The organism is Mucilaginibacter hurinus (assembly GCF_003324525.1).
Classification (GTDB): Bacteria; Bacteroidota; Bacteroidia; order Sphingobacteriales; family Sphingobacteriaceae; genus Mucilaginibacter; species Mucilaginibacter hurinus.
Map to the genome: position 1 here is coordinate 115,344 of NZ_QGDC01000008.1, position 57,671 is coordinate 173,014.

Here is a 57,671-nt window from a genome sequence, read left to right on the forward strand (position 1 = left end):
GTACAGGGCTACCTTACTGCACGCGACCGTCTTTGGCAAATGGACATCCAAACCCGTAAGGCCGCGGGCCGCCTGTCAGAAGTAATCGGCGAAAAAACCTTTGAGACCGACCGTTACAACCGTCGCATGGGAATGACTTACGGTGCCGAAAACACACTGAACGGCATGATGAAGGATCCGGTAATGCGCGATGTGATACTTGCTTACACCGAAGGCATAAACGCTTACATCAATCAGCTTTCACCGGCTGAATACCCCATTGAATTTAAACTGCTTGACTATGAACCCGAGTTATGGAAGCCCATAAATTGCGCCTTTTTGTTAAAGTTAATGTCGCAAAACCTGGCAGGAGGATCAGACCAGTTTGCCATGACTAACACGCTAAAAAAAATTGGCGCTGCCGATGCGAATGATCTTTTCCCTGGCAGGCCAATGTTTGACGAGCCGATTATCCCGGCCGGGACGGAGTGGAATTTTAAGCCGGTTACATTACCAAAGCCATCAAAAAGCTTTGTAGCGCAAATGGCAGAAAGTCAGCATCCGCAATCGCGGCGCGGAGGTATTGGGAGTAATAATTGGGCCATTGGCGGCAGCAGATCAGCAAACGGCTACCCTATTTTGGCTAATGATCCGCATCTGGACCTAACCTACCCTTCTGTGTGGTACCAGGTACAATTAAGTTCTCCAACTGTAAATGTATATGGCGCATCATTACCCGGCGCACCCGGTGTGGTGATCGGGTTTAACCAAAAGGTTAGCTGGGGTGTAACCAATGTAGACGCTGCAGTGCTTGATTGGTACCAAATTAAATTCAGAGACAAAAGCAAAACAGCGTACTGGTATAATAATCGTTGGCATTAAGTTACCCGCCGGGTAGAAAAGATTACAGTGCGCGGAAATAAGACCCGGTATGACACTGTTTTGTATACCCATCACGGTCCGGTGGTTTATGAAACGGCGGCGCAAAAACCGGCAGAAGCTGTAAAAAATGTGCCGGTAGGTAATGCAGTGAGATGGATTGCTCACGACACGTCAACAGAATTCACAACCTTTTATCTGCTGAATCGTGCGGCTAACTATGCAGATTATCGGGAAGCGCTGAAACATTACACAGCCCCGGCACAGAACTTCATATTTGCCGATGTTAATAACGACATAGCCATAACTCCTAACGGCAAACTGCCGCTGAAATATCCAAACCAGGGTAAGTTTATTATGGATGGCAGCGACCCCGGTAACGATTGGCAGGGTTTTATCCCCTTTGAGCATAGTCCTACAGTGAAGAATCCTACACGGGATTACGTGAGTTCAGCAAACCAGTTTCCTACAGACGAAACTTATCCTTACTATATTAACTGGCAATTTGAGGACTACAGCCGCGGTAAACGTATAAATGACCGCCTCGCAGTTATGCAAAATGCTACCGCCGATAGCTTGCGGCTACTTCAGCTTGATGATTACAGCATTTGGGCGCGCGACGTATTGCCTGCCATGATTGCCTATGTTGATGAAAGTAAGCTGGACGACGGCCAGGCAGCCGCGTTTAACATCGTTAAAAAATGGAATATGCGCTTCGCGGCAAACTCAACAGGCGCGACAGTTTTTGATACCTGGTGGACCAAATTCAGCAACATGACCTGGAACAGGCATTTTAAGAGTAAAAAGGTTTTGCTTAGATTCCCCTCGCGCGACAGGACAAAAAAACTACTGTTAAAAGAACCCAATTCAAAATGGTTTGATAACAAGAAGACCAAAGCGATTGAAACTGCCCCAGACGTTGTGAACCGGGCCTTTTACGCCGCTGCTGATGAATTGTTACGCAAATATGGCAAGCCGGGTAAAACCTGGGAGTGGGGCCGCACAAGAAAGATTGAGGTGACGCACATGGCTAAAATAGAGGGGTTTGGCTCGGGCAACTTTGTAGCAGGCGGTACGGGCTCTACTGTAAACGCTCTTTATAATGGGCATGGCCCTTCGTGGCGCATGGTGGTGCAGTTAGGGCCGGTTGTTAAAGGTTATGGCATCATACCAGGTGGGCAATCAGGTAATCCGGGGAGTTACTATTATGATGATATGTTAGCTACATGGCAAGCCGGAGAGCTGGACGAATTGTTGTTTTTGAAGTCGGTTGATGAAAAGTCTGACCGGATAAAAGAAAGTTTGATACTGCATAAAAATAAGAATTATAACGATGTTACTATTCCCCATTGTATTGGCACTAAGTTTTGTATGCGGTTTCTTTTTACCCTGGTGGTTTACTGCAATCATAGCTTTCACCGCGGCGTTGTTTATTAAAACTTCGGGCAAACCTTTTTGGATAGGGTTTGCGGGAGCCGGGCTGGCGTGGCTGGCGTTGGCGCTATTGAAAACGTTGCCAAATGACAACATTTTGGCTACCCGGGTGGCCGCTTTATTTCATCTGCCGGGATGGATTTACATTCTGGCGTTAACAGCACTGCTTGGGGGAATTGTTGGCGGCCTGTCTTCACTATCAGGCTCGCTGCTGCGTAAAGCAATAAGCCCCTGGCTATTTCAAAAGGAAGGCGTCAAAACAGATTCCTAATCAAAACAGACCTTTGTCGCGATCAATGAATTGCGGGCGGCGCAATTGCAGCCCAAGCGCATTATTTAATTTCTCTGTTACATAATCGCACAGTTCAGGAGAGTAGCGCTCATCATGCTGATGCATAAAAAACCAAACTGATTGCAATCCCATACCTGCCCACTGTTTAATACGCTCTACCCAATCATCAACCCGCAGGTAATCAGTTGGATGCAAGCCGTTGCCTACAAATCGTATAAAGGCGTGAGGAGTGCTTAATTGCATATGTACACAATCACGACGTCCGCTGGCATCAGTAATCACGGTACCCATGTTTAAACTACGAAAAAGGTCAAATACGTGGCTATTTTCGGCGTTAAACCAATCTTTATGCCGTAGCTCAACAAACACAGGTGCATCTGTCGGCAAGCGCTCTAAATAAGCTTTCAACTCCGGAAAGCTCTTAGGTGTAAAATTATCGCTTAGCTGTAAAAACAATGGGCCAAGCTTGTCGCCAAAAGCGGCGATACCTTCGTAAAAGCTGGTAGTAACCTCGTCGGCATTTTTTAAGCGGCGTATATGGCTTATACTCTGCGAAAATTTCGGACAAAACTTAAAGTCAGGTTTGGCAGCAGCTTTTTCTTTCCACTTACTGATTGTGTCAGGCCCGTAAACATTATAAAAGGTGGCGTTCAGCTCAATGCAATCAAAATGCTTTACATACTCATCCAAAAAGTTAGTGTCTTTTGTTTTAGGCGGATATATTTTGCCTACCCACTCTTTACGCCCCCATTTGGCGCAGCCAACGTGTACCTGCAACGGCACCCCGCCCGTTGCAGCAGTTAGCGTGCTCGTTGTTAGTTCAGGGTCGGGCGGAAGTGTGAAATTCACACCCGGCAATTCATCGGTGGTTACGCGGCCAAATTCCATGATAATTTTAAGTAATATAATTATTCTATACTATTTAATCTGCATTTACACTTAAACAGGCTCAGGCAAATATGCTGTACCGGCAAGTTATTTTTTAAGCAATATTTCCTTAGCCAGCCTATCATCCCCATCAACTTTTTCAGTGATTGTTAAACCTAATATATTAGCTATCAGATTATATATACTAACATTTTTGAACGGCTTTATATTTATGCCTTTTTTAAATGCCGGCCCCCAGGCATAAAAAACCGCTCGCATTTCCGGCACTAGCTTAACATCATAGCCATGCTGGCCAACATTAATATTATAGCTGCCAAATTGAAATACATTAGGTACCTGTGCAGCCAGCACAATGTCGCCTATCCTGTTATACCTATCATCTGCCTCACCAAAGCGGAGGCGCGCAGGTGTGCTACTTTTCAGGTAGACATCATAGCCCTTTGCCTTTGCTTTAAGCCGCTTGTGATCAGCAGCTATGTCCGCGCCTTTCTTAGCATACAAGTTAACCAGCGTAACATCGCCGTATGCAAGGTACTTCGCCGTATCAACCACAGCCGGTATGGATATTGGATCTTTGTTATCAGTTTTAGCCATGCCATGATCTGATACAAATACATAGCTAACATCCAGTCCTGTCGCTTTTACAACTTTGTTAAGCTCATTTACCACCGAATCCACGAATCGCACGGATCTACCGGTTTCCGGTGCATCCGGACCGTACCAGTGGCCGGCCTCATCAACCTGGGGCAAATAAAACGTTATAAAATGAGGGCGCTCTTCCGCGGGCAGGCTTAGCCAGCGTACTACAGCGTTAATGCGGCGGTTAATATCTATGCGCTCATTGTAATGATAATAATAAGTAGGAAAAGTATTCTTTACGCCTGCATCCGATCCTACCCAGTAAAATGTGGCGCTTAGCATTTGCTGCCGCTCTGCCAGCACCCATAACGGCGTGCCCCCGTACCACGTGCTGTCGATGGTATTTTTCCGGTTGCTTTTAAAATATGTCTCTTTACGTAAAGGGTCATAAAAGTTATTGCCCACAAGCCCATGGTGTGCCGGCGTAAGCCCTGTTACAAGCGTATAATGATTAGGAAATGTAAGTGAAGGGTACGAGGGCAACATATAGTCGGCTTTAATACCGGATGCGGCCAGCCTGCGTAAATTAGACGCCTGATATTTCTGCGCGTAATCATCCCTAAAGCCGTCGGCAGAGATGAGTATTACGTAGGGCTTTTTTTGCTGTGCAGCACTATTCTTTCTTCCCGGAATCACCTGCTGCGTAGTGTCAGACTGGCAATACGCCGCCATACTCCAAAAAAATAAAAAGCATAAAAAAAGGCCGGACCTCATGTCCGGCCAATTTACTCATTTATGCTGAGTAAGCATTAAATTATTGTTTCCGCTTTAAGGCTTCAGCAATAGCCTTTTCGGCAATTGGCTCCATTACCTGGTATCCCTTAACGGTAGGGTGCACACCGTCCTGTGCCAGATCTGCAGGAAGGCCCTTCCGCTCATCAACCATGGCTGTGTAGTAATCGGCATATGGGATATTGTTTTTAAGAGCATAGTCTTTAAGCAAAGCATTAAGTTGCGCTACCTTTTCAACCGGGTTAACCTTATTGTTCCATGAAATTGTATGCGCAGGGAGTACTGATGATAACACTACTCTAATTTTATTCGCCTTAGCCAACTCGGCCATCGATACAATGTTGCCAAATATGGTTTCAATGGTAGATGGACCTGTATTTTCAGCTATGTCATTGATACCTGCCAATATTATTACTACAGCAGGCTTAAGATTAATTACATCATTACGGAAACGCACAAGCATTTGTGGGGTTGTTTGCCCGCCTATGCCCCGCCCTACGTATGGCTTACCTTTAAAAAATTCCGGACGGGCTGACACCCAGCCCTCAGTAATAGAGTTGCCCATAAATACAACGCGCTTTTCATTTGCTGCGGGCGGTGCAAGCTTCTCATTATCACCTTCGTAGCGCTTCATCCATGCCCAATCCTTATGCACCCGTTCTTCAATCATCTTTAAAAAGTTGGCCCAGTCCTCGGCTTTTTTCCGTGCAGCAGCTGAAGTATCCTGCTGAGCTAGTGCCGGACAAGCCATAGCCAGCAACAATAAAACACCATAAATTTTTTTCATAAACATCATGTATTGGTTAAGCACAAATGTAACTTATATAAGCTAAGCTCAAATCACATATTTCAATATCCGCACTAATTAAGCTTATTGTTTTCAGCAAAGCTTTTAAGCATAACTACGGCAGCATTGGTATTATTGGTTTTTATAAAATCTTTATCAACCGGATTAACGTATCCCTCAAACTCTTTCAGTATATCGGCATTAACTGATGCAAAACCCATTGACCAATCCGGGAAATTTCGCTTTTCAACCGGACCGCTGGCCAACTCTATAATGTTTTTATGCCTACGGTCATTTGCTATTTTTGCCAAAACTTTGTTCACCTGTTCCAAATCCCCCTCCAACACCTGTATAAAGGTACCCTCGGCGTATAATAACATACCGGTGACGTTATGTTTAAGGTTATTAGCTCTACTTGCATCCAGAAGATCCATCAGTTCATATTCAGTGAACAAATTAGTTGCGGTACTTATGTAAATGAGATTATACATATTCAATTAAATAATTTTCAAATATATGTTTGTTGATATTACCCGGATTGTAATTAGCGGTTTTTCTAACAACCTTTAACTATAAGTGCAATTGCAAGGAATCGTAAGCCAGTTCAATGCCATCAGGCAGTTCCTGCGATATTACATAATGGCGGCCAAGGCGATGACTTATGTGAGTGAAGTAAGTTTTATCTGCACCAATGGACTGTGCAAATTCAACTGCCTCATCAAAAGTAAAATGCGAAATATGCGTTTGCTTTTGCAGCGCGTTTACAACAAGCACTTTAGTGCCTTTAATCTTCTCCTTTTCAATATCTGTAATACTTTTAGCATCAGTAATATAAGTGAAGTCATTAATACGGAAACCAAGCACAGGTAATTTGTAGTGCAGTACTTCAATAGGTGTTATTTCCAAACCACCTATATTAAACGGCCCGTTGCCAATGGTGTGCAGATTTACCCGAGGTATCCCCGGGTAGGTATATTCATCAAATATATATTGAAACTCGCGTTTAATAGCCTTTTGTACACGTTCCACCGCGTATACGTCCATAGCTTCCTGCTGCTTGTAATTAAAGGCGCGCACGTCATCTAAACCGGCTACATGATCTTTATGCTCATGAGTAAATACTATCGCATCAAGCAGCTGCACATGCGCGCGCAACATTTGGTACCTGAAGTCGGGACCTGAATCAATAACAATGGTTTTACCCTCCGCCTCTATCATGATAGAAGTGCGCAAACGCTTGTCGTTCGGGTCGGCCGATGTACATACCTCGCAATTGCAAGCAATTACGGGTACGCCCTGCGATGTTCCGGTGCCTAAAAAAGTTACTTTCACAATTGCAGGTTAGTTTGTTTCAACTGATGTAAAAATGCGATCTGCTTCTCATCCAGTTGTCCGTGATCAATCTCAAGCTCGCGCGATAGTTCAACAAGCGCTTGTATACGGCTCTCGGTATTTGAAAACCGGTTCACCACAATTACCTTACTGTTTTGTAACAGGCACGCGCCCGTTTTAAAGTTCCCTTTCTCATAACGAACCTTGTAGCCGCCTGTTTTTAACAGCAGTTCAAGTTTTTCAAGCGTATGGGTAGTTAACGGGAGCAAATGTTTTTTGTTAAATGTGATTCCCGATAGCTATCGGGATGAAATACCAGACATGTTCAAATTTAATAAAGAATGTGAAGTATTCAGAAGTATCAAACAAATATATACCCGTGTTGACATCCGCGTTAGTTCCCAAAGCGCCGCGTATGGTGGCGCCTTCAGCGTTTGATAATTGCGCTTTTATTAATCAACTTATACCTACCGCAGATCTACCACCTCAACGCCGGGATATTTTTTGGGGTCAAAACTAAACAGCGCATCGGCTACCGGCACATTAGGCGTTACGGTTTTTAACGTATAATTATATTTGCTGCCGTTACGGTCAAACACCAAAACATTATATATCTGCTTTTTGGCCTTGTCTATCATCAGCCTTATTTTAAAGAACTGGGCTTTCTCGGCCTCCGGAGTAAGGTCAATTACCTGGTAAAGTTTACCACCCGTTTTTTGAGTACCGGTATACAGGTATTTATAGCCTTTCTCATATATGGTAAATATCTGTGCCGGATTAAAAGCGTCATCCCCCTGCCCGGCATCGTTTACCTGAACCTCTTTCTGATCAACAAGGTAAGTCCACTGGGTTTTACCATCGCTTATAATCTCATGATCGATGGCTGATTTTGACTTACTTACCGGATCATAAAGGCTTATTTTAAATTTGTTACCCTTAGTTTTTGATATCACCGTACCTGTTTGCGTGTGTACAGCGCCGGCTTGCTTATTATCAACAGTTACCGAAAAATCAGTTTTGATAGATGTGTATGAACGGTATTTTTTACTCAATTCATTTAAGATAAGTTTTGCGTCCTTATCTTTTTGCGCGTAAACATCACCAGCAGCAGCTGCTATAAGCAGCAGATATATGAATAGTTTTTTCATGGAAATTTTATCAGTTGTTATAACCCTGAAAGCAAATATTTGTTGCAGGGATTTTTTATTTAGAGTAGCAAAGGCGCAATTGGTTTAACTGGTCGGCGATCTTCGCATGAGCAGGAATAATTCATCTTTAGAGGATAGGCGTTCTTATTCCCCTTTTCCGTTCAGGCTTTCTAAATGCCGTTCAAGACTGTATTCATCAGGGTATAATACATCACGGGCTTTGCTACCCTCAAACGGACCTACTATGCCTGCAGCTTCCAGTTGATCGATTATACGGCCTGCGCGGTTATATCCGAGTTTTAATTTGCGCTGTATTAACGAAGTTGAGCCTTGCTGGTGCAGCACGATCAGGCGGGCCGCATCTTCAAACATCGGATCGCGGTCGTCCGGGTCAAAATCTTTTGCCGAACCACCCTCTTCACCATCACCCACGTACTCGGGCAAATAGTGCGCGGTTGGGTAACCGCGCTGATCGCCGATATAGTCAGATATTTTCTCTACTTCGGGGGTGTCTACAAAAGCACATTGCAAGCGTATCAGGTCGCTACCGGTTGCCAATAGCATGTCACCCCGGCCTATCAGCTGGTCGGCACCGCCGGCGTCTAAAATAGTGCGCGAGTCGATTTTTGACAATACCCTAAAGGCCAGGCGTGCCGGGAAGTTAGCTTTAATAGTACCTGTAATAATATTTACCGACGGCCTTTGTGTAGCAATTACCAGGTGTATACCCACCGCTCGAGCCAGCTGCGCCAGGCGTGCTATAGGCATTTCCACCTCCTTACCAGCGGTCATCATCAGGTCGGCAAACTCATCTACTATCAGCACAATAAACGGCAAATAGCGGTGCTTTTCAGGGTTTGGTATCTTCCGGTTTACAAACTTGGCATTGTACTCCTTAAGGTTACGTACCTGCGCATCCTTTAACAAGTCGTAACGCTGGTCCATCTCAATACAAAGTGAATTGAGCGTGTTAATTACTTTTTTGGTATCCGTTATAATAGCGTCAGCTTCATCTGGCAGCTTAGCCAAAAAGTGCCGCTCTATTTTACGAAATAAGGTAAGCTCCACCTTTTTTGGGTCTACCAATACAAACTTTAATTCGGCCGGGTGGCGTTTATATAGCAACGATACTAAAATTGCGTTGATACCTACTGATTTACCCTGGCCTGTAGCGCCGGCAACCAGCAGGTGGGGCATTTTGGCAAGGTCTGCAATAAATACCTCGTTAGAGATGGTTTTCCCTAATGCTATCGGGAGGTCCATCGGTGTGGTTTGGAATTTTTCGGTAGCGAGTACCGAACGCATTGACACCATTTCCGGGTGCTGGTTAGGCACTTCAATACCAATAGTGCCTTTACCCGGCATAGGGGCTATTATACGGATACCCAAAGCCGCCAAACTTAAAGCGATATCATCTTCAAGGTTTTTTATTTTTGAGATACGTACCCCGGGTGCAGGAATAATTTCATATAGCGTAACAGTGGGGCCTATAGTTGCTTTAATCTTATCTATCTCAATATTATAATGATTAAGTGTCTCAACAATTTTATTCTTATTGGCCTCAAGTTCCTCAGCATTTACATTTATCTTATTTGAGCCGTAATTTTCCAGCAGGTCAAGCGGTGGATATTTATATGATGACAGATCAAGCTTAGGATCATACATACCAAACTGCTCCACCAGCTCATTAGCTTTGGCGGCATCAGGTTTCTCGATATTCAATAAAGCTGTAGGGCGTTCAGTTTCTACTGTCAGGGGTATCTCGTCTTCAGTCTCAGGCTCGTGGCTAGCGGATACATCGGGTGTCAGCACAACCGGCTCGTGAAATACGGGGTTTTGCACCATAGGTTGCTGTTTAAGCGGCTCCGGCTTTACAAGATTAGTAGCCAGTTTATCTTTTACGGTATTCCCACCACCCTTCGGCCACTCAACCGGCGTAGACGGCTCCTCCTCCACCAGTTCAACAGGTTCAGGACTTACTATTGGCACTATATCCGGAGCCAGCCTTTTTTCACGCTCTGGTATTTTAAAATCAATGTTGTAGGCTATAATAAGCACGGTTAGCCCTGCAAACACCAGTGTGCCCGCCGTTCCTGTTTGTCCAATCTGAACGTCGAGCAACCTGTTGGTCCAAAAGCCAAACTCCCCCTCTAAGAAATGGGGTGTATCGCGCATAAACGAATGCAGAAAACCAAACGTTACCGAAATAAATACAATGCAAAAAAGCGTGTAAGCAACGGTTTTGCTGATAGAGAACAGCCTAACTTTAAAAAGCAGCCGGTAACCTATCACAAAAAATACAAAAACAAAAAGAAACGATGCTACGCCAAACCATTCAAAGATAAACTGGTGTGATAGCAATGCACCAAACTTGCCTAACCAGTTATCTACAATAGGATCAATATCTTTTAAAGCAAGTTCCTGTGTTGAAGTGAACAAATTGTCCCAGCCGCCATTGGCTTCTGATACATAACTCTGGTCTTCCTGCCAAGTAAAAAGATACGATGTGAATGCCGTTAAAAAAAATATGGAAAGTATAAGAAAAAATAACCCGATTACCTTTATCAACCGCCCGTCCTGAAAATTAAAAGCCGGCATTTTTTCAATCCGGTTTTTTATAGAACGCCCGCTATCCGCTTTGGATGAAGACTGGCGGGGTTGATTTGGGTCCTTTAAAGCATTTGTTCTGAACTGGTTTCCTTTTGGCGGCATCCTGCAATATCAGTAATAATCCTCAAATATAAAGTTAAATAGTTAACAAGTTATTTGGCACGCTTTTTTAATTTTTTAGTATTATTGGATTAAATATGAGCGCAGAAAAACTGGAACAACTGATTGCCGACGCTGATCTTCAAGGCATTGGTGAGTTACTTGCCGCTAACCGCAGCCTTGTAAAAAGTCGTACCAGCCATAACGTTTCGCCGCTTATGCTATCCTGTTACTATAAACGGCCGGAAGTTACGTCACTGTTGCTAAAATATATTGATGATATAAACCTGTTTGAGGCGGCAGCTACCGGCAGGCTGGATGTTTTGACACAACTGTTGAGCAGGCACCCTGAAGCCGTGGATTACCATGCCGAAGATGGCTTTACGCCTTTGGGGCTGGCCGCCTACTTTGGCCAATACGAAATTGCACGTTACCTGGTGGAAAAGGGTGCCGATATTAACCTACCGTCAAATAATGGCTTTAACGTATTTCCTTTACACTCGGCAGCTGCGGGCAATTTTACGGATATTGCTGTACTGCTGATTGAAAATGGCGCGCAGGTAAACATCAAGCAGCAAGCCGGTGTAACTCCGTTGCATTCGGCAGCCCAAAACGGCAATGTAGACCTGTTAATATTACTGCTTGAACACGGCGCCGAGGTAGATATCCGCATGGAAGGCGGCAAGCTACCCGCCGATCTTGCCCGGGAAAAGGGTTATGCAGACATTGCTGAGATATTGGAGGTGGGATAAGCCCGTTATTAGTATCTTTTCTGGCACTTGTCACAGTAGTAGCACCACCGTTTTGTTTTACCCAGTTCTTCTTTATGCAATGGTATGTGATCACGCGGGCACTCATCCTGTTCATACGCCCGCCAGTTTTTGGCTAGTATACCCTTTTTACGCTGCTCTAAAAACTCAAAACTATACTTTACCGTTTCTTTTATTAACTCATTAAGCTTTTTTGAAGGTACTGCCCCCGCATTGCTTGCAGGATGAATTTTGGCGCGGAACAGCACTTCGTTTTTTATGATATTGCCTACACCAGAAAATATCTGCTGATCCATCAGCACATCGCAAATAAGCCTATCGGACTTATCATTTATTTTTTTTATAGCCTTTTTAGCACTCCACTTATCGCTCATTACATCGGCCTGCCAATCATACACATCGTTAAGCGGCAATTCTATCAATGCTATTTTAGCCACATAGAAATACAACATCCCATTAACAAATTCTATTTGCAACACGGCATTTTTTTTGCCGCACTCGTCTATTTTGTACGATCCAAACAACATAAAGTGAATGCGTACCGTGAAACCGTCAAAGCATAGCAGCAAGTGTTTGCCCCAAGTTTTGATGTCCATCAATATTTTACCTTCTAATCTGTGCGGGTCAAGTGCGTTAGTATAGCCATCAGCCGCCATAACACGATGCCGGATAAAACGCTGCAGATTTTCTTTTGCGATAATTAAGGATGGGCCTTCGGGCATGTTGAATGTTTAAATGATCACGGCAAACATCAAGCCACTTTGGTTTGGCTTTTTGTTACGGTTTTTTTACTTTACAGTTAGCCATCTGCATTCAAAATCCGGCCTACAAACCTTATCTTGGCATCACCTATTTATGAATAAAACTGACGTACTTATTATCGGCGCCGGCGCTAGCGGGCTTATGGCCGCCTACCAACTTACAAAAGCCGGAAAAACAGTTACGGTGCTTGAAGCCCGCAACCGTACGGGCGGTCGTATTCACTCAATTAACAACGAGTTATTTTTTAAACACGCTGAGTTTGGCGCTGAGTTTATACATGGCAATTTGCCCGTAACCCTATCGATGCTTCAAGAGGCAGGAATTCCGTACAGTAACGCCGGAGGAGAAGCATGGGAGTACAATGACGGCTCCTTTAAAAAAAGCGAGCAGTTTGACGCAGGCTGGGACCGATTGCTGGAAAAGCTGAAAGAATTGAAAAAGGATATGCCGGCAAACGATTTTGTGCAGCAGCACTTTCCGGGAGAAGATTTTGAGAAATTACGGGAAAGCGTATGGAACTATGTATCGGGGTATGATACTGCCGACCCGCGCAAGGCCAGTGCTTTTGCCTTACGTAGCGAGTTAGAGAATGACGATGAAAACGCCCAGTATCGTCCTAAGGGTGGTTATTGTATGTTGATAAACTATTTAGCAAATGCATGCAGAGCAGCCGGAAACCAAATTGTTTTAAACACCGTGGTAAAGGAAGTATTATGGGAAAAGCATAACGTTAAGCTTATTGCAGCAAATAATGACACCTACTATGCCGACAAACTGATTATAGCATTGCCGCTGGGTGTATTGAAGGCTAATTCCGGAGAACATGGTGCACTAACCTTCCATCCGGCGGTTATTAAGCAAATTGAAGCCATACATCAACTTGGCTTTGGCGCCGTTATAAAAGTATTACTTGAGTTTGATCAACCTTTTTGGGAACATGGTGCTTTGGAAATGCCCGAGGGAGAAGGCTTAAAAAACATGGGTTTTTTATTTATCGGGGAGGCTATACCCACCTGGTGGACACAGTCGCCGCAGCGGAGCACATTGCTAACAGGCTGGTTGGGCGGCCCTGCTGCTTTTGACAAGAAAGATCTTTCAGACGATGAAATACTACAACTTTCACTTATTTCGCTGAGTAACGTATTTAAAATACCTACCGAAAAATTAAAAGCCAAATTAGTAGCCTGGCGCACAGCCAACTGGACTGCCGATCCTTTTACACGCGGCTCATACGCCTATGATACTGTTAGCAGTCCTGCTGCACGTATGGTATTAGATAAACCTATTGAAGATACTCTATATTTTGCCGGTGAATACCTGTATGACGGTCCGGCCATGGGAACCGTTGAAGCCGCTTTAACAAGCGGGATGAAAGCCGCAAAAAAAGTTATCTGAAAAAGACTCCGGCATCTAACACGGTGAATCCCGGTGTGTAAGCTTGATGTGTTAGAGTGACCTCACTGTATTTATAGAATACCACTCAATACCTGCTGCCGGTTTATGAACATACGTGAGCGGCGTACACACCTTACGCTTAAGCTGACGAGATTACCAGTACACTACTACGGTAAAATAAAAGGTGATAGACTAAGAACTTTAGATGTTACGGAGTTTGCCCGGCAAGCAAGTACAATACAGCCATACGTATGGCAACCCCGTTTTCAACCTGCTCAAGTATTACCGACTGCCTGCTATCCGCTACATCACTGGTTATCTCCACCCCACGGTTGATAGGCCCCGGGTGCATCACCATAATCTCCTTGTCAAGGCTATCCAATATGCGCTTATTGAGGCCATACAGCATGGTGTATTCACGTAAAGACGGAAAGTACTTAATGTCCTGCCGTTCTAGTTGTATGCGCAGCATGTTTGCTACATCGCACCAATTCAGTGCTTTAACAAGATTATGTTCAACTTTTACGCCCAAGGTACCTATATATTTAGGTATCAGCGTTGTAGGGCCGCAAACCATCACTTCTGCCCCAAGTTGCTTCAGGCACAGTATGTTTGATAGGGCCACACGTGAGTGTAATATGTCGCCTACAATTACAACCTTTTTTCCGGCCACATCGCCATATTTTTCACGTATGGAAAATGCGTCAAGCAATGCCTGGGTAGGGTGTTCATGCGCGCCATCTCCGGCGTTTACTATCTGGGCATTTACGTGTTTTGAAAGAAATATTCCCGCACCGGCATAGGGATGCCGCATTACCACCATATCCACCTTCATAGCCAATATGTTATTAACGGTATCTATCAGCGTTTCGCCTTTGCTTACAGATGACGAAGATGCGGCGAAGTTTACGACATCGGCCGAAAGACGCTTTTCAGCAAGTTCAAAAGACAAGCGTGTACGGGTAGAATTTTCAAAGAAGATATTGGCAATAGTTACATCACGCAATGATGGCACTTTTTTAATCGGTCGGTTCAAAACCGACTTAAAGGTATCCGCTGTCTCGAATATCAATTGTATATCTTCCAGATTCAGATCTTTAATTCCTAAAAGATGCCTTGTGCTTAGTCCTGCCATGTTTTTATTTCGAATTTCGGATGTTCGATTTCGAATTTACTTTCTATTTCGCGCGTCATTGCGAGCGTAGTATAGAATATCTTTGTTGGTTTACATTTGAAAAGTCTAAAGATATTACTTCGTTCCGCGCACAGACGCTTTATATATTTACTTCACTTCTGATAACAATATTATTTTATCTTCTCCATCGGTCTCCTTCCAGCTTACCACTACCTTTTGTGATGCAATGGAATCAACTTCTATGCCTACATAATCTGCAGCCACAGGTATATGACGCGAATAGCGACGGTCAACCAATGCAAGCAGTTCCACTTTTTCGGGCCTGCCAAAAGCCTGCATGGCGTCCATGGCTGCCCTGATGGTACGGCCTGTCCAAAGCACATCATCCATCATTACCACTTTTTTGCCTTCTATTATAAAATCTATTTTTGTTTGATTAGGCACCAATTGGTCTCGCCTGCGAAAATCGTCGCGGTAGAATGTAATATCCAGGTCGCCCTGCAATATATTGCTGTCCGGTAAAATCTTGCGTAATTCTTCGGCAACACGCCTGGCCAGATAAATTCCCCTGGGTTGTATGCCTATTAAGACTGACTCGGAAAAGTCGTTATGGTTTTCAATTAACTGACGACATAAACGCTGAATGGTTATTTGAAATTTTTGTCCGTCGAGCAGTGTCAGGTTGAGCATCGTTGGGTTGGATTTGGGCAAAGTTAGGAATTTTTGTCAACATCAGGTACCGTAAAATAAAAAGTACTTCCCTTGCCTGGTTCACTTTCCGCCCATATACGCCCGTTAAGCTTATCAACAAACTCCTTACAGATAGTAAGCGCTATGCCGGCCCCTTTGTTATAACTGTCAGTTGGCGCAGTGTTAAATGAAAAAAGTGACTTCAACTGAGCTGATGTCATGCCCTGCCTGTATCGGCTACACTAAATATCGTTTCGCTATCCGTATGCCGGGCGTTCAACGTTACCGTGGCGCCCTCGCGCGAAAACTTTATTGCGTTATGAATCAGGTTACGGTTTATAAACTGCATTACTTCTCTGTCAGTTATCACGGTTAGATCTACCGCCACATTGTTCACTATTGATACTTTTTTCACCAGCAGAATATCCTTAAAAATAGTAGTTGCGTCATCCATAATGTCCCTGACGGAAAGTTCCTCCGGATCATAGACAAAGCCTGCCATTTGCTTTTTAACCCACTGCAAAATATTATCAAATGTGAGCAGGATATTTTGCATATCAGTTTCAATGCTATTATATAGCATATCTAATTCTTCCCGCTCCAAGCTGTCGTCGTCTCTAACCAGCCGCATCATAGATATAGCCGAGCCCAGCGGCGAGCGAAAATCATGGGCAAGCATGGATATAAGCTTACTTTTAAATTCGTCGGTATGTATCAGCTCCTGATTTTGCCTGTTTACTTTTTTGTTAAGCCCAACTCCCCTTTATGGTTAACGTTATAGCAATATTAACCATAGCCTCCGCACGCCCTTTGTCATATCGCAGCCGATCGGCAATAGCCTGAGCCTTCATCCCGTAGTAAAAGCAGCTATCGGCACTTTTTGTATGAATAAGCAGTCCAAGCCTGTTTAGCGCATCAACATACTTCAGGCTGTCAGTAATTTTCGGCAGATCAGATTGTAGTTTGCGTATTTCGGTGATTTGCGCAGTAGCGATTGTTGGTAAACAAAATAGCATCAGGAAGCTAAGCTTCCTTAAAATTGGGAGAATATTATCTACCTGCGCCGTCATCAACCAATACGTTATAATAACATAAAGCAAAAGTAATAACTATTGTTCAAGGACATCCGGATTAAGTGATTAATAGCAACCCATGCAAGCCCCTGTTTTAGCACTAAAACCTTGCAAATGCTATACCGTTGTAAAATCTCATGTACAACAATGCCGCGATTTGACCGTGTGCTGTATCACAGGATTAAAAGTTAGTTTACAGGTTATCACACTATAAATAAAAAGGCCCTGCTTGTTTCCAAACAGGGCCTTGTAAAATATGACTTTAAAGCTTAGTTAGCTTCTTCTTCAGATTTTTTAGTGCCTTTTTTTGCCTTACTTTCAGCACCTTCCATTTGTTCTTTCAACTGTGCAAGAACACTCAGGTCGCCCAAAGTTGATTTTTCAACCGAATCTTTCACCTTTTTAACTGCGTTGCTTGCAGATTTGGCTTCTTTTTTACGGTTTTCAAAATCCTGTACCCTTGCTTCGGCACGTTGCTCTTCCCAAATACGTGAGTGAGAAATTACGATACGTTTGTTGTCTTTACCAAACTCGATGATTTTGAATTCGGCAGTTTCTTCAGCTTTTACGCTGGTACCGTCTTCTTTAACCAGGTGCTTAGTTGGCGCGAACCCTTCAACACCGTAAGGTAATGCAACAATAGCGCCTTTATCAGTTACCTTTAATACAGTACCTTCATGTATTGAATCAATAGTGAAGATGGTTTCAAAGGTATCCCATGGATTTTCTTCCAGTTGTTTGTGACCTAAGCTAAGCTTACGGTTATCAACATCAAGTTCTAAAACAACCACATCCAGTTTCTCGCCCACTTTAGTGAACTCGTTAGGGTGATTTACTTTTTTAGACCATGAAAGATCAGAGATATGGATCAAGCCGTCAATACCGTCTTCCAGTTCAACAAACACACCAAAGTTGGTCATGTTTTTAACTGTAGCTACGTGTTGTGTACCAACAGCGTAACGGTCAGCGGCATTTTGCCATGGATCAGGCGTCAATTGCTTAATGCCTAATGACATTTTGCGCTCTTCGCGATCTAAAGTTAATACTTGTGCTTCTATCTCGTCGCCAACTTTAAGGAATTCCTGAGGATTACGCAGGTTTTGTGACCATGACATTTCTGACACGTGGATTAAACCTTCAACACCCGGAGTGATTTCAAGGAATGCGCCATAGTCGGCAACGGTAACAATTTTACCTTTTACCTGCGAACCTATCTGGATAGCTTCGTCAAGGTTTTGCCAAGGATGCGGGGTTAATTGTTTTAAACCAAGGGCAATACGTTTTTTCTCGTCATCAAAGTCAAGTACCACCACGTTGATCTTCTGATCAAGCGCCAATACTTCACGCGGATGCTCGATACGGCCCCATGATATATCGGTAATGTGCAGTAAGCCGTCAACGCCACCCAAATCGATGAATACACCAAAGTCGGTAATGTTTTTAACGGTACCTTCCAATACCTGGCCTTTTTCAAGGCGTGCAACAATTTCTGTTTTTTGGTTTTCCAAATCGTCTTCGATAAGCACTTTGTGCGATACCACAACGTTTTTAAACTCGTGGTTTATCTTAACTACTTTGAATTCCATTGTTTTACCTACGTACACATCGTAATCGCGAATTGGCTTGATATCGATTTGTGAACCAGGTAAGAAGGCTTCAACGCCCATAATATCAACAATTAAACCACCTTTAGTACGGCTCTTAACAAAACCGGTGATTATCTCGTCGTTATCTAAAGCCGAATTAATACGCTCCCATGATTGCTGGGTTTTTGCGCGCTTGCGTGATAATACTAACTGACCGTTAGCATCTTCCTGCGACTCGACAAAAACTTCAACTTTGTCGCCAACTTTCAGGTCAGGCGTGTCGCGGAACTCAGAAACTGATACCAAACCGTCAGATTTAAAACCAACGTTTAATACCACATCTTTGCTGTTTACATTAACAACGGTACCGGTAATAATTTCGCCTTTAGTGATTGAACTAAAAGTTCCATCATACAATTTTTCTAAAGCTTCACGGTCGCTGTCGCTGTAGTTACCAAATTTTTTATCATCAGCATCCCAATCAAAATCTTCGCTCGGGGTTGATAATTGTGATTTGATGTCTTCAATAGAGATTGAATCAGCTTCTGATTCAATAGTTTCCTTTTCTGCCGCGGCCTTAACTGTATCCAGTTCGGCTTCTTTGGCTTTTAATTCTTTTTCTGCTTCTTGTTTTTTTGCCATTAAATAAATTTTCTCCTTTAACCCAACATTAATTGGGACTGCAAAGGTACGGATATAATTTAAGTAGCAAAAAAATTGTGAATGTTAATTGCTGATTTTGAATGTTTTTTGTATATTTTACCCGCTCGCTGCTCTTTTGAAGCTGACAAAGTGGGTAAACAAGTGTTTTATAGGGAATGATTCCGCCTCTATTACACCCGCGTATATCAATGCGTCAAAAAAATTGAACCTTTGACTACAAACTAATTTGACAATTTGGATTCAATTTCATTAAAGACCGTCATAAAATCAGGCAATACCATCCCACGATAAGCGAGCAAAACCTCATCCATGGCAACCTCCTGCACAGGGCTGAAAGGATTTTTCCAAACGCGCATGCAAATACGTTTAAGCGCATAAGCTATCTGTTGGGTTTCAGTATAAGTATGCAAATACCGCTCCTCCTTAAATACTTCAAAGAAATTGAAAAATACTTCCGGTTCTTTCATGCCGCTAAACTCTAAAAACTCACGTATCACTATCTCATCGCATGAACTTAGGTGGCTATAAAAGCTATCAGCCGTTAACTTGTTTGTGGTTAACAGTAAATTGTCTAATATCAATTCGATAGCGATATGACCTAAAAAGAACGGCTTAACGGGCGAACCCTGAATAACGGGCAATAAATGAAGCTTTAAATTATGTGAGTGTTTCAGGAAAAACTCAGAGGAATGGAAGTAACGATCAACCTCCAGGTGCTTTTTCCAACCTTCAATGATGCTATTAACAGCACCATTGGTATGGATTAATTTTTCAGGATGAAGTACCAGGTTTTTATCAGCATTCTTTAACAGATCAGGCAGTACTGTGCCTAACACAAAATAACAATTTGTGGTGTCGCGGTCAAAGTAATAGTGCGAAAGGAAATTCATACATGCTCACTCAACAAAACAATCAATCACAATCTACATAAAAAATATACGAATTTGAAACGGTTGTACTAAAAAAATAGATTTTATCTTATTATTTTATCTTTGCAGCCTTAATATTTATACAATGAATTTTGTTGAAGAATTACGCTGGCGGGGCATGCTGCATGACATTATGCCCGGAACGGAAGAACTATTGAATAAAGGTATGACAGCAGGCTACATTGGGTTTGACCCTACGGCAGACTCGCTGCATGTTGGCCACCTTACCCAAATCATGACGCTAACACATTTCCAGCGTGCGGGCCACAAACCATTTGCGTTAGTTGGCGGCGCAACCGGTATGATAGGCGATCCCAGTTTTAAAAGCCATGAGCGTAATTTACTCGATGAAAACACCCTGCAAAAAAATGTAGCAGGCATAAAGGCTCAATTAGAAAACTTTCTTGATTTCACCGGCGCTAACAGCGCGGTAATGGTTAATAATTACGACTGGTTTAAAAATTTTGGGTTTTTGGAGTTTATACGGGATGTAGGAAAGCATATCACTGTAAACTATATGATGTCAAAAGATTCTGTAAAAAAACGGCTGGAGGATGGTTCCGGTTTATCATTTACGGAGTTTTCATATCAACTTTTGCAGGGTTATGATTTTTATCATTTATGGAAAAATGAGAATTGTGCATTACAAATGGGGGGTAGCGACCAATGGGGTAATATTGTAACCGGTACAGAGTTTATACGCCGTAAAGATGGCGGCGAAGCCTTTGCGCTTACCACCCAACTGATAAAGAAAGCTGACGGCACTAAATTTGGTAAAACCGAAAGCGGCGCGGTATGGCTTGACCCGAAACGCACTACGCCCTACCAGTTTTACCAATTTTGGCTTAACACTACAGATGTAGATGCAAAAAGCTATATACGCATATTTACATTTTTAGATAAAGCGGCCATAGAGGCTTTAGAAACCGAACAGGACGCCGCGCCACATCAACGCGCGATACAAAAAGCGTTGGCGAAGGACATCACTATACGGGTACATGGCGAAGCAGCTTACCAAAAAGCAGTTAAATCATCTGAATTTTTGTTTGGTAATGTGGGTATCGAATTTTTAAACGAGTTAAATGATACTGAAGTACTTGGCCTGTTTGAAGGTGTACCCAATTTTATGATTAGCCGTAACGACCTGGAAAATCGCATTAACGCAGTTGACCTGTTAGCTGGTTATACTGCAGTATTTCCATCAAAAGGCGAAGCTAAGAAGATGATACAGGGCGGAGGCGTAGCCATTAATAAGACCAAGGTAGGCACAGCTGAAGATTTTTTTAATACTGACCATCTGATTAATAATAAATACCTGGTAGCGCAAAAAGGCAAGAAAAATTATTTTTTGATTATAGCTGAGTAAGACGAAGTAGCCCACAGCCACAAAAAAAAGCTTCTTTATAAGAAGCTTTTTTTTGTGAAAATAAATGGAATAAGATTTGCTGAACCGACAAAAGGTAAATATATTTGCATTAATGTCAGTGAAGATGAAAAAAACTACCAAAAATGAAATTGCTGAGCCCATGGTTGCTTATGTACCTGCGGTTACGTCTTTTTACAGCTTGCTGGGCGGAAATAAGTTTGCCAGTGATTTTGATATTATCAATATGGCAAGGCAAGGGTTTCCAAAACATACGCTTTTGTTACTGGCAAAAAAAATATCACTTACCTTACAGGAATTAGCCGATATCCTGCATATTTCTGAACGTACTTTACAGCGTTACGCTGATAATGCCGTTATCAAAAAGGAATACGCCGAGAAGGCGGTTGAACTGGCACGCCTTTACACACGCGGCGAAGAAGTTTTTGGCTCAATGGAAAAATTTAAGCTCTGGATGAAAAATCCAAACTATGTGTTTAAAGGTGAAACTCCTGTATCGCTGCTTGATACTTCTGCGGGCTTTGATGTTGTTTTTAAAGAATTAGGGCGTATTGAGCATGGTATCTTTGCTTAAATGATAGTTTACCGTATTACCAACTGCGAATATGCCGGCGATTTAAGCGGCATGGGCGCACGGCTGTTTGGCGGACGTTGGAACAGCGAGGGCCGCAGTATGCTTTATACCGCTTCATCCCGATCATTGGCCGTACTTGAAATTTTAGTGCATTTGCCGCCTCTGATGATACCCGATAATTACTGCGCCGTTGAAATTGAGATACCTGATAATAACATTAAAACTTTAAACATTGCCAACTTATCCCCGGGTTGGCAAGACGTGGCCGCTACTGATGAAACCAGGAAAACAGGTGATAAATTCATCAATGAAAGAAAACAACTCGTTATGCGGGTACCGTCAGCCATTGTGCCGGCTGAGTTTAATTACCTGATTAACCCGCGGCACCAGGATATTGATAAGGTAAAGATAGTCAGCCGCTCCCCTTTTAGCTTTGATGAACGCCTGTTTTTTAAAAGATAATTTATACTGATTGGCCATTACAACGCGGTACTATCCATCTAGCTAATTTCATAAATACCGGCAATAAAATTACAACTCGCTTAGCAACTCCAATTTTTTCTGGTTGTACTCTTCCTGCGATATCAAGCTGTTATCAAACAACATCTTTAATTTCTTTAATTTTTCGGTGAGCTCGTCCGGCTTTGGTTGTTCCTCTTTTACAACCAGCGGCTCAGAGACAGGCGCTGCTTGGGGCGTCGGTACAGGGGAAGGATTGTCTATAAGCACCGAACCTGACGCTGCACGTTTCTCCTCCAGTTCACGCAGGCGGCGCGCCTCACGTTCAGCTTCTTTACGCTCCTGGGCATATTGGTAAAGTTTTCTGGCCTGCACTTTAGGCAAATAGTCTACACCCATTTCGGCGCCATTGGTAGTTTTAACCGTGAAAACTGCCCCTATTATTTCTTCTTTAGTATGCACATCAAGTATGTCCTTCCAAACAAAATCAATAAATTTTATAGAAAGGCCCAGGTTTGCCGGCGTAAAAAACAGCACACGCTTATTGGTGAGGGCCACACAATCCGGAAACAAGTTTACCAAAGGCTTTTTTTGCACGGCAATGTATAATACCTCTTCACCAGTGGTTAATAGGTCAACCAGGCGGGTATAAACTTTTTCAACTGAAGCGGCATCCTGCTGGTCGGCCAAAAATTGATCTATCATATATGTCAAGCGTTTATGCTGTAACGCAAAAATAGTAATTATCTGATAGTTGCAGCCAAGTTTAGGCTATCAGCAAATTGCAACCACGAATGTCGGCATTGTCAAAACGTCCCAGCACTTCAAATGTGCTATCAGCATACACACGCCCAAGGTCCTGAGTGGCTATAAATGAGCATGAATTGATATTTGCGAGATCAATGATATTGATGCCTCCTGTTTTTTCAGTAGTCAGAATGGTAAACGGATCGTTAGTATCCCTGGTAATAATTCTCATCCAGGGTGGACAATTAAAAATGCCAACGCCTTTGGAGTAAGCTTGTGATAAAAGTTCTGTCATTCCGTATTCTGAATGAATTGAATTAACTCCGAACCCTTTAGCAAGCGTTTGATGTAATTCCTCCCGTATCATTTCCTTACGTCTACCTTTCATTCCACCGGTTTCCATAACTACAAGTTCGGGATAATCAAGTTGATATAGCTCCGCAAAATTAACCAGGGCAAATGTTACGCCCAACAAAAGCGTGGGCTTTTTCAGCTCCTGTTGTATTTTCAACTGGTGGTAAAGCTCGGCATGATTATATAAATAGAAACCACTGTTTGGATTACCTGAGTTTTTGATAAGATCGTTTGCCATATAAACTAACGAAGAGCCATTCCGTTCAAGGTATGACGGCAGTAATGCCAATATCGTGTAATCCTTTATATCACCATAAAACAAACTAAAAGCCTTACGGAAACTATCTGTATACCAGCTAACATCTGTTACGTGGTGGCGGCTGGTAACGGCCCCGGTAGTGCCAGAACTTGTAAACGTAATTTCGATATCATCGTGCGAGGTAACAACAGCATGCGACTTGAAAAATTCGATAGGTAAAAAAGGTATATCATTAATAGTACCTATGGAGGTAGGGTCAATTCTTAAGCCCTTAAGAAATTCTTTGTATACAGCGCAATGTTCGGCCTGATAGTAAAAAACCTGTAGCGCAGCAGTAATAAATTCATCCTGTGAACTTATAGACAAAATTTGCTGTTTATCGGGTTTATTCATCCGGGCAAAGATAATAAATGTACAATTGGCACCGAACTGAAAGCATTATGATGACTTTACATAAATAATAGAAATTGTAGAAACATCTGCTAAATCTATCGGTTGTAAAACTGAGTGAAAATTTATTAAGTAAAAATTAACACAGCATTTAATCATGAAAACAATAAAATTTTGGAAACTTCCGCTTCTTATCAGCGTGTTTTTCATCCTTACCTCAGCTAAACAGGCGGGCAAAGAAACAGAAAGATTAAATAAGTCGGCAGAAGTACTCACCGAGTTTGGTAATATGAAGGAAAGCATCCCTCAGGAACTCTTACAGAAGTATGAAGGTATTGTGGTGATACCTAACCTGATCAATGCAGGCCTTGGTATTGGTGGTAAACGCGGCAAGGGTGTGGCTATGGTTAAACTGGCTACCGGCAAGTGGAGCGACCCTGTTTTTATTACACTAACGGGCGGAAGCATCGGCTTTCAGATAGGCGTACAATCAGTAGACCTGGTATTGGTATTTAAGAACAAAGGTGTGCTTACTAAAGTAAAGAACGGCGACTTTACCATTGGCGGCGATATTGCAGCGGCAGCCGGTCCGGTTGGGCGTAGTTCAAGTGCCAGCACCGACCATGCACTTGACGCGGAGATATATTCTTATTCGCGCAGTAAGGGATTGTTTGCAGGTATTAGTATAAATGGCTCCAACTTATCAATAGATAAATCATCAAACGCTAATTACTACGGTGCAGATGCAACTTCACAAACCATTTTCGATTCGGCTAAAAGTGATAAAGAAGCGGTTAAGAATTTGAAAGCGGCTTTGGCGGCTTTATAGTAGCGACTGCTCGCGTCATCATATGTTCGGGATGAGATTCCCAGGCATATGATGACGTTACCATTATTCCCCTACTATTTCAACAACCCTTCCAATTTGCCCGTCCTCTAAACGCACTTTTATACCACGTGAGTGGAAAGCTGAACTGGTTAGCAGGTTTTTAACCACCCCCCTGGTGCGTTTACCGCTACGCTGATCTTTTTTAAGAATGATATCTACCTCGAGTCCGGGGTAAATGTCACTTCTGTTTTGTCCGTTCATATTTTTAATTGATTGGTAGAGACCAACACGCTGAAAGTCAATTTTTATTAATGACTTGACACAAATTTAAGTCCGACAATGGAACTTATAAGAGTGGCGATGAAAAACAAACGCCAAAAAGTGGCAGGTTCTCTAAAGAAAACAATTCCTATCAGTACTGTGCCTACAGCACCTATCCCGGTCCATACGGCATAGGCTGTGCCCAGCGGTAATGTTTGAGTAGCTTTGTATAACAGCACCATGCTTAGAGTAAGAAAGAACAGAAAAGCGCCCATCCATGTCCAGTACAACGATCCAACGGCTTCTTTAGCCTTACCTAAACAAGTGGTAAAAGCCACCTCGCACAGGCCGGCGATCACTAAAATAAACCAGTTCATATCGTTCAGCTTACAAGTTTACTGATAGCAGCTTCTGTTTTGTTAAACTGAAATTTGCCTAATAACGCGTCAAAAGCAGCAGTAATTTGTTCATTACCCAGGTTACCGATACTGCCTTCGTGTGTATGCCGTACTGTTTTTTCGGGATTAAAATCTCCTTGCTCAATAGCCAAACCCACTTGTTTATAAGCATCACGGAAGGGTGTGCCGTTTAGCACCATCCTGTTCACCTCTTCAACACTAAATAAATATGCGTATTTTGGATCATTTAATATATCGGCCTTTACCTCAATGTGCTGCAACATAAACTTAGCCATATGCAGGCAATTCCGTAATTCGGTAAATGCAGGAAACAGTAGTTCTTTAAGCAATTGTAGTTCACGATGATAACCTGATGGCAAATTAGTGGTCATCATGGCTACATCATTAGGTAGTGCCTGCAAGCGGTTGCATTTACCGCGCATAATTTCCCACACATCGGGGTTCTTTTTATGCGGCATAATGCTGCTGCCGGTAGTAAGGTTTTCGGGATAGCTCACAAACGCGAAATTCTGACTCAGGTACAAGCATTGATCCATGGCCATTTTTGCCAGGGTTGCAGCTAAAGATGATATGGCTTGCGCGATAATCCGCTCGGTTTTGCCACGGCCCATCTGCGCATAAACAACGTTGTAATTAAGGCTTTCAAAACCAAGCAACTGCGTAGTAAGCGTACGGTTTAGCGGGAACGACGATCCGTAACCTGCTGCCGACCCTAAAGGATTTTTATTGGTGATTCTGTAAGCAGCCAATACAATTTCCAAATCGTCTGTCAAACTCTCAGCATATGCGCCAAACCATAAACCAAAAGATGAAGGCATAGCCACTTGTAAATGAGTATAACCGGGCAATAATACGTCCCTATGTTTTTCGCTAAGCGAAACAAGCGAACTGAAAAGGCTTTCCGTTTCGTTAACCACCTGCTGTAACTCGCTTCGAAAAAATAACTTTAAATCAACAAGTACCTGGTCATTACGTGAACGGCCGCTATGGATTTTTTTACCTGCATCTCCAATGCGCTGGGTAAGCAACAGTTCAACCTGCGAATGCACATCCTCAACATTATCCTCAATAGTAAAATTGCCGGCCTGTATATCTTTATAAATTTGCTTCAGCTCAGTTTGTACAAGTTCAAGATCTGCAGTATCCATCAGTCCAATACTTTGCAGCATAGTGGTATGCGCCAAAGATCCCAGCACATCAAAAGCAGCCATCTGGGAATCAAACTCACGGTCGCGGCCGACTGTAAAATTCTCTACCAGTTCATTAACATTAGTGGTTTTTTGCCATAGCTTGCTCATAGTGCAAATATATTATTTTTATAAGAGTAGCCTCGACCATTAAAGCTGTGAAAGCACAACCTGCTACCTCGCAGGTAAAACAAATATTCCGCTATGCCGAAGTGTTGTGGTGGCTTAAATTTTAATTGGTAAATTTCGTCAGCAAATCTGTTCAAGCATCTTTATATACAATTCAATGCCCTCTCCTATCTCGTGTACATAAATGAACTCATCAGCACTGTGCGAGCGTGCTGAATCACCGGGGCCAATTTTTAGCGAGGGAATGTCGAGCAAGGACTGATCAGAGGTTGTTGGCGATCCGTATGTATCACGCCCTAAAGCGACTCCAGCCCGTACAATAGGGTGATTTTTATCTATTGACGATGGTTTTAAACGGATAGAACGGGGCTTCACCTCGCAACTTACATGTTGCCTGATAATCTCCAGCACCTCTTCGTTACGGTAGGCATCCGTTACCCGCACGTCAACGGTAAAAACGCAGCTTGCAGGTACCACGTTGTGTTGCGAACCAGCGTTAATAATGGTCACCGACATTTTTACAGGACCAAATACATCTGATTCTTTTGGAAACCTGAAAGTGCGAAACCACTCAATATCCGGCAACGCCCTGTAAATGGCATTGTCACCCTCTTCGCGCGCGGCATGACCGGCTTTACCATAGGTAGTACAATCGAGTACCATCAGTCCCTTTTCGGCAATCGCTAATTGCATCAACGTGGGCTCACCTACGATCCCGAAATCCAGTTTACCCAGTTCGGGAATAATTAATTCAAGCCCGTTAACGCCTGAGATTTCCTCTTCAGCGGTAGTAGCCAGGCAAAAATTATATTTAAGATTTTCACGCTCATAAAAATACAAAAATACAGCTATGAGCGATACCAGGCAACCGCCGGCATCATTACTACCCAAACCATATAATTTGCCATCTTCAATTTTTGCGTCATACGGATCCCGACTGTAGCCCGAATTAGGTTTAACCGTATCGTGATGCGAGTTAAGCAGGATAGTGGGCTTAGTTGGGTCAAAATGCTTATTCCGCGCCCACAAATTATTTAGTTTCCGGTAAACCTCAACATCATGTTGTTTTAAAAACTGTTCGAGCAAGTCGGCAGTCCGATCCTCTTCCCTACTAAATGAAGGAATGGAGATAAGCTGCTGCAACAGTTGAACTGCCTGCCGGGAAAGATGTGGGATATCTGATAGCATATGGCTGCAAAAATAAGCCTTTTACTTTATAGTTGAGAGCGCCTTATTAAGCACATTATCTTGCAGAGAGACATTTTATACGTACGCGATGAACAGGGAGATGAATCACACCTACTATCCATCCAACTCATCTTCTATCTTAGAAAAAGTACGCGTATCAGCCATGAATACATATATGGCCAGCGAAACAACAATGCAAGCCGTTACATAATAAAAGAACCACTCCGCGTGACCTGCTTCTTTAAACCCCAGCGCGATATACTCGGCTGTACCGCCAAAAATTGAAACCGCAATAGCATAGGGGAAACCTACGCCCAGCGCCCTGATGTGGGCCGGGAAAAGCTCGGCCTTTACCACAGCATTAATTGACGTATAGCCACTAACAACAATCAGTGCCAGCATAATTAGCGCAAAGGCAGCAAGCGGATCAGTAATAGTGCTTAATGCTGATAATACTGGAATGGTTATGATAGTGCCCAGTATGCCAAAAGTAATAAGTAACGGCTTTCGTCCCACCTTATCGCTTAACGAACCGAACAAGGGTTGGATCAGCATAAATATAAAGAGTGTAACAGTAGATACTAAGGTTGCTGTGCTTTTATCAAAACCAGTAGTATTTACCAGGAACTTTTGCATGTAAGTAGTAAATGTATAAAAGGCTACTGTACCCCCTAATGTTAAGCCTATAACCGTAAACACCGCTTTAGGGTGCCGGGCAAGTGCACGTAAAGTGCCGTGCATCGACTTTTCTTTTTCCTGCGGTTTAGCAAACGAGGCCGACTCCTGCAAATTGCGACGAAGGTACATGGTAATGACGGCCAGCATTGCACCAATTGCGAAAGGTATGCGCCAGCCCCATGTTTGCAGTTGTCCTTCAGTTAAAAATACACGTTGCAGCAATACCAGCACACCTAAGGCCAGCAGTTGCCCCATAATAAGCGTGACGTATTGAAAGCTTGAGTAAAAACCGCGATGCTTTTTAGTAGCCATTTCACTTAAATAAGTAGCACTTGTGCCGTACTCACCGCCTACACTCAGTCCTTGAAGTATACGGGCCAACACCAGCAATACAGGAGCTAGTACCCCTATTTGCTCATAAGGCGGGATAATGGCAATAATAAGCGAACCTAAACTCATTAATAGCACTGAAAAGGTAAGGGCGGCTTTTCGCCCGCGCCTGTCGGCAAATGTCCCCATTAGCCAGCCACCTATGGGGCGCATTAAAAAACCAAGTGCAAAAATGCCGGCGGTATCCAGCAATTGAGCTGTTTCATTCTCTTTCGGAAAAAATGAGGGTGCAAAATAAAGCGCAAATGCTGAATATACGTACCAGTCATACCATTCAACAAGGTTGCCTAACGAGCCGCCAACTATGGAGCGCAGCCTTTCGGCAGTAGTATGTTTAACTGTATGATGGTTCATGCCGATAAATGTATAGTATAGATTTGAAATGTGGAGTATAAGATGTGAGATTTTGCCGGAGTGCAGCCATTTTTTAAGGGCATGCTTTTTTCTTACAGCGATGTGTTAAATCTCAAATCTCCTATTTATCTTAGAACATGCTTTTCACCGAAGACTTTTTGCATTACGTTTGGAAGTTTCGCCTGTTTGACCGTATTGGCTTACAAACCGTGGACGGGCAGGACGTGGAAATATTTTCGGCAGGAATGCATAATAAAGATTCGGGACCCGACTTTCATAATGCACGGATACGCATTGGCGACACCATGTGGGCAGGGAATGTTGAGGTACATCTATCATCCTCAGACTGGAAAAGGCACGGCCATACCCATGATAGTGCTTATGATAATGTGGTATTACACGTGGTGTTCCGTGATGACGCGCCGGTGGTGTTACCAAATGGGCGGCGCTTACCCACGCTTGAGATGCAAAACCGTATAGCGCCTGAACTGCATAATCGTTATCATAACCTTATTTTCGGTAACCGCCAGTTTATCCCTTGCGAAAATAGCATTGCAAGAGTGGATGGCCTTACAATGGGTAACTGGCTGTCGCGCATACTTGTGGAGCGGTTAGAAAAAAGGTCAGTAGCGGTTACTACAGCCCTCGCTAAAAATCGCGGTGATTGGGAAGAAACTTTTTACCAATTCCTGGCGGCTAATTTTGGGTTTAAAACCAATGCGCTGCCCTTTGAATTATTGGCGAGATCGCTACCGCAAATAACGTTGGCCAAATATAAAAACAACCCGCTGCAGATAGAGGCCCTGGTATTTGGACAGGCAGGCTTTTTAAATGACGAACCTGTTGACGACTATCCGCGCAAGTTAAAAACTGAATATGAATTTTTAAGAAAGAAACACAACCTGCAACCTGTTGATAAACACCTCTGGAAATTTATGCGTATGCGGCCGCAAAACTTCCCTACCATCCGGCTTGCACAGTTTGCAGCGCTTATCGTCCGCTCAAACCATCTGTTAAGTAGGATATTAGAGATAAAAGAAATAAGCGGGTTACGCGCATTATTTACCTCTATAGAGATAAATCCGTATTGGGAAAACCATTACCGTTTTGATACAGAATCCAAATCCTCTGTAAAGCATTTAGGGCAGTCGTCGGTTGACATATTACTGCTAAATACGTTGGCACTATTTTTATTTAGTTATGGTAAGCAGCATCAATTGCAGTACTACATAAGCCGGAGCCTTAAATTGTTGGAAAGTTTGCCAGGGGAACAAAACGCCATTATGGCGGATTTTAGTAACTTAGGTGTGAAAATAAAAACAGCATTTGAGTCGCAGGCTTTGCTTGAACTAAAAAATAGTTATTGCAATCATAAGAAATGCCTTGACTGCGGCGTTGGAAATAAAATATTAAAGTTAGCCTGATATGCTACAGCGTGTTATAATCTTTTTTGAACGCCACTCCTTTGGAGTGTGTACCTATGTTGGCGAGCGTTTTAATATCTCTATAGCAAAAATACGCCTGTTTTTTATCTATTCATCATTCCTTGCTGTCGGCTTTCCGCTGATATTTTACTTTTTTGCCGGGATAGTACTTGATATACGCAACTACGTTAAACGTACCCGAACCCGCCTTACCGACCTTTAACCAATTACCACACAATTTCAAAGCAAGTACCCTCACCAGGTTTGCTGGTAACGCTTATACTACCGCCAATACGGTCGACAAATTCTTTTACCAGCATTAACCCCAGGCCATTACCTTTCTCGTTTTTTGTGCCTGCTGTGGTTGTGTTGCCTGTGCCGCTGAATAATTGCGCCGCCTTTTGCTCAGGCATACCTACGCCGGTATCTTTTATCTTTATTTTAGTATATCGTCCATCGTTTTCTGCAGATAATGTTATCGTGCCGTTTTCAGTAAACTTATTTGCATTACTCATCAGGTTTCGTAAAATAAACTCTATAATGCGTCTATCTGCACGTATGCGTAAATCGGGGTTTATATTATTGATGATGGCATTTTGTTTGGCATGGGTGTTCAGCGTTTCTGAACCTGCTATACGGGCCACAAGGTCATGCAAGTCAATATTTTCAAAATTAAATTTATCAAACTTCAACTGCATTTCGCCCCAATTCACTACGTTCTCTATCATGTCAATAGTGCTATCCAATTGAAGGCTTACCATATCCATCATTTGTGAAGCCTCTGCTTCGTCAAGCATATCTGACTTGCGGAACTCAATTACTGACTTTATTGATGATAGCGGATTGCGCACATCATGCGCCAGTATTGATATAATGCGCTTTTGGGTTTGTGTTAAATAATTGAGGTGTTTGTTTTTTATCCGCAGCTCGGCTATTTTAATTACATTGTCAGCCAGCACCTTTAGCCCAAATTTTTGTTTTTCATTAAGATGCCTGGGTATCCTGTCAATCACACACAACGTACCCAACCTGTTACCCTGGCTGGTTACCAACGGAACACCTGCATAGTAACGGATAGAAGGATCCTCTAACACCAGCGGGTTATCCTGAAAACGGTTGTCCTGTGTAGCATCCGGCACTTCAAATATATTGTCCTGCAATATAGCGTGGCTGCAAAAGGAAATGTCGCGGTCTGTTTCGTCGACATCAATGCCAATGCGAGCCTTAAACCACTGCCTGTTAGCGTCTACCAGGCTAATAAGCGAGATTGGCATCTCGCAAATTTCTGATGCCAGTTTTACGATATCGTCAAATTCCTTCTCATGGGGCGTATCTAACATTTCTGTTCCATACAGGTCCCTCAATCTTGTTTGTTCGTTCGTAGGAATAGTAGCGGCACTCATTATAAATTATATTGGTGTATAATGAATCAAAAATACACCTTATTGATTAAATAATTAAACATTTAAGCAGAGGCAATATTCCTGAATATTGTATGGTGTTAGACGAGAGGTAAATCAAAATAAAACGTAGCGCCTTTTCCGGGCGTGCTGTATACACCTATTATACCGTGATGATTTTTTATGATTTCTGCTGAAATATAGAGCCCCATGCCTAAACCGCTGGCCATAAATTTCTTGTCTTCCACCCGGTAAAACCGCTCGAATATCCTGTTTATTTGTTCATCCGATAAACCTATGCCAAAATCGGTTACGGATATTCTTACTGTGTTATCAACCTGCTGTGTTGAAATAATGAGGTTTTTATCCTCGCGGGAGTATTTAACCGAATTATTGATGAGATTCATGATTACCTGTTCTATACGTTCGGCGTTAGCGTTTACTATGTAGCTTTGTGAAGCATTGTTCTGAAAAATATAATCAGGATACATGTGCTGCCCGTTTTCAACGCAGGCGGCTATTAGTTGTGCTATATCAATTCTCTCCATACTATACTCCAAACGGCCTGCCTGTATTTTACTTACATCAAGCAAATCGTTAACAAGTGATTGAAGTTTATTTATGGACAAATTAGCTTTACCAATGTAATTCTTTACCATAGGCGGCACCTCTTCTTTTTTGTATGAAGAAATAAGCTGCAGATAACCTTTCAGGCTGGTTAACGGCGTTTTAAGTTCATGGCTGGCAATGCCTATAAACTCATCCTTTTTGTCCATCTCACGTTTTTGCTCTTCAATATCTGTTGCTGTACCAACCCAAAATAAAATTTCGCCATTTTCATCGCGTAGCGGTACCGCCCGGTTTAAATGCCACCTGTAACTCCCGTCAGCTTTGCGATAGCGATTTTCAGCCTCGAAAATGTTACCTGTTTGTAACGCTGTGTTGTATTTGGAAAATGTTATATCCATATCATCGGGATGCACAACGGCTTTCCAGCCCCACTCCTTGGTTTGCTCGTAAGTTAGGCCGGTGTAGGTATACCACCGCTCATTATAAAAGTTCACCTCACCGTTAGGTAAATTTGTCCACGTCATCTGCGGTATGTTATCGGCCAGCAGCCTGAAGTGCTCGCGGCTCACGGTTAATTCCTTAGTTCGTTCAACAACAGTAGCCTCCAGCTCATCGTTCAACCTTTCGGTGGCGTTACGTGCGTCAGCCAGTTGCTCATTCCTCGTCTGTAACTGACTTTCGGTTTCTTTTTGGCGCGTAAGGTCTGTAATAATCAGGCTTAATGCTGTCCCTTCATCCATTTCAAGCGTATTGCATGATATGAGGCAATGCGTATTCCTGTTGGTGTAAGGCCCGTCCATCACTATTTCTTCTTTACTATCCTCCGTCCAGCTTCTCTCTATTAGCTGGGTAAACCTGTCCTTTGACTCCGGGGCAATAAATTCGTCGAAAGCCATTCCTATAACTTTTTCTAAAGGAAGGTTTACAAGTTTAGCAAAGCTGGAGTTACTGTACAGGATCATATTGTCGCGTCCAACGGTAACCGCACCTTCGCTCATCTTTTCTATGAATACACGATAAGTTTGGTCGGCGGTTTTCAGCGTGTATAACTGGTGGCCTTCACCGTCCTGTATTACCAACGCGTCTACCTGGCCGGTACGTATGGCATTAATGGTGTCATTAGCTTCCTCCAATTGATACCGCAGTTCAAGATTCTCACTCAAAAGCTGTTCATATGACTTATTATTTTCCATCACATTTGATCTTTATGGAATCCAAGGCCGGTTAATACTTTCTTCGTGTCAGACATATCACCAATCATTCGTCGTAATGGAGAGGGTGAGCTCTTTACAAGTAACGGTAAAGCTATTATCTGTTCGTGCTGGGCGGTTAAAGGTTGCTGATGGATATCGATTATTTCAAGTTCGTAATTATCTTTTAAATATGTTTCACAGATATTTTTAATATTGTTTACCGCCCTCGTAGAATTAGGGGAAGCCCCGGCTATAAATAGTTTTAACCGGTATACACCGTTAACTGTCAAATCTTCCTCGTCAAACCTTTCTGGTTGCTCCATATGTATTAATTGATCGGCTATTAATTAGCAGGTATAATATTTAAGCCCACCAATACTTTTTCTTCGTTTGAAAGGTCTCCTATTATTTTCCTTATCGGCTCAGGCACTTTACGCACCAGCGTTGGTATAGCCAATATCTGGTCGCCCTCGGCTAACTGCGGGTTAACTAATAAATCAATAACTTCTATTTTATACTGCCCCTTCAAATGCTCCTCGCAATACTTTTTGAGGTTATTTAAAGCCGTAATTGATTTAGCCGTTTTACCGGCAACATATAACCTTAACTCCCACGCTTTGTGTTCTGTTTTCATTTTATTAACCTATCTATTATTAACTATTACCGCGGCGCCTGCGAGTAATCTCCTCCCTGGTTTTCTCTGTTATCTGCTTTTTCAGTTCTTCTTCCAGGTATATTTTGTTAAGTTCTTCTTCTGCCGATTCAAACTCCGATTGCAGGCTTGATATTTTTGCTTCAAGCACACTGCGCTTTCTCAGTATTTCGCGGTCTTTACGGCTTACGGCGTGGTCGCGCAGGGCTGCGCCGGTTTTCTCTTCAATTTGCTGTGCTTCGCGTGCCGAACCAGTGAGTACACCTCCCGGACCAAGGTATACATCCACCAGGTCAATACCCTTGTCTGTTATCACAAATTCACGCACCTGGTTTGAATGCCTCATACCCCTTGATTTCATGATATACATACCCCGGTTGCGTTCGCCGTTAAATTCGATATCCCTTACCAGCAACCAGGCGTCTACCAATGAAGAAATGCCTTCATCGGTTTGGTCATTAATGATGGTGTTCAGACTAAGCGCAGTGAACATCACTGTTATCTCTTGCTCCTGTAAAAAATCTATCATCCTTATGAGCATGGATTTCACCTCACTTACCGAACCTATGGTGATAAGATTGGTGATGGGGTCGAGCACTACAACATCCGGTTTAAATTCCCTTATTAGGTCGTGCATAATAACCAGGTGCATCTCCAGCCCGTAAATGGTAGGCCGCGAAGCATGAAACTTAAGCCGGCCATTATCAACATATTGCTGCAGGTCAATACCTATCGACCGTATGTTACGGCATATTTGCGCCGGCGACTCCTCAAATGCAAAGTATAAGCATTTTTCTTTACGTTCACAGGCAGCAGCCGCAAAATATGCTGCTATGCTGGTTTTCCCTGTACCCGCGGTGCCTGACACCAGCACGCTGCTGCCTTTATAAAACCCCTTACCGCCAAGCATCCCATCCAGTGCCGGAATTCCGGACGACACCCTTTCGGTCGAGGCCTCAGTATTTAATTTTAACGTAGTAATGGGCAGTACAGAAATACCATTGCGGTTTATTAAGAATGGATATTCATTAGTACCGTGTACTGTTCCCCTGTATTTCACTACCCGGAGTCTTCGTGTCGATATCTGGTTAATTATCCGATGGTCGAGTAGTATTACACAATCAGACACGTATTCCTCCAGGCCCTGCCTTGTTAACCTGCCCGCGCCACGCTCGCCGGTGATAATAGCCGTTACACCTTTATCTTTCAAAAAATGGAATAAGCGGCGTACTTCGGCACGCAAAACGGCCTGGTTATCCAAACCCGAAAAAAGGTTTTCTATAGTATCAAGCACCACGCGTTTTGCCCCGATGCTATCAATGGCGTAACCAAGGCGTACAAACAAACCCTCCAGATCATACTCTCCTGTTTCCTCTATTTCACTGCGGTCTATATGTACATGATCTACCCTTATTTTCTTCTCATCCTGTAATTTGCGCAAATCAAACCCTAACGAGGCCACGTTGTCTGCCAATTCTTCGGCTTTTTCTTCAAACGCCATAAATACGCCCGGTTCGTTAAACTCAGTGGCGCCGCGCATAATAAACTCTACGGACATCAGGGTCTTTCCACAACCGGCATCCCCGCATAGTAACGTGGGACGCCCTGTGGGCAGGCCGCCCTCTGTAATTTCATCAAGACCCTTAATGCCCGTAGGCGTCTTAGGTAATGCGGTAATGCTTTTTTTTGCTTTTATATTTCTTTTATCAGTACTCATATGGTGATGAAAACCCATCTTCAACGTATGTATCTGATGGAATAAAATAAACTATATAATATGATTGATTATCAAATTGTTTTACTTCAGGCAGCTCTTTTGCGTGCAAGTCTTTTACTTAATAGCAGGAGTATAGACAGCTGCCCGCTATACAATAATATCGTTTAATTTTCATATTTGTATATTATATATCGCCATAGTTCAACATATATATTAATGATATCTTTTTTAAAATATTTAAAACTTTATCAGCGCATAGCTATTTTATCTGCTTACATATAATTATCAGGATTACTAAGTGTTGACATTATCAAATGGCTTTGTAATCTATACTTTATTTTTTTGATCAACCACTTATGACACAATCGCGACTGAAAAAGATAATGATAGCGGATGACGACCCGGGTATTGTAGATGCCATAGAGATGCTGCTTGAATTTGAAGGGTATGCTGTGACATCTACTGTAGATGGTTCAACCGTGCTGGATTTGCAGAAGGATTTACCGGACCTGTTGCTGCTGGATATATGGATGAGTGGCGAAGACGGCCGGGATATATGCAGAAAGCTAAAGGAAGACGAAGAAAAGAAACATATCCCGGTTATAATGATATCAGCCAGCAAGGACGTTAAAGATTCCGCATTTAGCGCCGGCGCCGACGATTTTTTAGCCAAACCCTTTGAGATTAGTGACCTGCTGGCAAAAATTGAAGCCCTTACAAAGTAATTTCAAACGCAACAAAGTGTGCCCGGACTGGTTATAAGATAAAAAGAGATTATGAACCCAGACGACGAAGCATTTAAAGAAGAATTTAAGCCGCTGCACGTTCCGCATGAATATGATGCAGCGCTTAATTGGCAGGATAAGATCATTTATGCCCTGGCTGATATGAATAACGGCACTGCAGACGAAGTAGCGGCACAACTGCAAAATCTCGACCCGGATATTGACGCACAGGAAGCACAACAACAAACCGAGCAAATATTGACAAATTTGTATGATAAGGGTTTGATAAAAGCGACTGACGAGGACGGCCCGCTGAGGTATAATTTAAGCAAAATATTAGACCCTCATACAGGGAAAACAGATATTTAACCATATAAGCAAAAACGCCACTGCTAGCCGGCAGTGGCGTTGGTACATTAAACAATTATACTTTTTATTTCGCCTTAGCAAATTCGCCGTTGGCTTTAATTACCACCTCATCGCCAACAACAGCTTCAGGTGAACCGCTTATATTAAATTCTTTACGGCTTATTGTTCCTGATAGTTGGAAAGCAGCCATATCGCCTTTAGTAAAAGGATGCACTTTAGTACCACGTAATACAAGGTCTAATGTAACCGGTTTGGTAACACCGTGCATGGTTAAATTACCTTTAAGCTTAAATTTATTAGTACCTGCCGGCGTTAAACTAGTTGAAGTAAAGCTAAGTGTCGGATATTTTTCAGCGTCAAAGAAATCCGGGCTTCTTAAATGCTTATCGCGTTTTTCGTTATCAGTATCAATTGACGCTACGTTAGCTGTCATCTCAAATTTAGCATCACTAAAATCGGGTTTCGAGGAGGTAATTGTCGCATCAAAATCTTTAAAACGGCCATCAACATCAGATATCATCAAATGGGTTACGGTAAATTTAAGGTTAGCATGGGCCTTGTCAAGGTTCCAGGTTTGCGCATAAGCCACTGTTTGCATTAAAATCGCCGCTAACACGATGAACATTTTTTTCATAGTCTTTTAAATTTGTTGGTTTACTATTTAACAAAACAAATGTATATCATAAATTGAATTGCACAATTTAAATAGATGTTTAAACATCTTAAATTACTTTGTGATGATATAAGGCCCTCCGCCAAAGCATATTATAATGAAATTCGTTTCCTGTGTAACATAGTATTTACATTGACCGTATAAAACACTTTCCCTGATTAGTTGTTATGCGCGATAAATACCCCGTTACTTTTTTTAAAAGATCTATACTACTGCTGTTGTTGTTATCTGCACTATACCTGCAAAGCAACGGACAAAATACGCAACGGCTGAAATTTACAGCTATTACATCGAGCCAAAACACCGGGCAAGATTATTCGCCGTGGTTAAATGACAGCCTGGATTCGCTTGTACAGGATGCATGGCAAAATAACTTTGTGTTTGTAGATGTTATGTTGAAGTTTAAGTACCACAGCAACATATCGCAATTGCAGCTATACGACTGGACAGGCGTATTTGACGACAAACCGGCAGAAATTTATGCTCTTAACGGTACGCAGAAAACCCTGCTCGGTACCTTTACCGGGCCAGGTTACAATACTTTTCAATACATAAACCTGCCGGCACCAGTGGAAGCAGATGCTATAATAATTCATAAATTCAGCAACAATATACCGCAAAAAATTTTTGCTTACGGCAGCGAGGACACAACGCGGCTTACGCCTCCTGACTTATCATTGGGTGAACCTGAAGATCCTACGGAACCTGATCCAACGCCGGTACCTGAACCGGATAGTTTAACTAAAATACCTGTAGATGTATCAAGGTGGTACCAGCTTAACAACGTGAGCGACGGATTGCAGGGTATGTTTGATGGTGTTACAGGTGTTGACGTTTATACCGGATGGGGTAAGATATTCAATAACTACGATGCCTACTACCCTGTAGCGGCGGGCGAACGCATTAACCTCAAAAAAATAAGATTTTTTAATCATACCGGCGGTCTGGGCAATCATCCCCTTACTGTAGCCGTGATTGATAGCTCGGGTAATCGTAAAACTATAGCCACTTACAAAGGCGGATACTATAATAAATGGCTTGGTCCTTATCCGGACAGGGCCGAAGTATTTATGCTGGATACCGCTTTAACTAATATAAAGTACATTGTATTAAACTGCTGGTACCAGTTTCCAACGGAAATTGAATTTTACGGTGATTACATTGCGCCACCGCCACCCCAACCTGAACCGCAGCCCCTGCCGGGTGAGTCGCTGGTAAAATCATACCCCTTAAAAAACTACCTGGGCGTTAATGCTTTTGAATGGGATTTTGAAGACGGCACCAACCCCGACAAAGTAGATCCGGTACGCCTTACAGCCATGCGGACTTTTACGCAGATAAGGCACTATATGGACTGGGAAAAACTCGAGTCGAACCCCGGTAGTTATACCTACAGCCCAACGCACAGCGGCGGCTGGAGCTATGACGAGATGTATAAAGCCTGTAAAAGCAACAACATGCTGGTACTTGCCGACTTAAAAACATTACCCAACTGGTTGCTGGAAGGCTACCCGGAAACCGAGAGGGATCATGAAAATGTCCCAGTACCTTATGGTGCGGATTTTGCCAACCCTGCCTCGTATCTGCTGCAGGCTAAAGTGGCGTTTCAATATGCAGCCCGTTATGGATACAACACCAATGTCGACCGGTCATTATTAAGCATAAATGCTACCCCACGGTGGACAGGCGACCCTATCAACAAACTAAAGGTGGGCTTAGGCTACATCAGGTATATTGAGTGTGATAACGAGCGTGATAAATGGTGGAAGGGCCGTAAAGGATACCAAACTGCGTACGAATATGCGGCCAACCTGTCTGCGTTTTATGATGGCCACAAAAACACAATGGGCCCGGGAGTTGGTGTAAAAAATGCCGATCCGAATATGAAAGTGGTTATGGGCGGCCTGGCATCTGCTAATCCCGAATACGTTTTGGGTATGGTAGAATGGTGTAAAACCTATCGTGGTTACAAGGCCGACGGCACGGTTAACTTATGCTGGGACGTAATAAATTATCATTGGTATTCGCATGATGCTCAGATGATACCCAACTCGGTACCTACCCGGGGCGTGGCGCCTGAACTGAATAATACTTTTCAAAAAGCTAAAGACTTTATAAATGTAGCTAATAAATATTGTTATGGAATGCCGGTGTGGGTAACCGAAGTTGGCTACGACGCCAACCCAAATAGCCCCATGCGAGCAATACCCATCGGCAATAAAAGCATTTTAAGAACACAGGCCGACTGGATATTACGATCATCTTTTTTATACGCACGCGCCGGTGTAGAAAGAATATTTTTTTATCAGGCTTATGACGATAATTTTGACAACCCCATACAATACGGCTCATCAGGGTTGCTCAACCAGAACCGTACACGCAAGCCGGCCGGCGATTTTATTTATCAAACACAAAGCCTGCTTGAAAACTACACTTATAAACAAACACTTTCCCATGACCCTATTGTAGACCGCTACCAGTATAATGGTGAAAATGCCTATGTATTATACATTCCAGACGAAACGGGACGTACCGGGCAATACACTTTAGCGTTGCCCGGGGTTGACTCGGCCAAAATTTACACGCTTAATGTTGGCAGTAAGTACTTAAAAAGCAATAAAGTAAAAGTAAAAAACGGGCAGCTGGTAGTAAATGTAAGCGAAACTCCTGTATTTGTATTACCGGAAACTCCGGTAGCCGCGCCCATGAGTATGATGTCGGTCAATAGCAGAACAATACCGACTCCGGCACCGGCAGATGCTGTTAAAAACGAGGCTGAAATATCCGTATACCCCAGCCCGGCCGAAAAGTACGTGACTGTGGCTTTTAATACTACTAACTATGCAGATGTTAACATTAGCGTTGCGGACGCCGTAATGGGCAGGGTTTACAGCAACAAAACTTATTCAAAACCAGGTGAGAGTTTTTCCCAAACTATCGACATCAGTAATTTACCCATAGGTGTTTGCCTGGTTATGATAAAGCAAGGTGACCATACTATTGTTAAACGCGTTATAAAAACGAATTGAGTTTTACGCGCAACCTTCGCGTATGAAGAAGTAACCAAACAAAACACGCTTTTTCCTATTTTTAATGTATGGAAATTGCCGAGGTTGAAAGGCTGATAAAAATAAGTAAGGAACATCCCCTTTTGCCCGAAACATATATACCATGGGATGCGCAGCGGGAACATACTGAGATTTACCTGCCGGAAATTTTAAATTCTGTACAAGGTTTACCTGTGTACGAAAGTTTAACACCTCAACAGAAATTAGATTTAGGCCGGCATGAAGCAGTGCAGGTGATGTACTCTTACGGCTGGGGCGAAGGACTTTTTTGCGTATTTATGAGCCGGTATATGCTAAGCCTGCAGCCGGCCGATACAGAATACCGCTTTTTACTGCGCGAACTGATTGAAGAATACAGGCACCAGGAAATGTTTGCACAGGCGGTGCAGCAATTAGACGGGCAACCTTTACCCCCCTCTGCCCTGCATAACATTATAGGTAAGTTTACCACTAAATATTTGCCGGCCGACTACTTGTTTATGGGAAGCCTTGCTATCGAGATGGTAACCGACACCTACGGCAATTACTCGCGCCGCGACAAACAGGTATATACTGTATTACGTAAAGTTTTTGAGCTGCACAATATAGAAGAAGGACGGCATATAGTTTTCACTAAAGGGCTGCTGGAGCGTTTTACCGCTGAAGCCGGTTACCTTAAACGCACCGCATACAGCTTTGTAGTATTGTTTAATATCTACTTTTTACGTACCATGTATGTTAAGGAAGAGATATTTGACCGTATTGGCATACTCAACTCCGATGCTGTTTATAAGCAGGCATTTATTAACTACAAACAAAAATTCGCCAAAAACTGCCTGCAAAATATTGTGGAGTTTGTGCAAAGCTGGGGCGGGTATAATACCCTTACACGCTGGGCCTGGCGGTGGCTGTTGGATGCAAAGGTGTAAGAAGTTCATAGTTGATGGTTCATGGTTCATAGCTGTTCACGATAATCCGGCCGTTGACTATAAACTATGAACCATCAACTAATTAAACAAACTGCTCAAGCACTGCTTGCAGCTGTGTTGCCTGCATTACTCCTGATTGCCGCCACTTATTCTCACTGTTTTTAAATATAATAAGTGTTGGCACACCTTGTATGTTGTATGCATTTGCTACCTCGGGGTTTTTGTCCACATCTATTTTAATAATAGTCACTTTATCGCCCATAGCATGCTTTAGTTGCTGTAATATAGGTCCCATCGTCTTACAAGGCCCGCACCACTCCGCCGAAAAGTCTATAAGGACAGGTTTGTCTGAAGCTATTATGTCCTGAAAATTTGCCATGTCATTTTTCTCCTGTTTAAGTAACATGAAATCCGGCAAGTTGTTCACTTCATATTTCAGGCGTACAATCAAATTTCTAACGGTAACATCTTGGCTAGCCGCAACTAATGCACATTAGTTTATCGACACACTGCATTTTTACTTATCTGTAAAAAGTACCACAAATCCCTTGTTTATCACCATTTATGATGGAAAGTAATAACTATTTTTGTAGAGAGATGAAAAAAGGCTTTCCGGTATATGATATCTGCACACTATCTGAATATCAGCAACATGATATACTGGTTGATCGGTTTGCACATTACCTGGCTAAACACCACGACCTGCACTTTCCGCATAAGCATAACTTTTATCACCTGGTATACTTCAGCAAGGGAAGCGGCACGCATCATATTGATTTTAAAAGCTTTACTGTAAAACCCGGACAAATTTATTTCATGGTTCCGGGACAAGTACACAGCTGGTTTTTTGAGGGTGAAACAGATGGTTATATTATCAATTTTTCGGAGACGCTCTTTAATTCATTTCTTTTGAAACAGGGCTACCTCGATAATTTACCATTTTTCAGCGGTGATATTGATGATGCAGTTGTAAACCTAAGCGGTAAAAACAAAAGCGCTGTCAGTCATTTGTTTGAGGAAATTATTAACGAAACACAACAACCCGACAGGTACAGTTTTGATGCTGTAAGGATATTGATGATGCGTATATTTACCGTTATAGCCCGCACACATATCAATACTGCCAATACGCCACAGGTGAGCTACAATCATACACTGCTAACCAATTTCCGCAGGCTTATTGAACAAAATTTTGTACAATCAAAACTCCCTAAGGATTACGCTGCTTTATTGTATATAACCCCTAATCATTTAAACGCCATTTGTAATGATATATTAGGCACCCCGGCCGGCGAGTTGATAAGGCAGCGCGTAATTTTGGAAGCAAAGCGGATGCTGGTTAATCCTAAAACTACAATTGGTGAAATAGCGGGGTACTTAGGGTTTGATGACAACTCATACTTTACCCGATTTTTTAAGAAACAAGCAGGCGTTACGCCTGAAGAATTCAGACACACGTTAAAGTAATAACATGAACGCCATAGATAATAAAAGTGCAATTAAGCCGGTACCACAGTTTAAAGCCTTTGTGCAGGCAAAATGCCCGCGGTGCCGCCGCGGCGATATGTTTGCCAACGGAATGTATAGCCTAAGCGGGCAAAATATGTATAAAAAATGCCCGCATTGCGACATGACTTACGAACGTGAACCGGGCTATTTTTATGTGGCCATGTTTGTAAGCTACGCCATGAATGTGGCCGAAATGGTAACCTTTGCAGTGCTTACGCACATGATTACCGGTTCAATGGATCCCTGGCTGTACATTGGTGTACTGTTTGGGTCTATAATAATTTTGTCGCCGTTTAATTTCCGGTACTCACGGGTAATGCTGCTGTACTGGTTAACGCCGGGCCTGCATTATCGACCCGAACTTTCTGCTGATAAAAGAGAGAACGGCAAATAAAACCAAACGCTTTCAGGATTTCTCCTGAAAGCGTTTGGTTTTAAATTTATCTGGCTTTACACCGCCTGGCAATTAACTATCTTTTAGCAACTGCCGGGTCGAATAACAACGGGAAAAACTGCCCTGCCATTAATTCGCCCTCAGGTATGCCTGGTATACCTTTTAAGATTTCCTCATTGGAGTTTGATTGTGTGCCATCGGCGAATACATTAAGCACAAATGCGCGACGAGATATATCTGAACGGTTTTCGTATGAACCATGCACCATCAGCGGGTGGTGGAATGAGCCATAACCTTTTTTCATCTCAATAGGGATTGGTTTAAACTCCGCTTTTTGCTGTTCTGTTAAATAATCCATTAAACCTTCCATATCGCCTGCAAGTTCAGGTTTGTCAAGCAATCCCCATTTATGGCTTCCCGGACTGTAATACAGGCAACCGTTATCTTTGGTAGCATCATCCAACCCTATCCAGCAAGTAAGGTGCTGCATTGGTGCGGTACGTGTCCAGTATGAATAATCCTGGTGCCAGGCAACTACGCCCCCATGCTTGGCCGGCTTGCAAAATAATTGGTCATGCCAAAAGCGTACTGGTTTATCACCCAGTAACTGGCTGGCAGCCATTAAAAAAGCCGGGTTGTATAGTACATCATGAAAACCTTCTGTTATGCGCCAGGCACCTAATGCGTGAAACAATACAGTCTCCGGATTTCCAGACTCGTTTGAGAAAAAGTAATAAAACAATGAATTACCAGGATGCTCTGCTGATGATATCCCTACCAATTCGGCATTCAACTTATCAACCTGCCATTCTTCCAACAGTTTGATATTATTTAAATACCCATTTTCATGATAAAATGCTATTTGCTCATCGGTGAGCCTGTATTTATCCCATTCTTCCGCTGTTTGCGGCGTTTTAAACATATCTGAAATAAGGGCGTGTATAGTTGATAGGTCTTTTACTTCCGCTGTTGCAATACTCATAATGGTTAAAATTTAGTGTAGTGATTTAATATGTTTATACATAGGTACATATTTAGCAAGTACTTTGCAAATTTTTTTTTAGTTATCGGCTTCCGTCCAACACTAAAGTTAGAAATTGTATGTAATTAATCACAGTTTAAAAAAATCCAAAATGCTTCCCGGTCACTAATTACAAGTAACATTTTTGTCACAACGTTCAATAACTTTTTTAACCTGTTAAACCCTGGCGTAGCTGCTTAGTTTAACATTTAAACAACTACCGGCAATATGATGATGTGAGCTGGTAACGTGATAGTGCGTTAAGCGTTGCCGGTAGTTGTATTTATTATTTTGAACTAAAACTTTAATAAAATGAAAACATTAAAAGTATTTGCGATCGCTGTGCTAACATTCGGAGCCGTGTCTGCTGCTAATGCGCAGGTTGGCATAAGTATACAGGCAAATTTTGGCCGCACCGCACCCTATCTGCCTATTTACACTGAACCGGTATATGTTGAGCGGCCTGTAGTATATCATCGCCCTGAGGTAGTATACGTTGAGCGCCCTGTGGTATATCATCGCCGGCCGGTAGTGTATCATAACCGCACTGTAGTGGTAGATAAGTCAGTACGTTATCGTGATGATTACCGCCATAACCGCAAGTTCATTAAATATAAAAAACACGGGCACGGCAAGCACTGGAAACACGCACGTTATCGTGACTAGCTTTTATTGTTGACATTTCCTGCATTAGCTTTGAAAAATGCCCCTGGATAAACTACAGGGGCATTTTTGTTAAGGTAGCGGCCTTAAGGTACTAGCGCCTTATTTTTACGCTTTAATTACTATTGATTTAACAAATTACAGCATTTTTGCACCCATGCGCAGAGGCGGTTTTTTTACTTTTTTTATTATACTGGCAGCCATCACATTATTGCTGGACTGGTACATTTATTCAGGCTTGCGGACCTGGGCCTCTGATTGGCAGCCACGCTGGCGCTTTATATTAACCTGGGGATACATAATCCTTTCGTTAGCTGTAACAGCCACGTTTTTGTTTGCTATTTTATATGTAGACATGTCGCACGGGATGAGTCATTTCCATTCGTGGGCGCTAAGCGTATTCCTGGCGTTTTTTGTAAGTAAACTAGTATTTGTTATTGTACTTTCATTGGGGGATTTGGGAAGATTTGTTGTGGGTATTACACAAAATGCAGGACGTGGCGAGCATACAGAACCCTATTTTCCGGCCAGGCGTAAGTTTATAAGTGAACTGGCTGTGTTGTTAGCTGCTATACCGTTTGCCAGCTTTTTTTACGCCATGTTTAGGGGAAAATATGATTACAAGGTGCATAAGCATACCGTTTATTTTAAAGAACTGCCACAGGCCTTTGATGGGTTTACCATTACGCAAATATCAGATTTCCATGCGGGCAGTGTAGATAACCCAGAGGCGATGCAAAAAGGTATTGACCTTGTGATTGCCCAAAAAAGTGATCTGTTTGTTTTTACCGGCGACATGGTAAACAATCTTGCCGAAGAAGTAGCACCTTTTATTAACCGGTTAAGTAAGATAAAAGCGCAATACGGTCAATATTCAGTATTAGGAAACCATGACTATGGCGATTATATTCAATGGGACAGCCAGAAGGCAAAAGAAGAGAATCTTGAACAGCTTAAAAAGCATCATAAAGCCATGGGATTCCGCTTGCTACGTGATGAGGCAATACCTTTAGAAAAGGATGGCGAAAAAATATACCTGTTAGGCGTAGAGAATTGGGGGCATGGCTTTGTTCAAAAGGGAGATCTGGATATTGCGCTTCGCAATGTTGACAAAGACGCTTTTAAAGTGCTGCTATCCCATGACCCTACCCACTGGGAGCAAAAAGTGAGATATCATGCTACTCCTGTCCACCTCACACTATCAGGTCACACGCATGGGGCGCAGTTCGGTATAGAGACAGAGGGTTTCAGGTGGAGCCCTGTACAATATCGTTACCTGCAATGGGCAGGCTTTGCAACGCACCATAATCGTAAACTTTACGTAAATCGCGGCTTCGGCTTCCTGGCTTTTAGCGGCAGGCTTGGCATTTGGCCGGAAATAACTGTACTTACCCTTAAAAGAGGCTGATCAACTTGTTTGTAAAACCTGCTTTTTTTTGAAATAATATTGTGTTATCTTTTTAGTCGTGTTCAGCGTATGAGGAAGTAATCGTGGCATAATAAATGCTTTATATGCAACAACACATATATTAAGCATTATGGAAACCAAATATATTGAACAACCACGTAACACCAATACGTTTAAAGCCACCCCTCAAACCAGCGTTTGGCAAGAAGTGAAACCTTTCGTAAAATTCGGGTTTAAGGCACTCGGTATTATGGCGGGTGCACTTATAGCCATTGTAAAAGCCATTCCAAAGCCAACAGATGATAAGCCAACCGGCAGGGTGATAAAAGTTAAGTAGTTTTAAGACGGATTTTAATGAAAAATAGATCCTCAACCGCAATAAAATAGTTACCGTTGGTCAAAAAACTACCCGAAAGCACCATTTAATCCGGATTTTATCGAAAAAAAGACTACAAATTAAGTAGTTGTTTTTTAAGCATTTACGAGATATCGTCGTTTTTTGCAATCGATATACTAAAAAAAGTTTACAACAAGCTTCATTTCATTGCGTTATAGTTTGGAATTGTTTATCTATAGTTAATTAAAAACAAAACACTAAAAACTATGAAAAAGTTATTAAGCGTGCTGATACTTTCAGCTTTCACTTTAGGAACATTCGCGCAGACGGCGCCTAAAGACACCACTAAAAAAACTACTAAAACTGATACCACCAAAACAGATACTACAAAGAAAATGAAGAAAAAATAATCTTCTGATAAAACGGGTGTTGCTTATACCCGTGGAGTATCAAATGTTACCCCGGCAATATTTAAATGTTGCCGGGGTTTTATTTGAGGTGAATCCTGACAATATTCTGCCCTTTTTTGAAAAAATAAGTGTTATTATTTTGCATGTGCTTTAATATGTTTGCTGCATGATACGTAAGCCTGACAGCCTGATTTTTGACATGGACGGTACCCTTTGGGATGCAGTAGACCTTTATACCAGCGCATGGAACATGATACTTAACCACTGTGGGATAACCTCACAATTTTCGCGTGCCGAGATGGCAGGTATGGTTGGCTGGGAGGGTCAAAAAGTTATGGACACCCTGATGCCCGGACTTGACCGCGACAAACAACTTGACATATACAATAAGGTAAATCAAAAACAATCCCAGATTTCGCAGGATGGATGCATTATATATGACGGGGTTAAAGAAGGGCTTGCACAATTAGCAGCCAGGTATAAGCTATTTATAGTAAGTAATTGTGCGGAGGGCGTTATACGCCGTTTTATAAACTGGGCCGGCATTGATGACTTTATTACCGACGAAGTAGCTTACGGTGTTAACCACAAGCCCAAAAACCATAACATTAAGTTATTGATTGATAGATATAATTTAAAAAGTCCGGTTTATATTGGTGATACCGACGGCGACAGCGTGCAAAGCCAGATAGCAGGCGTACCTTTTGTACTGGTTACTTATGGTTTCGGCACTACAAACAATTACGATTTGAAGTTTGACAACTTTACTGAACTAACAAACTACTTCAAGGAATTATAACAATGAATGCCTTTCACGCCGGCGGCGCAAAAGGCATTCAAAGGTTTGGGCATTATATTATACTGAGGTATTATGCACATAATCTGTTTGTTTGTGTTTTTCAAGCCATTCATTTATATACCTTGCAACTTCCTCCCAACCCGGTTCGCCACATATATAGTGGCTGCGGTTAGCAAACGTTTTAAAATCCGTAATGCTGACCTCATCAGTGTAAGCTTCGGCGTTCTTTTTAGTGAGTGATGCCGGTATAATCTGGTCATTTTCGCCGGCGATCAACAGCAAGGGGCGATGAGGCATATCCAAATCTATGTGTCCGTCTGTACCCATGCAATCGCGTAATACATTTCTGCTATCATGAGTGGCAAACTCGTCATATGCTAATTTGGCCCCTTCGGGGCTTAAAGTATTACAAAATGCACCATGAAAACTTTCCTCATCCATAAAAAATGGCTCGTTTCCTTTAAGCGGATTGGCTATAAGGGCACTATTTTTTATAAAACCCCAGTCGAATGAAAGCATTGCGTTTGGCGCTACAGAACTAATAGCCACCCCGGTTTTGATTAAGCCCTTGGCCAGTAAAATTTGTGTTATTAATCCGCCTACCGAATGGCCTATTACTATAGGCGGTTTTTCCTGCGCTTTCACAACGGCTTCTATTTCTGCAATTATATCCTGTAAATGCAAGTCGCCAAGTCCCTCCGGCGGGTTAGTACGCAACTCTTCAGGATCGCCATCATGTAAAGGCCATGCAGGCGTTATACAATTGTAGCCTTGCCCGGTAAAATAATTAGTCCATTTCTCCCAGCTTTTAGGATTCTGGAACATTCCGTGAATAAATACTATTGTGCTTCCCATTGGTATGTTTTTTACAGAAGTTCAATAAAAAACATACCAAGTATCGCTCATTTTTATTTAAAGAAAAAAAAGCTCACAACAATAAGTTTAATTAATTTATTGTCAGATATTTAAACAATAATTATTCAACATCAATTCCTTCGCCAATAGCCAGCACTTCGTGGAATAGTATGCCTTGCTTTTCAAAATGTCGTTTATAATTGGCATACCGTTGCTTAATAAAAAAGTCGCGGGCGTAGCCATCATGCACCGGCAGCACCTGTCTTGGCTGCAGTTTATCTGCAAAAGCAGCTATTTTAAGTTCATTGGCGAATGGCGCCATTGTTACCATTAACAACACGTCAATTCCTTTATAGGCCAGTAATTCGTCACTTAATGTATCAACGGGATGCAACACCTTATTATTGATTACAAACGCTGTCATTTGCGGCGCAGGGTTATCCAACAAAGGTTCGTGCGTTACAGGTACTGCCTCCAGGATAAATGGTCCTATCTCATGTTTCCCGCTTTCGATTAAACTGAAAGGCAGGCCAGCCTTTTGCAATTGTTCACCTACCTGCTTATTGGTGTATATTTTAGCATTATTTAGGGCTAAAATGCTTTTTAGTATATCTAAATCAAAATGGTCGGGGTGGATATGTGTAATTACAATGCTGTCAGTATCGGCAAACATATCTGCGGTTACACGGCCCTCGGCAAATGAAAATTGACCGGGATCAAATAATAGCTTATACCCGTCCTGCTCAAAAACAAGGCATGAGTGGAGATACTTTTTAATCTTCATAATGATTTAAACCTGTTAGATACACATAAGGTTTGGCCTATTTTTAGGGGACTGTTATCTGCGGATAAGTTAATGTAATATAACATGTGGATTTCATTCAAACAACTCCTGCTCATCGGTATAATACGTTTTGCGCGAATCGCTTTTGATCTTTATTTCAGCGCCGGTAGGACTATGAGTTTTCTTATGGTTATGTATCAGCATAAAATCGCGTACTTCGCCATTTATAATTTCAGGATCAAACTTCAATATCTGCTTTTCCGCTTCGGTAAGCACCTTTCTTATTGATTTTACCAGTTGCTTTATTTTATCTTCAGGAATTTTGTTGCCTGCAGAAAATGGGGAAATGCTGGCATGCCACAAAATTTCATCCGCATAAGCATTGCCAATGCCTTTTATAATATGCTGATCCATTAATATCGATTTTATATTGGCTTTCTTTTTTGCAAGTACTGTTTTGAAATATTTTTCAGTCGCTTCTGTAGACAAGGCGTCAGGCGCGCTTTTTGGAGCGGGATTTAAGGTTGGCGTGGCAGCTTTTTGAAAGTCAGTGAGTGTTAAGCCTGTATCATCGGTAAAATAAATATCCAGTAGCGCGTACTTGTTTTCATTAGCACCTTCAAATAAATACAACTTACCATGCAGCATCAAGTGCATAGCCAATACATCGTTTTTACTGAAATTGATAAACAGCTCTTTACCATCGCGGTACACTTGTTTCACCTGCTGGCCTATAAGCGTATCATTAAGCTCCTTTTCGCTTACATTCAGTTTTTTTGAGTACGCGTTAATAGCTTTAACCGTTTTACCGGTTAATTTTTTATTGAGGTTGTAACTAAAAGCTTGCAGGTCGGGTAACTCAGGCATAACATATTTTTTTAGTTAACACCTGTTTCCAGGCGATTGTTGACTCAGCTATCATTATTCTTCCGTTTCAGCAAGAATGCCTTCAAATTTACTCTCATAATCTTTAAGCTGGCGCTCAAGGGTGTTGGCAAGCGCGGTTTGTTTTGCGGCTTTTGCATAACCAGCCATATTGCTTATAATATGTACGCCAAATTGCACCATTCGTCTATCTATATCTCGCGGATCACTGGTGTATTTAGTGTAATTATAGTTTATCTCATCTGTTAAGTAATCAAAAGTATAGCCGATAAACTTGTTGGCTAATTGATAGTCGCCAAGCCTGTACGCCAATTGTGCGATAAAAGCTTTACGTGCGGCCACATCAATAAATGGATTTATATTGGGCATCACATCATCATACCTGCGCAGCACTTTTAAAGCAAGGTCGTTTCGTCCTTCGGCCATCAAACCGTCAGCCAATGTCAAAAATGTAGTGGTAAGCACCGAGTAAAACATGGTTACCGACTGTTCATCAAGAAAATCCGCATGCTTGAAATTGCCAAATTTGAACTTGTTCATCACGTTATCGTACATCACAAGGCTATTTATCTTAGCTCCCTGGTCTTCAACTGTGGTATCGGGCTCAAGTGGCAGTAAACGGTAAGTGAATCCCTCGCGGTACATGTAGTTATCCAGGCCAATCATATTACTCATTCCTGCAGTAACGGTAAAACATACGGGCCGCTCCCATCTGTTATGTGCCAGGATATCAAGTATTGTTAAATTATTTCTTAGTATCAGGTTTGAGTTGTAAGTCCACTCCAGCGCGTCGGCTACATCGCGCATTTGGCCGCGGGCCAGTACGTTATTGTTTTCAACTTCATCCCTGTTCACTGTCAACTTAAAATTTTTGGTTGGCAGGTAGTTTGCGTGCCTCCCGCTTGTATACTCTACATGCGTACGAGGATCATCAGAAGTTATAAAATCAAACAATTCCTTTAGCTCGATATGGCCCGCCACTTTTGCGTCGCTGTAGAATATAACGTCGCGCGTACCATCTTTATACTTGTCAAAAGGCATGGTAATAGGTAAAGGCGCCGATTGATTTATTCTGCGCTGCATCTGACGCACCAGCCAATCACTCGTTAATAAGCTAAGATTAACCAGCCGTACATCCGGCCGTATATTTTCAACCTCCTGGGCATACCATAGCGGATAGGTATCATTATCACCAAATGTAAATAGTATAGCATTGGGCGGACACGATATAAGATAATTATAGGCCATATCCCGCGCTGTTAACTTGGTTGAACGATCGTGTCCGCCCCACTCTTCACAGGCCATCAATACCGGTGCAAAAAGCAAAGAAACGGTAATAGCTATATATACCGAGTTACGTTCAGCCAGTTTTTGCTTCAGCAGACCGGCTAAGCCTATCACACCTAATCCCACCCATATGGAAAACGCATAAAAAGAGCCCACGTATGAATAATCACGCTCGCGCGGCTGTACCGATGGTTGATTTACGTAAAGTACGATGGCTATCCCTGTGAAAAACCAAAGCAGGGCAATAACAACAGCATCGCGCCTTTTGTATTTAAAGTGATAGTACATGCCAAGCAATCCTATTATTAGCGGGAGTCCGTATAGCGGCATGTATGACTTACTTAGGGTAACCGACTTTGGAAGATGGCGTAAACCGTCAAAAATACCCGTTGTCCAATTACCATCAAGTCCGGCCATGCTTTGTTGACCGTCCATATCATTATATCGGCCGACAAAGTTCCACATAAAGTACCGCACGTACATCTGGTAAATCTGCCAACTGAACATAAAACCCAGGTTGTCTATAAAATTAGGTGGGCGATTATCAGGTATTTGCATCCATTGCTGATAAAACTGCGGATCCTGCCCATCATTGCTGAACATGCGCGGAAATACGGTATTATGATCCCATACCAACTCTTGCTTATGCCCCGTTAGCTCGTATTTTTTATCTCCTTTACGGTATTCAGCCGCGCCATCCTTCCGGTCAATGATTTTTGCATCATAAAAAGGCCCATAAAGTAACGGACTTGGTGTGTACTGTATACGGTTTAAATAGCCTGCCAGCGTAAATGCGTTATCGGGATGGCTATTATTCAATGTAGGGTTGGCGGCAGCACGTATAGGCACATAAGCAAAACAACTGTAACCAAAGTACAGGAATGACAGGCACATAAGCGCTACGTTAAGATAATACTTCTTTGTACGTATGCTGTAAATTACTGCGGCTATAAGGGCACCGACAAGCAATGAGAAAAACACCACGGCGCCTGTGCCAAAGCCGAAATTTAAAGTGTTTACAAAATAGAAGTCAAACCAGCCACTAAACTTAACGGTGTATTGTATAATGCCATATTGAACAAAAGCCAGAAAGGCGATGCCCAGCAAAAATACTAAAAAGCCCCTTTTAAAGGTGATGTTGTTATACCTGCGAAAGTAGTAAACCATGGTAAGTGCAGGTATGGTAAGCAGGTTTAAAAGGTGTATGCCGATGGAAAGGCCCATAACGTATGCTATAAAAACCAGCCATTTGTCGGCTCCAGGTTCATCTGCATGCGCATCCCACTTTAATATACCCCAAAACACAACAGCAATGCAAAGCGCCGACAACGCGAACACAATAGTTTCAACTGCCGAAAACCAAAAGGTATCTGAAAATGCGAAAGCCAGTGCGCCGGTAAGGCCGGCACCCATAATAGCAATATAGCGGTATTTTGATGTGACACGGTATAGACCTGTACCAGCTGTAAGTTTTTTTGCAAGCGCTGTAATTGTCCAAAATAAAAACATTACCGTGGCTCCACTGGCTATGGCCGAACAAAGGTTTGTAAAATAGGCTACTCTTGAATTATCACCAAAAGACAGAAGTGAAAATACTTTACCTATCATGGCAAATAGCGGGTACCCGGGCTGGTGCGATACCTGTAACCGGTATGCGCATGAAATAAATTCACCGCAATCCCAAAAACTTACCGATGGTTCTAACGTGGCGATATAAGTAACTGAAGCAATGGTAAAACAAAGCCAACCAAGCAGGTTGTTTATTTTATTGTAAGGCATATGCTGAAGGTAAGTTTTTTTGACGCTCAAATATCTGCATTTTTTAAGCAGGTGTATTCAACTTAACACTTTTTAACAGCACTTTGCCTAAACGCCAATGTGCGTAAACTTATGGCCCCAAGCTTGCATGCCGTACCGCCACCAGCAGGTATTAAAGCTTAAAAATCAAGTACGCTATGTAGTTTTGCATCTTAAATTTCTATCTTGTGCAAATATTTATCGAGCATGAAAAAAAGCTTCGCTTTACCGTGGCGTAATTTTGCTTTACTGGCAACAATCATTTTATTTTCCGTTCAAAAAGGGCAATCACAGTCTGTGCCGATGCAGTACCAGTACCAGTTTTACCAAAAATTTAACGCAGAGGTATATTCCATTGAAAACACCGCGCATACTGCATCAAAGCCATTTTTAATGGACGAAAAACTTACAGCGAAATATGATTCGCTAATGACGGGTGCTCCATACCGCTCTGAAGATAGCTGGCTTTATCGGAAGATATTTAACGAACATTTGTTTGATGTACGCAAGGCCGAGTATACATTTTATGCTGACCCGATAGTTGATTTGCAACTCGGACGTGATATATCTGGCAATAAAACCACCTGGCTTAATGCACGCGGTTTCCAGCTAGGAGGCACCATAGGCGATAAATTTTCTTTTTACAGCAGCGGCTTTGAAAACCAGGGCAGATTTGCAAAGTATTATGACGATTACGTTAATCAACTACGTTTTGTACAAGGACAGGCTTACGATAGGAAACACGGCCGCACGAATACAAAAGATTGGTCATACGTTACCGCAATAATATCTTACTCCCCTATCAAACAGCTAAATTTTACATTAGGGCAGGATAAATTATTTATTGGTGATGGATACAGGTCGCTATTGCTATCTGATTATGCCGCTAATTATCCGTTTTTTAAAACAACCTTAACCCTGGGGCCGGTACAATATACCGCTGTATGGGCAAATATGCAGGATAGTAACGTACAACAATTTGATGTTTTTGGCAACAATAGACGCAAATGGACAGCTGTACATTATTTTGACTGGAATATAACTAATCGCCTGGCTTTAGGATTTTATAATGCTTACACTGCCCCGGAAGCTGATAACACAGGCAAGCGGCGCGGATTTGATGCGAATTTTATAAATCCGTTATTTTTTGCCAGTTCAATCGGACCATCATCACAGCCTGGCAACTCTATCGCTGGTTTTACAGGCCGGTACAAATTTGTTGACAAACATGCCGTTTATGGCCAAGTGTTGCTTGATAAGGCTAAAGCAGTCGGCGGCGAAACGAAAACCACTACCGGCTGGCAGGCCGGCGTACGTGGCGCAGACCTGCTTGGTGTACGCAGCCTGAACTATCTTGTTGAATATAATAAAGCCGAACCCAATATGTATACAGGGGCGGAACGATTAAGCAACTTTACGCAGTTTGGCGAACCTCTTGCGCATCCGTTAGGCAATGATTTTAATGAGTTACTGGGTATATTAAATTACTCAGCAGGCCGTTTTGATTTTCAGGGTCAGCTGATGTACGCTAAATATAATTTAAGCGCCTTTATTAATAAAGACGGGGATTTAGTACGTACTGTAAGGCCATTTATTAACAGCGGACGTGATAATTACAATACAACCCTTAATGCCAGTATGCATTATGCCCACGGCACAATATCATTTTTAGTAAATCCGCGCACCAACCTCAGGGTTGAAATTGGTGGTTTGTACAGGCGCGAAAAAAGCAATATATATACTACCACTACCACTTTGCTAACCTTTGGTATTCGCAGCAGCTTCAGAAATTTATACCAGGACTTTTAACGTCGTATGATCATTAGGCTCAGCTTTTAAGTTGGATTACTATAATGCTGATAAAAAAATTTGGGGCAGTCTACAATATTTGCTGTAACTCAGCTAGTGAGTTCACCGTAGCAATATGCCCCTCAGCTACTTTACCAAAGCCATATGCGGCATAAATAAACGGCACACCGGCTTTTGTAGCCGCCTCATAATCGGCCTGAGTATCACCGATATAAACCGGCGCTGTTAAGTTAAAATCATTTACTACATCTATTATATTCAGATATTTGGGTTGCCCCTTAGTGCCATAACATTGGTACCCTAAAAAATAATGCTGCAGTTTACTGTGTTTAAAGAATGTTTCGGCATAACCATTCTGGCAGTTACTTACCAAAAACAATTTATACTTGTTACTCAAATATTGCAGCGTTTCTTCGATGCCCGGAAAAAGATCACCGCCAAGCTCTTCAAGCGTGGCAAGTTCTTTTTTTGAAGCTAACGCTTTAAATTCAGCCCGTTGACTGTCATTAAGATAAGGGAAAAGACGTTCAAATATGATTGTGTAGGTTAATCCGGTTATGCCTTTTACATCCTCCGCGGTGATATCTTGCCTAATGTATTGTACTTCCTCCTTAGCAGCCTGCCACGCAATTGCAACGTTGCCTGTGCTATCCCAAAGAGTGCCGTCGAGATCAAATATTATGCTATCGAATTTATTTATTAAGCTATTAGTCATAAGAAAATGTTAAAAAACCAAAAATACGTGTTTTGAGGTATAACTGGTGTGTTTTTAAACCATTAGTACGATATCGATTTTATACTGCTATTAGTATTAAAGCATGTTCAATACTCCTATCAGTGACTGAAGTTATCCACATTAATAAATTTTACTAACAAACGCATACAATTTTAAACTTCATGTTATTACGTTGCGTATTAAATACATAAACCCCAGATTACCCCTTAACAAAATGATCTGGAAACCTAAATTATAAACCGGATGGATACTTTAACACTTTTAGTTGTTGCTGCATTGGTATGTGCAATAATTTTATTTGAGGTTAACAAAAGAGAGAATGCTAAAATCACCAACTTTTTTAATGGTGATAAGATAGCTTTACTAGTAGACGCTGATCAAAAAGTTGCAACTCTTTTACGAGTCATTCATAACACCTCGGAGCAATGTGTAAGTGAAAGCTCCAGGCAATATTTATCAGAACAGCTTACAAGATTGACGGAAAGTTATGAGCGTAATGAAATGACGTTAACTGACTATCACACAGCGCTTAATCAACTTATCGGTAACCATTTTAACTTAGGCCAATTAAGTGATAACTATTCTGTTAACTATTGAATATGTCCTCCACGCACTTAACAAAAGTTTAATTTGAAACTATGTGTAACCTAACACTACGTGTTCCCGTATTAATCTACATGTATATACAGGCATATATGCAATTGTATATCAACGATTAAATTCACCGGCATGGAAAATTTTATTATACTATTCGCTATCGCAGGATTTGCAGTTTTTATGATATTACGATTCGATAAATCGCAAAAAAAACGGGTGAGTAAAGTTTTGTTTCATACAGAGAAGGTTGAACCGTT

General features: G+C 42.2%; 59 protein-coding genes and 1 pseudogene (2 of these 60 cut by a window edge). 24 read left to right on the forward strand and 36 right to left on the reverse strand.

Annotated features, from left to right (window positions below; all coding sequences use genetic code 11):
- Positions 1–2,295, forward strand: a pseudogene (locus tag DJ568_RS14510) (penicillin acylase family protein) (it extends 228 nt beyond the left edge of the window).
- On the forward strand, positions 2,285–2,563 hold the full coding sequence (locus DJ568_RS14515) for a hypothetical protein (protein ID WP_114006017.1): 279 nt from the start codon (positions 2,285–2,287) through the stop codon (positions 2,561–2,563). The pseudogene DJ568_RS14510 and the gene DJ568_RS14515 overlap by 11 nt, the downstream one beginning before the upstream one ends.
- Here the strand turns inward: DJ568_RS14515 and DJ568_RS14520 are convergent, their stop codons facing one another.
- The 8 genes from DJ568_RS14520 to DJ568_RS14555 all read right to left on the reverse strand — a co-directional run bounded on the left by DJ568_RS14520 (position 2,564) and on the right by DJ568_RS14555 (position 10,822).
- Entirely contained in the window at positions 2,564–3,472 is a 909-nt protein-coding gene (locus tag DJ568_RS14520; RefSeq protein ID WP_114006018.1) for a DUF72 domain-containing protein, read from the reverse strand. It abuts the gene before it with no gap.
- An 87-nt stretch (positions 3,473–3,559) separates the two neighbouring features.
- Positions 3,560–4,825, reverse strand: coding sequence for an alkaline phosphatase family protein (locus DJ568_RS14525; protein ID WP_114006019.1), 1,266 nt, complete (start codon positions 4,823–4,825; stop codon positions 3,560–3,562).
- A 40-nt stretch (positions 4,826–4,865) separates the two neighbouring features.
- A complete protein-coding gene (locus DJ568_RS14530) occupies positions 4,866–5,630 on the reverse strand; it encodes an SGNH/GDSL hydrolase family protein (RefSeq protein WP_114006091.1) in 765 nt (254 codons plus the stop codon).
- Positions 5,631–5,704: 74 nt separating this feature from the next.
- Positions 5,705–6,121 (reverse strand): BLUF domain-containing protein, encoded by a 417-nt coding sequence (locus tag DJ568_RS14535; RefSeq protein ID WP_114006020.1) that lies wholly within the window; start codon positions 6,119–6,121, stop codon positions 5,705–5,707.
- A gap of 79 nt (positions 6,122–6,200) precedes the next feature.
- Positions 6,201–6,962, reverse strand: coding sequence for an MBL fold metallo-hydrolase (locus tag DJ568_RS14540; RefSeq protein WP_114006021.1), 762 nt, complete (start codon positions 6,960–6,962; stop codon positions 6,201–6,203).
- Positions 6,959–7,231 (reverse strand): hypothetical protein, encoded by a 273-nt coding sequence (locus tag DJ568_RS14545; RefSeq protein ID WP_114006022.1) that lies wholly within the window; start codon positions 7,229–7,231, stop codon positions 6,959–6,961. The genes DJ568_RS14540 and DJ568_RS14545 overlap by 4 nt, the downstream gene beginning before the upstream one ends.
- Positions 7,232–7,429: 198 nt before the next feature.
- Positions 7,430–8,110, reverse strand: coding sequence for a LolA family protein (locus DJ568_RS14550; RefSeq protein WP_114006023.1), 681 nt, complete (start codon positions 8,108–8,110; stop codon positions 7,430–7,432).
- 144 nt (positions 8,111–8,254) lie between these two features.
- A complete protein-coding gene (locus tag DJ568_RS14555; protein ID WP_114006024.1) occupies positions 8,255–10,822 on the reverse strand; it encodes an FtsK/SpoIIIE family DNA translocase in 2,568 nt (855 codons plus the stop codon).
- A 95-nt stretch (positions 10,823–10,917) separates the two neighbouring features.
- Here DJ568_RS14555 and DJ568_RS14560 point away from each other — a divergent pair, with 95 nt between their 5' ends.
- Positions 10,918–11,571, forward strand: coding sequence for an ankyrin repeat domain-containing protein (locus DJ568_RS14560; RefSeq protein WP_114006025.1), 654 nt, complete (start codon positions 10,918–10,920; stop codon positions 11,569–11,571).
- Between the two features lie 8 nt (positions 11,572–11,579).
- Here the strand turns inward: DJ568_RS14560 and DJ568_RS14565 are convergent, their stop codons facing one another.
- A complete protein-coding gene (locus DJ568_RS14565; RefSeq protein ID WP_114006026.1) occupies positions 11,580–12,311 on the reverse strand; it encodes an endonuclease in 732 nt (243 codons plus the stop codon).
- Positions 12,312–12,444: 133 nt separating this feature from the next.
- On the opposite strand from DJ568_RS14565, the gene DJ568_RS14570 reads away from it, so the two are divergent.
- The gene (locus tag DJ568_RS14570) at positions 12,445–13,746 is read left to right on the forward strand and encodes a flavin monoamine oxidase family protein (RefSeq protein WP_158534943.1); all 1,302 of its coding nucleotides are present in this window, start codon (positions 12,445–12,447) and stop codon (positions 13,744–13,746) included.
- A gap of 208 nt (positions 13,747–13,954) precedes the next feature.
- Here the strand turns inward: DJ568_RS14570 and DJ568_RS14575 are convergent, their stop codons facing one another.
- The 7 genes from DJ568_RS14575 to DJ568_RS14605 form a co-directional block, all read right to left on the reverse strand.
- Positions 13,955–14,881, reverse strand: coding sequence for an aspartate carbamoyltransferase catalytic subunit (locus DJ568_RS14575; RefSeq protein WP_114006028.1), 927 nt, complete (start codon positions 14,879–14,881; stop codon positions 13,955–13,957).
- A gap of 147 nt (positions 14,882–15,028) precedes the next feature.
- Positions 15,029–15,571: a bifunctional pyr operon transcriptional regulator/uracil phosphoribosyltransferase PyrR gene (gene pyrR, locus DJ568_RS14580; RefSeq protein ID WP_114006029.1), complete on the reverse strand. Its 543-nt coding sequence runs from the start codon at positions 15,569–15,571 to the stop codon at positions 15,029–15,031.
- A gap of 23 nt (positions 15,572–15,594) precedes the next feature.
- Positions 15,595–15,792, reverse strand: a complete 198-nt coding sequence (locus tag DJ568_RS14585) for an ATP-binding protein (RefSeq protein ID WP_114006030.1) — start codon at positions 15,790–15,792, stop codon at positions 15,595–15,597.
- A complete protein-coding gene (locus tag DJ568_RS14590; RefSeq protein ID WP_394339550.1) occupies positions 15,789–16,289 on the reverse strand; it encodes a sensor histidine kinase in 501 nt (166 codons plus the stop codon). The genes DJ568_RS14585 and DJ568_RS14590 overlap by 4 nt, the downstream gene beginning before the upstream one ends.
- A gap of 28 nt (positions 16,290–16,317) precedes the next feature.
- Entirely contained in the window at positions 16,318–16,641 is a 324-nt protein-coding gene (locus DJ568_RS14595; protein WP_114006032.1) for a hypothetical protein, read from the reverse strand.
- Between the two features lie 272 nt (positions 16,642–16,913).
- Positions 16,914–18,872, reverse strand: a complete 1,959-nt coding sequence (rpsA, locus tag DJ568_RS14600; protein ID WP_114006033.1) for a 30S ribosomal protein S1 — start codon at positions 18,870–18,872, stop codon at positions 16,914–16,916.
- 242 nt (positions 18,873–19,114) lie between these two features.
- Positions 19,115–19,783 carry a hypothetical protein gene (locus DJ568_RS14605; RefSeq protein ID WP_114006034.1) on the reverse strand — a complete coding sequence of 223 codons (669 nt, stop codon included), beginning with the start codon at positions 19,781–19,783 and terminating at the stop codon, positions 19,115–19,117.
- Positions 19,784–19,907: 124 nt separating this feature from the next.
- On the opposite strand from DJ568_RS14605, the gene tyrS reads away from it, so the two are divergent.
- From tyrS to DJ568_RS14620, 3 genes are all read left to right on the forward strand, one after another.
- Complete coding sequence (gene tyrS, locus DJ568_RS14610; protein WP_114006035.1) at positions 19,908–21,188, forward strand: tyrosine--tRNA ligase; 1,281 nt, start codon at positions 19,908–19,910, stop codon at positions 21,186–21,188.
- A 124-nt stretch (positions 21,189–21,312) separates the two neighbouring features.
- Positions 21,313–21,780, forward strand: coding sequence for a type II RES/Xre toxin-antitoxin system antitoxin (gene parS / locus DJ568_RS14615; RefSeq protein ID WP_233496698.1), 468 nt, complete (start codon positions 21,313–21,315; stop codon positions 21,778–21,780).
- Positions 21,781–22,242, forward strand: coding sequence for an RES family NAD+ phosphorylase (locus DJ568_RS14620; RefSeq protein ID WP_114006037.1), 462 nt, complete (start codon positions 21,781–21,783; stop codon positions 22,240–22,242).
- Positions 22,243–22,311: 69 nt separating this feature from the next.
- Here the strand turns inward: DJ568_RS14620 and DJ568_RS14625 are convergent, their stop codons facing one another.
- Positions 22,312–22,944, reverse strand: coding sequence for a PH domain-containing protein (locus DJ568_RS14625; protein WP_114006038.1), 633 nt, complete (start codon positions 22,942–22,944; stop codon positions 22,312–22,314).
- Between the two features lie 61 nt (positions 22,945–23,005).
- The gene (locus tag DJ568_RS14630; protein ID WP_114006039.1) at positions 23,006–23,992 is read right to left on the reverse strand and encodes a LuxE/PaaK family acyltransferase; all 987 of its coding nucleotides are present in this window, start codon (positions 23,990–23,992) and stop codon (positions 23,006–23,008) included.
- Positions 23,993–24,146: 154 nt separating this feature from the next.
- Between DJ568_RS14630 and DJ568_RS14635 the strand changes: the two genes are divergently transcribed.
- Entirely contained in the window at positions 24,147–24,818 is a 672-nt protein-coding gene (locus DJ568_RS14635) for a lipid-binding SYLF domain-containing protein (RefSeq protein ID WP_114006040.1), read from the forward strand.
- A gap of 63 nt (positions 24,819–24,881) precedes the next feature.
- Here the strand turns inward: DJ568_RS14635 and DJ568_RS14640 are convergent, their stop codons facing one another.
- The 5 genes from DJ568_RS14640 to DJ568_RS14660 form a co-directional block, all read right to left on the reverse strand.
- Positions 24,882–25,079 carry a YwbE family protein gene (locus DJ568_RS14640; protein ID WP_114006041.1) on the reverse strand — a complete coding sequence of 66 codons (198 nt, stop codon included), beginning with the start codon at positions 25,077–25,079 and terminating at the stop codon, positions 24,882–24,884.
- Positions 25,080–25,126: 47 nt separating this feature from the next.
- Positions 25,127–25,456, reverse strand: a complete 330-nt coding sequence (locus tag DJ568_RS14645; RefSeq protein ID WP_114006042.1) for a DMT family transporter — start codon at positions 25,454–25,456, stop codon at positions 25,127–25,129.
- Positions 25,457–25,461: 5 nt separating this feature from the next.
- On the reverse strand, positions 25,462–26,796 hold the full coding sequence (gene argH / locus DJ568_RS14650; RefSeq protein ID WP_114006043.1) for an argininosuccinate lyase: 1,335 nt from the start codon (positions 26,794–26,796) through the stop codon (positions 25,462–25,464).
- Positions 26,797–26,934: 138 nt separating this feature from the next.
- Positions 26,935–28,002 (reverse strand): M20 family metallo-hydrolase, encoded by a 1,068-nt coding sequence (locus DJ568_RS14655; RefSeq protein ID WP_114006044.1) that lies wholly within the window; start codon positions 28,000–28,002, stop codon positions 26,935–26,937.
- 114 nt (positions 28,003–28,116) lie between these two features.
- The gene (locus tag DJ568_RS14660; protein WP_114006045.1) at positions 28,117–29,424 is read right to left on the reverse strand and encodes an MFS transporter; all 1,308 of its coding nucleotides are present in this window, start codon (positions 29,422–29,424) and stop codon (positions 28,117–28,119) included.
- 137 nt (positions 29,425–29,561) lie between these two features.
- Here DJ568_RS14660 and DJ568_RS14665 point away from each other — a divergent pair, with 137 nt between their 5' ends.
- The gene (locus tag DJ568_RS14665) at positions 29,562–30,848 is read left to right on the forward strand and encodes a DUF2851 family protein (protein ID WP_114006046.1); all 1,287 of its coding nucleotides are present in this window, start codon (positions 29,562–29,564) and stop codon (positions 30,846–30,848) included.
- A gap of 1 nt (position 30,849) precedes the next feature.
- Positions 30,850–31,071, forward strand: coding sequence for a PspC domain-containing protein (locus DJ568_RS14670; protein ID WP_114006047.1), 222 nt, complete (start codon positions 30,850–30,852; stop codon positions 31,069–31,071).
- A 4-nt stretch (positions 31,072–31,075) separates the two neighbouring features.
- On the opposite strand, the gene DJ568_RS14675 is transcribed toward DJ568_RS14670, so the two are convergent.
- From DJ568_RS14675 to kaiC, 5 genes are all read right to left on the reverse strand, one after another.
- Positions 31,076–32,251, reverse strand: coding sequence for a GAF domain-containing sensor histidine kinase (locus tag DJ568_RS14675; protein ID WP_114006048.1), 1,176 nt, complete (start codon positions 32,249–32,251; stop codon positions 31,076–31,078).
- A gap of 98 nt (positions 32,252–32,349) precedes the next feature.
- Positions 32,350–34,011 carry a PAS domain-containing sensor histidine kinase gene (locus tag DJ568_RS14680; protein WP_114006049.1) on the reverse strand — a complete coding sequence of 554 codons (1,662 nt, stop codon included), beginning with the start codon at positions 34,009–34,011 and terminating at the stop codon, positions 32,350–32,352.
- Complete coding sequence (locus tag DJ568_RS14685; protein WP_114006050.1) at positions 34,011–34,334, reverse strand: circadian clock KaiB family protein; 324 nt, start codon at positions 34,332–34,334, stop codon at positions 34,011–34,013. The genes DJ568_RS14680 and DJ568_RS14685 overlap by 1 nt, the downstream gene beginning before the upstream one ends.
- A gap of 20 nt (positions 34,335–34,354) precedes the next feature.
- Complete coding sequence (locus DJ568_RS14690) at positions 34,355–34,645, reverse strand: circadian clock KaiB family protein (protein WP_114006051.1); 291 nt, start codon at positions 34,643–34,645, stop codon at positions 34,355–34,357.
- Positions 34,646–34,664: 19 nt separating this feature from the next.
- Positions 34,665–36,380 (reverse strand): circadian clock protein KaiC, encoded by a 1,716-nt coding sequence (kaiC, locus tag DJ568_RS14695; protein ID WP_114006092.1) that lies wholly within the window; start codon positions 36,378–36,380, stop codon positions 34,665–34,667.
- Between the two features lie 356 nt (positions 36,381–36,736).
- Between kaiC and DJ568_RS14700 the strand changes: the two genes are divergently transcribed.
- Together DJ568_RS14700 and DJ568_RS14705 are read left to right on the forward strand one after the other, a co-directional pair.
- On the forward strand, positions 36,737–37,105 hold the full coding sequence (locus tag DJ568_RS14700) for a response regulator transcription factor (protein ID WP_114006052.1): 369 nt from the start codon (positions 36,737–36,739) through the stop codon (positions 37,103–37,105).
- Between the two features lie 51 nt (positions 37,106–37,156).
- Positions 37,157–37,474, forward strand: a complete 318-nt coding sequence (locus DJ568_RS14705; RefSeq protein WP_114006053.1) for a hypothetical protein — start codon at positions 37,157–37,159, stop codon at positions 37,472–37,474.
- Positions 37,475–37,538: 64 nt separating this feature from the next.
- Here DJ568_RS14705 and DJ568_RS14710 read toward each other — a convergent pair whose 3' ends face one another.
- On the reverse strand, positions 37,539–38,108 hold the full coding sequence (locus tag DJ568_RS14710) for a YceI family protein (protein WP_114006054.1): 570 nt from the start codon (positions 38,106–38,108) through the stop codon (positions 37,539–37,541).
- Between the two features lie 206 nt (positions 38,109–38,314).
- On the opposite strand from DJ568_RS14710, the gene DJ568_RS14715 reads away from it, so the two are divergent.
- Together DJ568_RS14715 and DJ568_RS14720 are read left to right on the forward strand one after the other, a co-directional pair.
- Entirely contained in the window at positions 38,315–41,176 is a 2,862-nt protein-coding gene (locus DJ568_RS14715) for a T9SS type A sorting domain-containing protein (RefSeq protein WP_114006055.1), read from the forward strand.
- Positions 41,177–41,244: 68 nt separating this feature from the next.
- Entirely contained in the window at positions 41,245–42,123 is an 879-nt protein-coding gene (locus DJ568_RS14720; RefSeq protein WP_114006056.1) for a diiron oxygenase, read from the forward strand.
- A gap of 82 nt (positions 42,124–42,205) precedes the next feature.
- On the opposite strand, the gene trxA is transcribed toward DJ568_RS14720, so the two are convergent.
- Positions 42,206–42,541, reverse strand: a complete 336-nt coding sequence (gene trxA, locus DJ568_RS14725; protein WP_262510683.1) for a thioredoxin — start codon at positions 42,539–42,541, stop codon at positions 42,206–42,208.
- Positions 42,542–42,720: 179 nt separating this feature from the next.
- On the opposite strand from trxA, the gene DJ568_RS14730 reads away from it, so the two are divergent.
- Entirely contained in the window at positions 42,721–43,590 is an 870-nt protein-coding gene (locus DJ568_RS14730; protein WP_114006057.1) for a helix-turn-helix transcriptional regulator, read from the forward strand.
- 4 nt (positions 43,591–43,594) lie between these two features.
- On the forward strand, positions 43,595–44,026 hold the full coding sequence (locus DJ568_RS14735) for a DUF983 domain-containing protein (protein WP_114006058.1): 432 nt from the start codon (positions 43,595–43,597) through the stop codon (positions 44,024–44,026).
- A gap of 76 nt (positions 44,027–44,102) precedes the next feature.
- Here the strand turns inward: DJ568_RS14735 and DJ568_RS14740 are convergent, their stop codons facing one another.
- Positions 44,103–45,008, reverse strand: a complete 906-nt coding sequence (locus DJ568_RS14740) for a phytanoyl-CoA dioxygenase family protein (protein ID WP_114006059.1) — start codon at positions 45,006–45,008, stop codon at positions 44,103–44,105.
- Between the two features lie 351 nt (positions 45,009–45,359).
- Between DJ568_RS14740 and DJ568_RS14745 the strand changes: the two genes are divergently transcribed.
- The 5 genes from DJ568_RS14745 to DJ568_RS14760 all read left to right on the forward strand — a co-directional run bounded on the left by DJ568_RS14745 (position 45,360) and on the right by DJ568_RS14760 (position 48,664).
- Positions 45,360–45,713 (forward strand): hypothetical protein, encoded by a 354-nt coding sequence (locus DJ568_RS14745; RefSeq protein ID WP_114006060.1) that lies wholly within the window; start codon positions 45,360–45,362, stop codon positions 45,711–45,713.
- A gap of 154 nt (positions 45,714–45,867) precedes the next feature.
- On the forward strand, positions 45,868–47,118 hold the full coding sequence (locus DJ568_RS14750) for a metallophosphoesterase (RefSeq protein WP_114006061.1): 1,251 nt from the start codon (positions 45,868–45,870) through the stop codon (positions 47,116–47,118).
- 130 nt (positions 47,119–47,248) lie between these two features.
- Positions 47,249–47,455 (forward strand): hypothetical protein, encoded by a 207-nt coding sequence (locus DJ568_RS14755; RefSeq protein WP_114006062.1) that lies wholly within the window; start codon positions 47,249–47,251, stop codon positions 47,453–47,455.
- A gap of 266 nt (positions 47,456–47,721) precedes the next feature.
- Positions 47,722–47,865 (forward strand): hypothetical protein, encoded by a 144-nt coding sequence (locus DJ568_RS17260; RefSeq protein ID WP_158534944.1) that lies wholly within the window; start codon positions 47,722–47,724, stop codon positions 47,863–47,865.
- A 166-nt stretch (positions 47,866–48,031) separates the two neighbouring features.
- Entirely contained in the window at positions 48,032–48,664 is a 633-nt protein-coding gene (locus tag DJ568_RS14760) for an HAD family hydrolase (protein ID WP_114006063.1), read from the forward strand.
- A gap of 57 nt (positions 48,665–48,721) precedes the next feature.
- Here DJ568_RS14760 and DJ568_RS14765 read toward each other — a convergent pair whose 3' ends face one another.
- The 4 genes from DJ568_RS14765 to DJ568_RS14780 form a co-directional block, all read right to left on the reverse strand.
- Positions 48,722–49,519: an alpha/beta hydrolase gene (locus DJ568_RS14765; RefSeq protein WP_114006064.1), complete on the reverse strand. Its 798-nt coding sequence runs from the start codon at positions 49,517–49,519 to the stop codon at positions 48,722–48,724.
- Positions 49,520–49,640: 121 nt separating this feature from the next.
- Entirely contained in the window at positions 49,641–50,303 is a 663-nt protein-coding gene (locus DJ568_RS14770) for an MBL fold metallo-hydrolase (RefSeq protein ID WP_114006065.1), read from the reverse strand.
- A gap of 93 nt (positions 50,304–50,396) precedes the next feature.
- A complete protein-coding gene (locus tag DJ568_RS14775) occupies positions 50,397–51,170 on the reverse strand; it encodes a DNA-formamidopyrimidine glycosylase family protein (protein ID WP_114006066.1) in 774 nt (257 codons plus the stop codon).
- A 54-nt stretch (positions 51,171–51,224) separates the two neighbouring features.
- Entirely contained in the window at positions 51,225–54,254 is a 3,030-nt protein-coding gene (locus DJ568_RS14780) for a glycosyltransferase family 117 protein (protein ID WP_114006067.1), read from the reverse strand.
- 225 nt (positions 54,255–54,479) lie between these two features.
- On the opposite strand from DJ568_RS14780, the gene DJ568_RS14785 reads away from it, so the two are divergent.
- Entirely contained in the window at positions 54,480–56,081 is a 1,602-nt protein-coding gene (locus tag DJ568_RS14785; protein ID WP_233496700.1) for a capsule assembly Wzi family protein, read from the forward strand.
- A gap of 70 nt (positions 56,082–56,151) precedes the next feature.
- On the opposite strand, the gene DJ568_RS14790 is transcribed toward DJ568_RS14785, so the two are convergent.
- Complete coding sequence (locus DJ568_RS14790; protein ID WP_114006068.1) at positions 56,152–56,796, reverse strand: HAD family hydrolase; 645 nt, start codon at positions 56,794–56,796, stop codon at positions 56,152–56,154.
- 264 nt (positions 56,797–57,060) lie between these two features.
- Here DJ568_RS14790 and DJ568_RS14795 point away from each other — a divergent pair, with 264 nt between their 5' ends.
- On the forward strand, positions 57,061–57,414 hold the full coding sequence (locus DJ568_RS14795; protein ID WP_114006069.1) for a hypothetical protein: 354 nt from the start codon (positions 57,061–57,063) through the stop codon (positions 57,412–57,414).
- 132 nt (positions 57,415–57,546) lie between these two features.
- Positions 57,547–57,671: the start of a hypothetical protein gene (locus tag DJ568_RS14800; RefSeq protein ID WP_114006070.1), read on the forward strand. 256 nt of this gene lie beyond the right edge of the window; 125 of the gene's 381 nt are visible here — the first part of the coding sequence; its start codon is at positions 57,547–57,549; the stop codon falls past the right edge of the window.

What these genes read in the sequence shown, in the direction of transcription:
- DJ568_RS14520 (WP_114006018.1), bottom strand. Translation starts at nt 3,472, where the DNA reads ATGGAATTTGGCCGCGTAACCACCGATGAATTGCCGGGTGTGAATTTC.
- DJ568_RS14525 (WP_114006019.1), bottom strand. Translation starts at nt 4,825, where the DNA reads ATGAGGTCCGGCCTTTTTTTATGCTTTTTATTTTTTTGGAGTATGGCG.
- DJ568_RS14530 (WP_114006091.1), bottom strand. Translation starts at nt 5,630, where the DNA reads ATGAAAAAAATTTATGGTGTTTTATTGTTGCTGGCTATGGCTTGTCCG.
- DJ568_RS14535 (WP_114006020.1), bottom strand. Translation starts at nt 6,121, where the DNA reads ATGTATAATCTCATTTACATAAGTACCGCAACTAATTTGTTCACTGAA.
- DJ568_RS14550 (WP_114006023.1), bottom strand. Translation starts at nt 8,110, where the DNA reads ATGAAAAAACTATTCATATATCTGCTGCTTATAGCAGCTGCTGCTGGT.
- DJ568_RS14555 (WP_114006024.1), bottom strand. Translation starts at nt 10,822, where the DNA reads ATGCCGCCAAAAGGAAACCAGTTCAGAACAAATGCTTTAAAGGACCCA.
- DJ568_RS14560 (WP_114006025.1), top strand. Translation starts at nt 10,918, where the DNA reads ATGAGCGCAGAAAAACTGGAACAACTGATTGCCGACGCTGATCTTCAA.
- DJ568_RS14565 (WP_114006026.1), bottom strand. Translation starts at nt 12,311, where the DNA reads ATGCCCGAAGGCCCATCCTTAATTATCGCAAAAGAAAATCTGCAGCGT.
- DJ568_RS14570 (WP_158534943.1), top strand. Translation starts at nt 12,445, where the DNA reads ATGAATAAAACTGACGTACTTATTATCGGCGCCGGCGCTAGCGGGCTT.
- DJ568_RS14575 (WP_114006028.1), bottom strand. Translation starts at nt 14,881, where the DNA reads ATGGCAGGACTAAGCACAAGGCATCTTTTAGGAATTAAAGATCTGAAT.
- pyrR (WP_114006029.1), bottom strand. Translation starts at nt 15,571, where the DNA reads ATGCTCAACCTGACACTGCTCGACGGACAAAAATTTCAAATAACCATT.
- DJ568_RS14585 (WP_114006030.1), bottom strand. Translation starts at nt 15,792, where the DNA reads ATGACATCAGCTCAGTTGAAGTCACTTTTTTCATTTAACACTGCGCCA.
- DJ568_RS14595 (WP_114006032.1), bottom strand. Translation starts at nt 16,641, where the DNA reads ATGACGGCGCAGGTAGATAATATTCTCCCAATTTTAAGGAAGCTTAGC.
- rpsA (WP_114006033.1), bottom strand. Translation starts at nt 18,872, where the DNA reads ATGGCAAAAAAACAAGAAGCAGAAAAAGAATTAAAAGCCAAAGAAGCC.
- DJ568_RS14605 (WP_114006034.1), bottom strand. Translation starts at nt 19,783, where the DNA reads ATGAATTTCCTTTCGCACTATTACTTTGACCGCGACACCACAAATTGT.
- tyrS (WP_114006035.1), top strand. Translation starts at nt 19,908, where the DNA reads ATGAATTTTGTTGAAGAATTACGCTGGCGGGGCATGCTGCATGACATT.
- parS (WP_233496698.1), top strand. Translation starts at nt 21,313, where the DNA reads ATGAAAAAAACTACCAAAAATGAAATTGCTGAGCCCATGGTTGCTTAT.
- DJ568_RS14620 (WP_114006037.1), top strand. Translation starts at nt 21,781, where the DNA reads ATGATAGTTTACCGTATTACCAACTGCGAATATGCCGGCGATTTAAGC.
- DJ568_RS14625 (WP_114006038.1), bottom strand. Translation starts at nt 22,944, where the DNA reads ATGATAGATCAATTTTTGGCCGACCAGCAGGATGCCGCTTCAGTTGAA.
- DJ568_RS14630 (WP_114006039.1), bottom strand. Translation starts at nt 23,992, where the DNA reads ATGAATAAACCCGATAAACAGCAAATTTTGTCTATAAGTTCACAGGAT.
- DJ568_RS14635 (WP_114006040.1), top strand. Translation starts at nt 24,147, where the DNA reads ATGAAAACAATAAAATTTTGGAAACTTCCGCTTCTTATCAGCGTGTTT.
- DJ568_RS14640 (WP_114006041.1), bottom strand. Translation starts at nt 25,079, where the DNA reads ATGAACGGACAAAACAGAAGTGACATTTACCCCGGACTCGAGGTAGAT.
- DJ568_RS14645 (WP_114006042.1), bottom strand. Translation starts at nt 25,456, where the DNA reads ATGAACTGGTTTATTTTAGTGATCGCCGGCCTGTGCGAGGTGGCTTTT.
- argH (WP_114006043.1), bottom strand. Translation starts at nt 26,796, where the DNA reads ATGAGCAAGCTATGGCAAAAAACCACTAATGTTAATGAACTGGTAGAG.
- DJ568_RS14655 (WP_114006044.1), bottom strand. Translation starts at nt 28,002, where the DNA reads ATGCTATCAGATATCCCACATCTTTCCCGGCAGGCAGTTCAACTGTTG.
- DJ568_RS14660 (WP_114006045.1), bottom strand. Translation starts at nt 29,424, where the DNA reads ATGAACCATCATACAGTTAAACATACTACTGCCGAAAGGCTGCGCTCC.
- DJ568_RS14665 (WP_114006046.1), top strand. Translation starts at nt 29,562, where the DNA reads ATGCTTTTCACCGAAGACTTTTTGCATTACGTTTGGAAGTTTCGCCTG.
- DJ568_RS14670 (WP_114006047.1), top strand. Translation starts at nt 30,850, where the DNA reads ATGCTACAGCGTGTTATAATCTTTTTTGAACGCCACTCCTTTGGAGTG.
- DJ568_RS14675 (WP_114006048.1), bottom strand. Translation starts at nt 32,251, where the DNA reads ATGAGTGCCGCTACTATTCCTACGAACGAACAAACAAGATTGAGGGAC.
- DJ568_RS14680 (WP_114006049.1), bottom strand. Translation starts at nt 34,011, where the DNA reads ATGGAAAATAATAAGTCATATGAACAGCTTTTGAGTGAGAATCTTGAA.
- DJ568_RS14685 (WP_114006050.1), bottom strand. Translation starts at nt 34,334, where the DNA reads ATGGAGCAACCAGAAAGGTTTGACGAGGAAGATTTGACAGTTAACGGT.
- DJ568_RS14690 (WP_114006051.1), bottom strand. Translation starts at nt 34,645, where the DNA reads ATGAAAACAGAACACAAAGCGTGGGAGTTAAGGTTATATGTTGCCGGT.
- kaiC (WP_114006092.1), bottom strand. Translation starts at nt 36,380, where the DNA reads ATGAGTACTGATAAAAGAAATATAAAAGCAAAAAAAAGCATTACCGCA.
- DJ568_RS14700 (WP_114006052.1), top strand. Translation starts at nt 36,737, where the DNA reads ATGACACAATCGCGACTGAAAAAGATAATGATAGCGGATGACGACCCG.
- DJ568_RS14705 (WP_114006053.1), top strand. Translation starts at nt 37,157, where the DNA reads ATGAACCCAGACGACGAAGCATTTAAAGAAGAATTTAAGCCGCTGCAC.
- DJ568_RS14710 (WP_114006054.1), bottom strand. Translation starts at nt 38,108, where the DNA reads ATGAAAAAAATGTTCATCGTGTTAGCGGCGATTTTAATGCAAACAGTG.
- DJ568_RS14715 (WP_114006055.1), top strand. Translation starts at nt 38,315, where the DNA reads ATGCGCGATAAATACCCCGTTACTTTTTTTAAAAGATCTATACTACTG.
- DJ568_RS14720 (WP_114006056.1), top strand. Translation starts at nt 41,245, where the DNA reads ATGGAAATTGCCGAGGTTGAAAGGCTGATAAAAATAAGTAAGGAACAT.
- DJ568_RS14730 (WP_114006057.1), top strand. Translation starts at nt 42,721, where the DNA reads ATGAAAAAAGGCTTTCCGGTATATGATATCTGCACACTATCTGAATAT.
- DJ568_RS14735 (WP_114006058.1), top strand. Translation starts at nt 43,595, where the DNA reads ATGAACGCCATAGATAATAAAAGTGCAATTAAGCCGGTACCACAGTTT.
- DJ568_RS14740 (WP_114006059.1), bottom strand. Translation starts at nt 45,008, where the DNA reads ATGAGTATTGCAACAGCGGAAGTAAAAGACCTATCAACTATACACGCC.
- DJ568_RS14745 (WP_114006060.1), top strand. Translation starts at nt 45,360, where the DNA reads ATGAAAACATTAAAAGTATTTGCGATCGCTGTGCTAACATTCGGAGCC.
- DJ568_RS14750 (WP_114006061.1), top strand. Translation starts at nt 45,868, where the DNA reads ATGCGCAGAGGCGGTTTTTTTACTTTTTTTATTATACTGGCAGCCATC.
- DJ568_RS14755 (WP_114006062.1), top strand. Translation starts at nt 47,249, where the DNA reads ATGGAAACCAAATATATTGAACAACCACGTAACACCAATACGTTTAAA.
- DJ568_RS17260 (WP_158534944.1), top strand. Translation starts at nt 47,722, where the DNA reads ATGAAAAAGTTATTAAGCGTGCTGATACTTTCAGCTTTCACTTTAGGA.
- DJ568_RS14760 (WP_114006063.1), top strand. Translation starts at nt 48,032, where the DNA reads ATGATACGTAAGCCTGACAGCCTGATTTTTGACATGGACGGTACCCTT.
- DJ568_RS14765 (WP_114006064.1), bottom strand. Translation starts at nt 49,519, where the DNA reads ATGGGAAGCACAATAGTATTTATTCACGGAATGTTCCAGAATCCTAAA.
- DJ568_RS14770 (WP_114006065.1), bottom strand. Translation starts at nt 50,303, where the DNA reads ATGAAGATTAAAAAGTATCTCCACTCATGCCTTGTTTTTGAGCAGGAC.
- DJ568_RS14775 (WP_114006066.1), bottom strand. Translation starts at nt 51,170, where the DNA reads ATGCCTGAGTTACCCGACCTGCAAGCTTTTAGTTACAACCTCAATAAA.
- DJ568_RS14780 (WP_114006067.1), bottom strand. Translation starts at nt 54,254, where the DNA reads ATGCCTTACAATAAAATAAACAACCTGCTTGGTTGGCTTTGTTTTACC.
- DJ568_RS14785 (WP_233496700.1), top strand. Translation starts at nt 54,480, where the DNA reads ATGAAAAAAAGCTTCGCTTTACCGTGGCGTAATTTTGCTTTACTGGCA.
- DJ568_RS14790 (WP_114006068.1), bottom strand. Translation starts at nt 56,796, where the DNA reads ATGACTAATAGCTTAATAAATAAATTCGATAGCATAATATTTGATCTC.
- DJ568_RS14795 (WP_114006069.1), top strand. Translation starts at nt 57,061, where the DNA reads ATGGATACTTTAACACTTTTAGTTGTTGCTGCATTGGTATGTGCAATA.